The sequence below is a fragment of the Parapedobacter soli genome (assembly GCF_025460835.1).
GTDB lineage: Bacteria > Bacteroidota > Bacteroidia > Sphingobacteriales > Sphingobacteriaceae > Parapedobacter > Parapedobacter soli.
The window spans coordinates 1-57,671 of record NZ_JAMXAY010000006.1 but is presented as its reverse complement, the minus strand read 5'-3'; the positions used below and the strand labels follow the sequence as shown (position 1 = coordinate 57,671).

At 49.8% G+C, this 57,671-nt stretch carries 47 protein-coding genes (1 of these 47 running past the window's edge); 42 read left to right on the top strand and 5 right to left on the bottom strand.

Annotation, left to right across the window (positions count from 1 at the left end; genetic code table 11):
- The 6 genes from NGM62_RS04410 to NGM62_RS04385 all read left to right on the top strand — a co-directional run.
- A protein-coding gene (locus tag NGM62_RS04410; RefSeq protein ID WP_262246077.1) for a TonB-dependent receptor crosses the window boundary here: on the top strand, positions 1–123 show its final stretch. The gene continues 2,172 nt to the left of window position 1, outside the view; only the last 123 of its 2,295 coding nucleotides appear in the window; its start codon lies beyond the left edge, outside the window; it ends in the stop codon at positions 121–123.
- 18 nt (positions 124–141) lie between these two features.
- Positions 142–1,380, top strand: coding sequence for an exo-alpha-sialidase (locus tag NGM62_RS04405; RefSeq protein WP_262246076.1), 1,239 nt, complete (start codon positions 142–144; stop codon positions 1,378–1,380).
- A gap of 52 nt (positions 1,381–1,432) precedes the next feature.
- Positions 1,433–1,840, top strand: coding sequence for a hypothetical protein (locus NGM62_RS04400; RefSeq protein WP_262246074.1), 408 nt, complete (start codon positions 1,433–1,435; stop codon positions 1,838–1,840).
- A gap of 247 nt (positions 1,841–2,087) precedes the next feature.
- A complete protein-coding gene (gene carA, locus NGM62_RS04395; RefSeq protein WP_262246072.1) occupies positions 2,088–3,209 on the top strand; it encodes a glutamine-hydrolyzing carbamoyl-phosphate synthase small subunit in 1,122 nt (373 codons plus the stop codon).
- A 195-nt stretch (positions 3,210–3,404) separates the two neighbouring features.
- Positions 3,405–4,697, top strand: coding sequence for a phosphopyruvate hydratase (gene eno, locus NGM62_RS04390; protein WP_262246070.1), 1,293 nt, complete (start codon positions 3,405–3,407; stop codon positions 4,695–4,697).
- A 1,390-nt stretch (positions 4,698–6,087) separates the two neighbouring features.
- Entirely contained in the window at positions 6,088–6,387 is a 300-nt protein-coding gene (locus tag NGM62_RS04385; protein ID WP_262246069.1) for an FtsB family cell division protein, read from the top strand.
- 29 nt (positions 6,388–6,416) lie between these two features.
- On the opposite strand, the gene NGM62_RS04380 is transcribed toward NGM62_RS04385, so the two are convergent.
- A complete protein-coding gene (locus tag NGM62_RS04380) occupies positions 6,417–7,313 on the bottom strand; it encodes a DUF3078 domain-containing protein (protein ID WP_262246068.1) in 897 nt (298 codons plus the stop codon).
- A gap of 127 nt (positions 7,314–7,440) precedes the next feature.
- Between NGM62_RS04380 and NGM62_RS04375 the strand changes: the two genes are divergently transcribed.
- The 29 genes from NGM62_RS04375 (at position 7,441) to NGM62_RS04235 (ending at position 38,195) form a co-directional block, all read left to right on the top strand.
- Positions 7,441–7,803, top strand: a complete 363-nt coding sequence (locus tag NGM62_RS04375; RefSeq protein ID WP_262246067.1) for a nucleotidyltransferase family protein — start codon at positions 7,441–7,443, stop codon at positions 7,801–7,803.
- Positions 7,781–8,128, top strand: a complete 348-nt coding sequence (locus tag NGM62_RS04370) for a HepT-like ribonuclease domain-containing protein (protein WP_262246065.1) — start codon at positions 7,781–7,783, stop codon at positions 8,126–8,128. The genes NGM62_RS04375 and NGM62_RS04370 overlap by 23 nt, the downstream gene beginning before the upstream one ends.
- Positions 8,119–8,592: a 23S rRNA (pseudouridine(1915)-N(3))-methyltransferase RlmH gene (rlmH, locus tag NGM62_RS04365; protein WP_262246064.1), complete on the top strand. Its 474-nt coding sequence runs from the start codon at positions 8,119–8,121 to the stop codon at positions 8,590–8,592. The genes NGM62_RS04370 and rlmH overlap by 10 nt, the downstream gene beginning before the upstream one ends.
- A 170-nt stretch (positions 8,593–8,762) precedes the next feature.
- Positions 8,763–8,885, top strand: a complete 123-nt coding sequence (locus tag NGM62_RS04360; RefSeq protein ID WP_262246062.1) for a hypothetical protein — start codon at positions 8,763–8,765, stop codon at positions 8,883–8,885.
- A gap of 117 nt (positions 8,886–9,002) precedes the next feature.
- Complete coding sequence (locus NGM62_RS04355) at positions 9,003–10,226, top strand: enolase C-terminal domain-like protein (protein ID WP_262246061.1); 1,224 nt, start codon at positions 9,003–9,005, stop codon at positions 10,224–10,226.
- A gap of 22 nt (positions 10,227–10,248) precedes the next feature.
- Positions 10,249–11,892 carry a sodium:solute symporter gene (locus NGM62_RS04350; protein ID WP_262246060.1) on the top strand — a complete coding sequence of 548 codons (1,644 nt, stop codon included), beginning with the start codon at positions 10,249–10,251 and terminating at the stop codon, positions 11,890–11,892.
- A gap of 14 nt (positions 11,893–11,906) precedes the next feature.
- On the top strand, positions 11,907–12,311 hold the full coding sequence (locus NGM62_RS04345; protein WP_262246058.1) for an L-rhamnose mutarotase: 405 nt from the start codon (positions 11,907–11,909) through the stop codon (positions 12,309–12,311).
- 34 nt (positions 12,312–12,345) lie between these two features.
- Positions 12,346–13,116 (top strand): SDR family NAD(P)-dependent oxidoreductase, encoded by a 771-nt coding sequence (locus NGM62_RS04340; protein WP_262246056.1) that lies wholly within the window; start codon positions 12,346–12,348, stop codon positions 13,114–13,116.
- 98 nt (positions 13,117–13,214) lie between these two features.
- Complete coding sequence (locus NGM62_RS04335) at positions 13,215–14,279, top strand: alpha-L-fucosidase (RefSeq protein WP_262246054.1); 1,065 nt, start codon at positions 13,215–13,217, stop codon at positions 14,277–14,279.
- Between the two features lie 287 nt (positions 14,280–14,566).
- The gene (locus tag NGM62_RS04330) at positions 14,567–16,042 is read left to right on the top strand and encodes a metallophosphoesterase (RefSeq protein WP_262246053.1); all 1,476 of its coding nucleotides are present in this window, start codon (positions 14,567–14,569) and stop codon (positions 16,040–16,042) included.
- Positions 16,043–16,133: 91 nt separating this feature from the next.
- On the top strand, positions 16,134–16,937 hold the full coding sequence (locus NGM62_RS04325) for a glycoside hydrolase family 16 protein (RefSeq protein ID WP_262246050.1): 804 nt from the start codon (positions 16,134–16,136) through the stop codon (positions 16,935–16,937).
- A gap of 172 nt (positions 16,938–17,109) precedes the next feature.
- Positions 17,110–19,674, top strand: a complete 2,565-nt coding sequence (locus tag NGM62_RS04320) for a glycosyl hydrolase family 95 catalytic domain-containing protein (RefSeq protein ID WP_262246048.1) — start codon at positions 17,110–17,112, stop codon at positions 19,672–19,674.
- 81 nt (positions 19,675–19,755) lie between these two features.
- Positions 19,756–22,923 (top strand): SusC/RagA family TonB-linked outer membrane protein, encoded by a 3,168-nt coding sequence (locus tag NGM62_RS04315; protein ID WP_262246046.1) that lies wholly within the window; start codon positions 19,756–19,758, stop codon positions 22,921–22,923.
- A gap of 11 nt (positions 22,924–22,934) precedes the next feature.
- On the top strand, positions 22,935–24,848 hold the full coding sequence (locus NGM62_RS04310) for a RagB/SusD family nutrient uptake outer membrane protein (RefSeq protein WP_262246045.1): 1,914 nt from the start codon (positions 22,935–22,937) through the stop codon (positions 24,846–24,848).
- Positions 24,849–24,888: 40 nt separating this feature from the next.
- Positions 24,889–26,148 (top strand): DUF5000 domain-containing lipoprotein, encoded by a 1,260-nt coding sequence (locus NGM62_RS04305; RefSeq protein WP_262246043.1) that lies wholly within the window; start codon positions 24,889–24,891, stop codon positions 26,146–26,148.
- A 73-nt stretch (positions 26,149–26,221) separates the two neighbouring features.
- Complete coding sequence (locus NGM62_RS04300; RefSeq protein ID WP_262246042.1) at positions 26,222–27,349, top strand: DUF4998 domain-containing protein; 1,128 nt, start codon at positions 26,222–26,224, stop codon at positions 27,347–27,349.
- Between the two features lie 191 nt (positions 27,350–27,540).
- Positions 27,541–29,496, top strand: coding sequence for an alpha-L-fucosidase (locus NGM62_RS04295; protein WP_262246041.1), 1,956 nt, complete (start codon positions 27,541–27,543; stop codon positions 29,494–29,496).
- Between the two features lie 36 nt (positions 29,497–29,532).
- The gene (locus tag NGM62_RS04290) at positions 29,533–31,872 is read left to right on the top strand and encodes a hypothetical protein (RefSeq protein ID WP_262246039.1); all 2,340 of its coding nucleotides are present in this window, start codon (positions 29,533–29,535) and stop codon (positions 31,870–31,872) included.
- 285 nt (positions 31,873–32,157) lie between these two features.
- Positions 32,158–32,316 carry a sugar phosphate isomerase/epimerase gene (locus NGM62_RS04285; RefSeq protein WP_262246037.1) on the top strand — a complete coding sequence of 53 codons (159 nt, stop codon included), beginning with the start codon at positions 32,158–32,160 and terminating at the stop codon, positions 32,314–32,316.
- 11 nt (positions 32,317–32,327) lie between these two features.
- Positions 32,328–32,570 carry a hypothetical protein gene (locus NGM62_RS04280; protein ID WP_262246035.1) on the top strand — a complete coding sequence of 81 codons (243 nt, stop codon included), beginning with the start codon at positions 32,328–32,330 and terminating at the stop codon, positions 32,568–32,570.
- Positions 32,552–33,349, top strand: a complete 798-nt coding sequence (locus tag NGM62_RS04275; protein WP_262246033.1) for a helix-turn-helix transcriptional regulator — start codon at positions 32,552–32,554, stop codon at positions 33,347–33,349. The genes NGM62_RS04280 and NGM62_RS04275 overlap by 19 nt, the downstream gene beginning before the upstream one ends.
- Before the next feature lie 120 nt (positions 33,350–33,469).
- Positions 33,470–33,988, top strand: coding sequence for a hypothetical protein (locus NGM62_RS04270; RefSeq protein WP_262246031.1), 519 nt, complete (start codon positions 33,470–33,472; stop codon positions 33,986–33,988).
- 29 nt (positions 33,989–34,017) lie between these two features.
- Positions 34,018–34,263 carry an Rpn family recombination-promoting nuclease/putative transposase gene (locus tag NGM62_RS04265; RefSeq protein ID WP_262246029.1) on the top strand — a complete coding sequence of 82 codons (246 nt, stop codon included), beginning with the start codon at positions 34,018–34,020 and terminating at the stop codon, positions 34,261–34,263.
- Complete coding sequence (locus tag NGM62_RS04260) at positions 34,250–34,645, top strand: hypothetical protein (protein ID WP_262246027.1); 396 nt, start codon at positions 34,250–34,252, stop codon at positions 34,643–34,645. Before NGM62_RS04265 ends, NGM62_RS04260 begins: the two co-directional genes overlap by 14 nt.
- Entirely contained in the window at positions 34,642–35,310 is a 669-nt protein-coding gene (locus NGM62_RS04255) for a hypothetical protein (RefSeq protein WP_262246025.1), read from the top strand. Before NGM62_RS04260 ends, NGM62_RS04255 begins: the two co-directional genes overlap by 4 nt.
- 107 nt (positions 35,311–35,417) lie before the next feature.
- Positions 35,418–35,642 (top strand): hypothetical protein, encoded by a 225-nt coding sequence (locus tag NGM62_RS04250; RefSeq protein WP_262246023.1) that lies wholly within the window; start codon positions 35,418–35,420, stop codon positions 35,640–35,642.
- A complete protein-coding gene (locus tag NGM62_RS04245) occupies positions 35,632–36,042 on the top strand; it encodes a putative toxin-antitoxin system toxin component, PIN family (RefSeq protein WP_262246020.1) in 411 nt (136 codons plus the stop codon). The genes NGM62_RS04250 and NGM62_RS04245 overlap by 11 nt, the downstream gene beginning before the upstream one ends.
- A gap of 26 nt (positions 36,043–36,068) precedes the next feature.
- Positions 36,069–37,043 carry a metallophosphoesterase family protein gene (locus NGM62_RS04240; RefSeq protein ID WP_262246019.1) on the top strand — a complete coding sequence of 325 codons (975 nt, stop codon included), beginning with the start codon at positions 36,069–36,071 and terminating at the stop codon, positions 37,041–37,043.
- A 156-nt stretch (positions 37,044–37,199) separates the two neighbouring features.
- The gene (locus tag NGM62_RS04235; RefSeq protein WP_262246018.1) at positions 37,200–38,195 is read left to right on the top strand and encodes a metallophosphoesterase; all 996 of its coding nucleotides are present in this window, start codon (positions 37,200–37,202) and stop codon (positions 38,193–38,195) included.
- A 1-nt stretch (position 38,196) separates the two neighbouring features.
- On the opposite strand, the gene NGM62_RS04230 is transcribed toward NGM62_RS04235, so the two are convergent.
- The 3 genes from NGM62_RS04230 to NGM62_RS04220 form a co-directional block, all read right to left on the bottom strand.
- On the bottom strand, positions 38,197–39,087 hold the full coding sequence (locus NGM62_RS04230; protein ID WP_262246016.1) for an AraC family transcriptional regulator: 891 nt from the start codon (positions 39,085–39,087) through the stop codon (positions 38,197–38,199).
- A 153-nt stretch (positions 39,088–39,240) separates the two neighbouring features.
- Positions 39,241–39,660 carry a DUF5606 family protein gene (locus tag NGM62_RS04225; RefSeq protein WP_262246015.1) on the bottom strand — a complete coding sequence of 140 codons (420 nt, stop codon included), beginning with the start codon at positions 39,658–39,660 and terminating at the stop codon, positions 39,241–39,243.
- Entirely contained in the window at positions 39,657–40,106 is a 450-nt protein-coding gene (locus NGM62_RS04220) for a peptidylprolyl isomerase (RefSeq protein ID WP_262246013.1), read from the bottom strand. The genes NGM62_RS04225 and NGM62_RS04220 overlap by 4 nt, the downstream gene beginning before the upstream one ends.
- A 159-nt stretch (positions 40,107–40,265) precedes the next feature.
- Between NGM62_RS04220 and radC the strand changes: the two genes are divergently transcribed.
- The 6 genes from radC to NGM62_RS04190 all read left to right on the top strand — a co-directional run bounded on the left by radC (position 40,266) and on the right by NGM62_RS04190 (position 46,742).
- Positions 40,266–40,961, top strand: a complete 696-nt coding sequence (radC, locus tag NGM62_RS04215) for a RadC family protein (RefSeq protein WP_262246012.1) — start codon at positions 40,266–40,268, stop codon at positions 40,959–40,961.
- An 80-nt stretch (positions 40,962–41,041) separates the two neighbouring features.
- Positions 41,042–43,438: a phenylalanine--tRNA ligase subunit beta gene (gene pheT, locus NGM62_RS04210; RefSeq protein WP_262246011.1), complete on the top strand. Its 2,397-nt coding sequence runs from the start codon at positions 41,042–41,044 to the stop codon at positions 43,436–43,438.
- Between the two features lie 60 nt (positions 43,439–43,498).
- On the top strand, positions 43,499–43,807 hold the full coding sequence (locus NGM62_RS04205) for a hypothetical protein (RefSeq protein WP_262246010.1): 309 nt from the start codon (positions 43,499–43,501) through the stop codon (positions 43,805–43,807).
- Between the two features lie 36 nt (positions 43,808–43,843).
- Complete coding sequence (locus NGM62_RS04200) at positions 43,844–44,134, top strand: cell division protein ZapA (protein ID WP_262246009.1); 291 nt, start codon at positions 43,844–43,846, stop codon at positions 44,132–44,134.
- Positions 44,135–44,519: 385 nt separating this feature from the next.
- On the top strand, positions 44,520–46,070 hold the full coding sequence (gene rny / locus NGM62_RS04195) for a ribonuclease Y (protein WP_262246008.1): 1,551 nt from the start codon (positions 44,520–44,522) through the stop codon (positions 46,068–46,070).
- Positions 46,071–46,199: 129 nt separating this feature from the next.
- Entirely contained in the window at positions 46,200–46,742 is a 543-nt protein-coding gene (locus NGM62_RS04190) for a hypothetical protein (protein WP_262246006.1), read from the top strand.
- Positions 46,743–46,765: 23 nt separating this feature from the next.
- Here NGM62_RS04190 and NGM62_RS04185 read toward each other — a convergent pair whose 3' ends face one another.
- On the bottom strand, positions 46,766–49,276 hold the full coding sequence (locus tag NGM62_RS04185) for a hypothetical protein (RefSeq protein WP_262246004.1): 2,511 nt from the start codon (positions 49,274–49,276) through the stop codon (positions 46,766–46,768).
- 802 nt (positions 49,277–50,078) lie between these two features.
- On the opposite strand from NGM62_RS04185, the gene NGM62_RS04180 reads away from it, so the two are divergent.
- A partial coding sequence (locus tag NGM62_RS04180) for an Ig-like domain-containing protein (protein ID WP_390936411.1) occupies positions 50,079–57,671 on the top strand: 7,593 nt, incomplete at its 3' end.

Below are 57,671 nucleotides of genomic sequence, written 5' to 3'. Positions count from 1 at the left end.
AGGCGCTATAGTTCACACACTTCCCTGAATGCCGCGGCATACGGCGGCGGATCGCCGGCCTACTTCAGTCCATCCCCCGCAAGGAACGGGTACGGTGGCTTGGCTGTCAAATATATTTTTTAATCGCCCAGATTTAACGTTATGGAAAAATTTTCTTTGGTAAAACCACTCATTTATAGCCTTGTTTTCCTCGTCGTGCTGCAGTCGTGCAACAACGGGGAGAATAGTAATGGTACAATACAGGCGCCGGTAGTGCGCCTTTCAGACATACAGAACAAGGCATCCTGCGTATTCCTCACCACTGATGAAGAAGGGCGCCCGGTAGCCAGCTGGGTTGAAACCGATAGCCAGGGTACCAAATATTTCTATTTTTCATATTGGGATGCCGCATCCCGGGCGTTCGCCCCGGGCAGGGCGATACCGATAGAGCAGCATGCCAGTTTCCACGAAGAGGGGATGCCGAAAATCGCCATCAGGGGCGATGGTGCACTCCTTGCCACCTACGAGACCTCGGTACCTTCGGAAAAAAACAGGTTCGGGCTGAGCGATATCCGCTATGTCATGTCTTTCGACAGGGGAGAGACGTGGACGGATCCGAAGTCTATCCAAGAGGTGACCCCCAATAGCGGCTCACGCTCTTTCAGCAACCTATGCCGGCTGGACGATGGTGAAATAGGGATAGCCTGGCTCGATACCGACACCACCGGAGTGCATCGGGGGCGGCCGGTACGGTTTGCGAAGACGGGTGGGGGTATCGGTTTTGAACCAAGCGTCTTGGTAGATTCTGCCGCCTGCGAATGTTGCCGCACGGCTATCGGCAGCGACGGCAACGGCCATATAACGATCGCATTCCGCGATCTCCACGCCGGACCTATCCGCGATATCTCCATCAGCAGCTCTCCCGATGGTGGGCAAACATTCGCTGCGGCTACTGCTTTCAGTGGTGACAACTGGCAAGTCGACGGATGCCCGCATAATGGGCCATCGATCGTACGCGGCGGCGGCAAGACCTACATCACCTGGTTTACCGGCTCAGCAAAAAGCGGTGTGTTCTACGCCGAGCTGGACGGAGAAAACAACGTGGTAGCCAAGCGGCAGCTCAATCAGGGAGGGCGCTTTGCACAGCTATGCATGATGCCCGATGGGGTACGGGTAGCGGTTTACGACGTGCCCTATCGGGAAGGTGACGCGATGCAAAGCAAAATCAAGGTATGCAGGATAGATGAAAAGGGATTCTTTGAGCACGAAATACACCTGCCGGACTCCCGTGCATCGTATCCGGTTGTGCAGCCCCTGGGAAATCAGGATGTCATCGTCGCCTGGACCGATAATGGGAAGGTCTTTTATGTCCAACAGGATGTGAACGCGATTGACGGGTAGATAGCGTTTGCGTACCGTTGCCCCGAATGTAATTTCGTACATTTGCACAATCATGGGTAAACGGTACCGCAAGTTGTATATCGTATCAGCGATTGTTATTTTCGCAGCATTGGTGGTGTGGGACGCGCTCCAGCACCGCGGCCCTAGCGGCCTGGATGGCGGTTTCGAAGAGATAGCATTCGTCCGGAACGGGCAAAACAAGGGTGGTATCGTGCGGATATACGCTTTCAGTGTAACGGACACGGCGGGAGCCGACTACCTCGGCTGCGGTGAGCTGCTGCCCCATAACGACTACGGCAGTATAACCAAAGCGTTTTTCTTCGAAGCCGGCAAAGCCATGCCGCATGAAATCCAGCTTGATCCGCCCCATTTCGATACGCTGCAGTTCCGCCCGGTTGCGGTCTATACCAAAGGCGAGGATGGCGTGGGGAATGTGACGAGGGTGGGATTGTCGCGGTAAACACCCCGCTGGGGGTAGCCGCTCCCACTGTGAAAAATAAAAAAATGTCTTTACAGAAGCAGAAAAAACCTTACCTTTGTCCCTCGTGAAGTTTAGCGTACACTGCTATCAAACGAAATCCCCAAAACCCGGAAACCTTTCCGATGTATGTCGCATTTCTAATTGTATTTGGCCCGTAGAGGGCTTTTTTTATGGCATTATGGCTAGATGACGAACGAACACTTCAAAACAATACATTAACAAACGAATGACTAACTACAGCAAGCTACCGGCCATCTTGTTACTGGAAGACGGAACCGTTTACCACGGTAAGGCAGCCGGAAAGATTGGCACCACCACCGGTGAAATCTGTTTCAACACCGGTACCACGGGCTACCAGGAAATTTTTACCGATCCTTCCTACCACGGTCAGATCATGGTAACCACTAATGCGCACATCGGCAATTACGGCATTGCCGATGACGAGTCGGAGTCCGACCAGATTCAAATCGCCGGGCTCGTATGCAAAAACTACAGTGTGAATTATAGCCGCCAATTGGCCGACTCATCTATCCAGACGTATTTCGAAAAAGGCAACCTGGTGGGTATATCCGATATTGATACCCGCTCGCTTGTACGCCATATCCGCAACAAGGGTGCTATGAATGCCATCATCTCTTCCGAGTTGTTGGATGTGGCGGAGCTGAAAAAGCGGCTTGACAGCGTGCCGTCTATGGCCGGCTTAGAACTCTCATCCGTGGTTACCGCAAAGGAACCTTATTACTATGGTGATGAGCACGCACCCCTGCGCTTGGCGATACTTGATTTGGGCATCAAGCGCAATATACTGCGCAATTTTGATGCACGTAAGGTGTATGCAAAAGTATTCCCGGCCAAAACGACCTTTGCCGAAATGGAGGCTTGGGGGGCAGACGGTTACTTTGTGTCTAACGGGCCGGGTGATCCGGCAGCAATGGACTACGCCCTGGAGACTGTGAAGGCTATCCTGGCTTCCGATAAACCGTTGTTTGGCATCTGCTTGGGTCACCAGCTCCTGGCGTTGGCTCACGGAATACGTACGGTGAAGATGTTCAACGGGCACCGGGGCATCAACCATCCCGTGAAAAACATTATCGAAAACCGATGCGAGATCACGAGCCAGAACCACGGCTTCGGCGTGGTGGCCGAAGATGTCGAGAAATCGGATAAGGTGGAAATTACACATGTAAACCTCAACGATCAGTCGATCGAGGGCATACGTGTGAAAGGCAAGAAGGCATTTTCGGTGCAATATCACCCCGAGTCGTCACCCGGTCCGCACGATTCCCGTTATTTATTCGACGAATTCGTGCAGCTGATGGAAAGCAGCAAACCGGTGTTGGTTAGCTAAACGTTTGGCAATTAAGGTAGAAAAAGCTATATTTGCCATATCATTACTAATAGTGTAGTATTCACACTAAGAGTAGCTTGTTAAGAATTGGAGACTGAAATACTGAGTACTGAATACTGAGCACTGAATACTGAGCACTGAATACTGAGCACTGAATACTAAATACTGAGTACTAAATACTAAATACTAAAATACATGAGTTTGATCATTGATGTCCATGCGCGGCAGATATTGGATTCGCGCGGTAATCCTACCATTGAGGTAGATGTCACTACTGAAAACGGCTTTGTTGGCCGTGCGGCTGTTCCTTCCGGGGCCTCCACCGGTGTGCATGAGGCCGTGGAATTGCGCGACGGGGATAAGTCTACCTACCTGGGTAAAGGCGTATTGAAAGCGGTTGAAAACGTCAATACCAAAATAGCGGATGCCCTGCAAGGCATCGATGTGTTTGAGCAGAATGCGATCGACAGTGTGATGATCGAGCTGGACGGCACCGAAAACAAAGGGAACCTGGGAGCCAATGCGATCCTTGGGGTGTCGTTGGCAGTTGCCAAGGCGGCTGCGCAAGAAAGCCGCCAGCCGCTTTATCGGTATGTGGGCGGTGTGAATGCCAATACGCTGCCCATACCCATGATGAATATCATCAATGGCGGTTCGCACTCAGACGCTCCGATTGCTTTCCAGGAGTTCATGATCATGCCCGCCGGTGCCCCGTCGTTTTCGGAGGCACTGCGCTGGGGTACCGAAGTGTTCCACAACCTCAAGAAGATCCTGCACGATAGGGGGCTTTCTACCGCTGTGGGCGATGAGGGTGGTTTCGCACCTGCATTTGACGGTACGGAAGATGCCATTGAAACCATCCTTAAGGCCATCGAAGCGGCGGGCTACAAACCCGGCAGCGATATCTACCTGGCATTGGATTGCGCATCATCGGAATTCTATGAAGATGGCAAGTACGATTATACGAAATTTGAAGGCGATAAAGGTGCCGTACGCACCAGCGAAGAGCAGGCAGCTTACCTGGCTGAACTAACTGCCAAGTATCCGATCATTTCCATCGAAGATGGCATGCAGGAAGACGATTGGGATGGATGGAAACTGCTCACAGACAAAATAGGTGCTACCGTACAATTGGTTGGCGACGACCTGTTCGTGACGAACACCAAGCGCTTGCAACAGGGAATCGATACCCATACGGCTAACTCCATTCTCGTGAAGGTAAACCAGATCGGTTCGCTTACCGAAACCATCAACGCGGTGTCACTCGCACAAAACAGCGGTTACACCTCGGTGATGAGCCACCGGAGTGGAGAAACGGAAGACTACACCATTGCCGATCTGGCGGTGGCCCTCAATTGCGGACAGATAAAGACCGGTTCCGCATCGCGCTCCGACCGGATTGCCAAATACAACCAGTTGCTCCGTATCGAAGAGGAATTAGGTGATAATGCGCGTTTCCTGGGCAAAAGCTTTAAGTTTGCCCGGTAACGTACCATCCATTAACATAAACAAGGCCGTTTCAATGATAAATTGGGGCGGCCTTCTTTATGTTCCGTTTTACCACGGTAAGGAGCCGCTTGCACTGCGAAAGCTGCCCGAGACAATGTTGTCCCATGTCAAAACAATACTGTCCCATACCGACACAGCATACGCTCACCCCATCACAACATCGTTCTGAGTGTACACAACGCTGTGTGGAGGCGACCCGGCATTGCTCCGGCTTGAACCAATACCCTATCGAACCGACACAACACCGTGCCGAGTCAGCCCGTGCTTGTCTTGCCGCATCCAAGGGCTGTGGTGACGCAACACAACGTTGTTACGCGTCGCTACGGTATTGTGGCGACTAGCCACAGCCTTGTGTTGATAAGAGACGATGCTGTCTTGACTTGACCTGGCATCGTTTCGACTAGCCACAGCCTTGTGTTGATAAGAGACGATGCTGTCTTGACTTGACCTGGCATCGTTTCGACTAGCCACAGCCTTGTGTTGATAAGAGACGATGCTGTCTTGACTTGACCTGGCATCGTTTCGACTAGCCACAGCCTTGTGTTGATAAGAGACGATGCTGTCTTGACTTGACCTGGCATCGTTTCGACTAGCCACAGCCTTGTGTTGATAAGAGACGATGCTGTCTTGACTTGACCTGGCATCGTTTCGACTAGCCACAGCCTTGTGTTGATAAGAGACGATGCTGTCTTGACTTGACCTGGCATCGTTTCGACTAGCCACAGCCTTGTGTTGATAAGAGACGATGCTGTCTTGACTTGACCTGGCATCGTTTCGACTAGCCACAGCCTTGTGTTGATAAGAGACGATGCTGTCTTGACTTGACCTGGCATCGTTTCGACTAGCCACAGCCTTGTGTTGATAAGAGACGATGCTGTCTTGACTTGACCTGGCATCGTTTCGACTAGCCACAGCCTTGTGTTGATAAGAGACGATGCTGTCTTGACTTGACCTGGCATCGTTTCGACTAGCCACAGCCTTGTGTTGATAAGAGACGATGCTGTCTTGACTTGACCTGGCATCGTTTCGACTAGCCACAGCCTTGTGTTGATAAGAGACGATGCTGTCTTGACTTGACCTGGCATCGTTTCGACTAGCCACAGCCTTGTGTTGATAAGAGACGATACTGTCTCGACTTGACCTAGCATCGTTTCGACTCGCGACAGCCTTGTATTGAGGCAACACAACGTTATTCCGAGTCGCTACAGTATTGTAGCGACTAGCCACAGCCTTGTATTGAGGCAAGACGACACGGTTTCGGTGTAACACGTGATTGTGTTGGCATGGCTTGGATGCGTCTTGACCGGTGCAGGAATTTGGAATGCACCCCCATTTTGCATATAAAAGAAATTTACCTAAGTTTGTATTCATGGAACGTTTCCTCATTGCTATACGCAATAAGTACCTCATTGCCATCGTCGCATTCGCCGTGTGGATGTTGTTTTTCGATCGGCACGATATGGCCACCCAATACAGCTATTACAGCCAGCTGAGGGACCTTAAGAGCGAAAAAGCATTTTACACGACGGAAATAGCGCGTATAACCAAAGCCATCCATGACCTGAACACCGACCCGCAGGAGCAGCAGCGTGTAGCCCGCGAGCGCTATCAGATGAAAAAAGATAACGAAGATGTTTTCGTGATCCTTGAAAAGGAAGAAGCCGAGTAAAAGACGCTTGCGCCTTACGACTGAATAACTTAAAACTTATACGTAATCCCTGCTCCGAATACCTGGCGTACCTGTAGCGTAGGGCGCTCTGAACCCGGGACGAGTACCCCGTTTTCTTGGCGCGGGATGAGCGTATTATCATCGTATATCAGTTGCAGTCCGCCATTTACCGAGATGTAGTCATTTACCTTCATGAACAGGTTGAGGGTATAATCCACGTCTACATTCTGTGGGTCTTCCAAGTAATTGGAATACAATTTCAGGATGTTCTCCACACTCACATTTTCCATCAGGTCAGCTTTGTAATAGGCGTCGAACGAAGCACCGAATTCGAAGCGGGAAGTCGCGCCCGGGTCAACGCCGAAGGCACCCTGTGCTGATAGCTCGTCGTTGGTCACGAAAATGAAGCGAGCAGCGGCAGGGGAGAGGTTAAACCGGAAATTGTCGGACTTTTTGTAGGCAAAACCAGGGCCGAAGCTCAGGTATGCGGGTGCGAATGCCGTTGAAATCAGTGTACGGTTGTTGTCGGCATCGTATTGGAAGCCGTCGGCAAACTGGGTGTTGAAATTGAGGTAGAACGTATACAACCAATGCTCGGTAGCCTCATAGCCGAGGAGGCTGTTGAGCACAAAGCGGTCGTCGTTTTTGCGCCAGCCGATCGATTTCTGTTTGGTAAGGCCATAAGCCGCAATCACCTTGTTGTCCCAGCTCCACTTGTTTTTCTTGTAGTTGAAATCGTAGTTGAAGATGAGGTTGGCAGCAAAAGAGTTGATACCGCCGGCTGCCCAATTGGAGAAGGAGCTCTGGTTGAGCAGCAACGTATTTTCGCCCGAAACCTTCCAGGCGGTGTCGGCTTCGGTTTCTTGGGCCCGTGCGTACCAAGTCGTAGCCAGTGCTACGCAAAGCAAGGATAGTGTTTTCTTCATGATTATGATTTGATGATTTTGTTTAAAAAGCCTAACGAATGCAAAAGCGATGCCAAAACACCAATGTGGCGATGGTGTCAGCGTTTTGGCGGCGTCGATGCTGGCTGATGTCTAAGCACATAAACAGATGGGGCGCTTTTGTGATTTGCATGTAAATGATGATTTAGCTAAGTTTGTAGTATTGATGAAACTCAATAAAGAAGATATTGATGCAATCGGGAACTATTTTACAGGAACCCCTGTGAAAAGAGCCTATGTTTTCGGATCATTCGCTAGAAACGAAGCCGATGCGGACAGTGATGTGGATATCTTGGTCGAACTGGACCACAGTCAACCCATTGGCCTCCGTTTTTTTACTTTTCAAAACGACCTAGCTGTTCTCCTGAAAAAAGGAGTTGACTTAGTCACCGAAGAAGGGCTTTCGAAATATGTACGCCCTTATATAGAGCATGATAAGATTCTAATCTATGAGAAGTCCGCTCGGGGATAAAGTGAGGATTCAACATATTCTTGATGCTATCACCGAGATTGAAAATTACCTCGATCGAGTAGATTATGAATCTTTCGCTTCTAATTCCGAAAAACGGTTTGCAACCATTAAGCAGATTGAAATCATTGGAGAGGCATGCAATGCTATTACTCCGGAGACAAAAGACGCAAACCAAGAAATTCCCTGGGCAGCTATCAAAGGCTTCCGAAACATTTCCATCCATGAGTACTTTGGTGTAAACACACGGATCGTTTTGGATATCGCGCAATACGATCTTCCGCCAATGAAGGCGGTGCTCGAAGAGATATTGAAGACATGCGGATAATATTGTTGTGCGTAGGGAAGACCGATGATACTTACTATACGGCGCTTATCGAAAAATTTCAGCAGCGGCTGAAACACTATATCCCTTTCCAGTTGGTTACCATCCCCGATGTTAAAAATACGAAACACCTAAGCACCGATCAGCAGAAGGCCAGGGAAGCGGAAGCCATTCTCAAGCAACTGTCGCCCGGCGACCATGTGGTGTTGCTGGATGAACGCGGGAAGGAATACCGATCGGTGGGGTTCGCCGACTACCTCAATAAGCTGATGGTTGGCAGCGTACAGCACTTGGTGTTCGTTGTAGGTGGACCTTATGGTTTTGACGATGTGCTTTACCAGCGCGCCAATAGCCGTATTTCGCTTTCCAAGATGACCTTCTCGCACCAGATGGTGCGGTTGTTTTTTGTGGAGCAATTATACCGGGCATTCACCATCTTGAAAGGGGAACCATACCACCATGAGTGAAATTGTGAACCCGTTAGCTAAGGGTCGGTCCGGTCTGCTGTCTCATATCTGTTGTCTATTGTCTGATGTCTATTGTCTCATATCTATTGTCTCATATCCAGCTATATGGAAATCGTGGTGTTTCGGCATCCAAACAATAACGGGGTTATAACTGTTAACACGATTATATTATGCTTCAACATAAACGTAAATATCATTACAAAGGTGCAGATACCAGCAGTGAAAACCGGATGTTTTGGATCATGACGATTATTGGCCTTGCCATCGTAGCTGCCATTATCTTCTGGCTCTGAGGAGCCTTTTATAATCCGTTCCATTGAATAATCCATCATAACGACCGGATAGTATATCGCGTATGCGTTGTGTAATCGTATTTTTGACAACGCAATCAACACATAAGAATATACGCGATGATTCGACAGATCACGATAGCCGATAAACGCTTTCCACTATCCGGTGGAAGCGGGAGTGATGCTGTGCATCACGAGCCGGTTTACTCCTTTGCGGTAACGCGCTTGGTTGACGATGCAGGCACCGAAGGCACAGGACTGGCTTTTACACTTGGAGAGGGAAACGACCTGGTTTGCCGCGTTGCCCGCTATTATGCGGAGCAATTGAAAAACAAACCGATCGAGGAAATCATGTTGTCGTTCGGATCCCGTTCACGGGCATTTTCCAACGATCCCCAGCTGCGGTGGCTGGGGCCCCATAAAGGTGTGGTGCAGCTGGCGCTGGCGTCCGTGACCAATGCCTGTTTCGACCTCTGGGCAAAAAAACGCGGCGTACCGCTGTGGAAACTATTGATCGACCTGGAGCCCCAGCAGCTTGTCGATACGCTCGACCTGTCGTACCTGGAAGACGTCCTGACGGCAGAGCAGGCGCTGGCGATGCTGGCCAGCCAACGGCAGGACCACGAGGCTCGGTTGGCGATCATCGACCAGGGATACCGGTGCTACGACACATCCGTGGGGTGGTTTGGTTATAGCGACGAGCAGGTCCGCGAAAACTGCCGGCAGGCGTTGGACCGTGGTTTTTCGGCGTTGAAACTAAAAGTGGGGAGCCCCGATGCAGCGAGGGATATCCGGCGTGCGAATCTCGTGCGTGAGGTGGTGGGTGCGGATGTAGACGTCATGCTCGACGCCAACCAACAATGGACCCTGCCGCAGGCGCTGACGGTATGCCCGCAGCTACAGGCCATGAACCCCTATTGGATTGAAGAGCCCACCCATCCCGATGATGTGTTTGCGCACCAAACGCTGGCCGCGGCCATTGCACCGTGCAAGCTCGCCTTGGGTGAGCATGTACCCAACCGCGTCGTCTTCAAAAATTACCTTCAGGCCAAGTGTGCCAGCTTCATCCAGGTGGATGCCCTCCGGGTGGGCGGGGTCAGCGAATTCATCGCGGTGAGCCTGCTGTGCCGCAAATATGGCGTGCCTGTGGTGCCGCATGTAGGGGATATGGGGCAACTGCACCAGCACCTCGTGCTGTTCAACCACATCGCGCTCGGCCACGAAGCGCTCTTCCTTGAACATATTCCCCATCTGAAGCAAGTGTTTGCCGAACCTGCTGCCGTTGAAGACGGTTTTTATAAAACGCCAATGAACCCCGGTAGCAGCTGCGATTTAAAGTCATGATAACAGTCAATATACACCTACCATGTTGCAATCCATCGATTTAATCATCAGCGCCTCGTATGTACTCCTCATCCTGTGCATCGGCTTATGGAGCGGCGTGGCCCATAAACGGGCACAACATACAGACCATGCGCGTACCTATTTCCTGGCGGGCAAGACGCTGCGGTGGCCTGCGATCGGGCTGGCGCTCTTCGCCACCAACATCTCCACCGTGCACCTGGTGAGCCTGGCGCAAAGCGGCTTTGATACCGGACTATTGAACGGCAATTTCGAGTGGATGGCTGCATTCACCCTGATTTTACTGGCCGTGTTCTTTGTGCCGTTCTATATCAAATCGGGCGTGGCTACGCTGCCCGATTTCCTGGAACAGCGGTACGACCGCGCCAGCCGGGATTGGCTGGCTGTCATCTCGGTTATTTCGGCGGTCATCATCCATATCGCGTTTTCCATGCTGGCGGGCGGCATCGTGCTGAAAACGCTATTCGGGTTAAATATGTATGTCAGCGTAATCGTGATCTGCTTGATAACCGCGGTTTATACGATCATCGGCGGGTTGAAAGCGGTGGTGGTGACCGAGTCCATCCAGACGGTGGTGCTGGTTGTCGGTGCGTTTATCATCAGCTACGCCGCGTTTGACAAGATGGGCGGCTGGGAACCCATGGTACAGATGCTCCACAGCACGGGCGACGTGGACAAACTCTCCATGCTGCGGCCCCACGGCGATCCGAGCGGCATGCCGTGGTACGCTGTTTTTCTGGGATATCCCATCATCGGGATCTGGTATTGGTGTGCCGACCAGACCATCGTGCAGCGGGTGCTCGGCGCGCGCGACGAAAACCAGGCGCGGCTGGGCGCACTGTTCTGCGGGTTCATCAAAATCCTGCCCGTTTTTATTTTTGTTATGCCGGGGTTGTTCGCGTATACCCTGTTCCAATCGGGGGCGCTGGACGTGACCAGCCTGGGGGTCGATGCCGAAGGGAATGTGAATTCAAAAGGCATCTATACATTGATGATTACCCAGTTGTTGCCATCGGGACTGATCGGCTTGCTGGTCGCTGCGCTCTTGTCCGGTTTGATGAGCCAGGTGGCGGGGGCGCTGAACTCCATATCCACCATGGTCAGTTACGACATGTACCAGCGCTTTCGTCCCACGGCTACCGATAAGCAGTTGATTTGGGTGGGCAAACTGGCCGCCGGGGTGGCGCTGCTTTTTTCGCTGGCGCTATTGCCCCTGCTCAACCGGTACGAAAGCATATTTATCGGCCTGAATGATGTGATTGCACACATTGCGCCCCCCATCACCTGTGTTTTTCTATTGGGCATCTTCTGGAAAGGTGCTTCCGCCGTATCGGCCAAACTGACGCTGTGGATCGGTTCGCTGCTGGGTGTGATTGTGTTTATAATCAATAAATTGTACCCCGACACCTTCATCGGGCAGACACCTTTCATGATGATGGCGTTTTACCTGTTCTGCACGTGCGTCATTCTCCAAGTCGTTTTCTCCGTCATTTACCCCGTTCAGCATACCGCAATAAGTGCGCGATTGTACTGGAAATCGCCGTTGGAGGCCCTGCGGGGTCCGGCGAGCGAAGGGGCGGGGAACTATAAAGTTTGGTCTGGACTGCTGCTGCTCGTCATGGCGGTCTTGTTTTATGTGTTTAGATAGAAAGTAGAAGTCGTATGAGAAAGTACATTTCATTTTTGGTTGTGATCAGCGCCCTTGTTGGAGGATGCACGGCAGACAAACCCGAAATCCGGGTGCAGCGGTTCGGTTCGGTTACCGGCCTGAAGCCCGAGAAACTGGACTATTACAAAGAACTCCACGCCGATGCGTGGCCCGCCGTGCTGGAAACCATCCGGGAGTGCAACATTCAAAATTATTCCATTTACCTGCAACAGCTTGGCGACGAATATTACCTGTTCAGCTATTTCGAATATACGGGGGATGATTTTGAAGCGGATATGAAGCGCATGGCGGACGATCCCGATACGCAGCGGTGGTGGAAAGAAACGGACCCGTGCCAGCTTCCGCTTGATGACGACGGAGTATGGACAACGATGGAGGAAGTTTTCCATACGGATTGACAGATAATCAGAATACCTAACATTAAATTGAACGATGCAGTTATTAACGAATAAAGTTGTTTTCCTTACGGGCGGGTCCATGGGCATTGGGCTGGAATGTGCGAAGGCCTATGCGGCGGAGGGCGCACGTGTGGTGATCGTGGCGCCGGATGCCGGCTCGGTAGCCGGGGCTATCAATCAGTTGGGCCCGCAACACCTGGGTATCGTAGGCGATGTGTCCAAGGTGGAAGACGTGAAGCGGGCTATGGAGGAAACCATCCGTACCTACGGGCAGCTCGACGCCATACACAATAATGCCGGCATTGCCTCACCCTCGAAACCCCTGGATGAGACCACCGATGACGAATGGCAGGAACTGATGGACGTGAACCTGAGGAGTTTATTGTTTACCACACGTTTCGGGATTGAAGCATTGAAGAAAACCCAGGGCACCATTTTAAACACCAGTAGCCTCGTGGGTGAAATCGGGCAAAGTAACCATGCTGCCTATACCGCCACCAAGGGGGCAATCAATGCGCTCACCAAATCCATGGCGCTGGATTACGCGGCGTTCAAAATCCGCGTCAATGCGGTGCTGCCGGCGGGAGTGTGGACCGATACGTTGAGGAAGTGGGGGGCTGACCAACCCAATTCAGGCGCCATCAATAATTATCTGAAAGATATCCATCCCTTGGGTTATTGCCCCGAGGGCGATGAAATCGCAGATGCATGTGTTTTCTTGTTGTCGGATAAGGCCCGCTTCATAACGGGAGCGAACTTGCCGGTAAGCGGCGGGGCGGAACTGGGGTATCGCCGGAATTTCTAAATACATTAGCTAGTGAACGAGACGGTAACTGTCGGAATAAAACATCAGCGATTATGTATACGGTAATTTCATCAATAATTAAAGGACGGAGGGCTCCAATGAAAACCATTGCGATAAGTTTTGTTGCATTAATTGCTATCCCCCTGGTAGTGGTTGCCCAGAAAGGAGTCAAAGCACCGGTTCCTTCTCTCGTGCCTAGCAAGTACCAGAAGGAACAAATTAAACGTAAATACGGCATGTTTATCCATTTCGGGATCAATACCTTCCATGATCAAGAGTGGACAGATGGCACGCTGTCGGCGGCAACTTACAGACCGACCCAAATTAATGCTGATCAGTGGATTAAGACTGCAAAAGATGCGGGAATGAAATACGTGATCTTAGTTTCAAAACATCATGATGGTTTTTGTCTGTGGGACAGTCAATATACCACGTATGATGTTGCCAATTCGGGGAACACAACCGATGTAATCGATGCAGTTGCCAAAGCATGCAAGAAATACGGCATAGGCTTGGGGCTTTATTACTCGCTATGGGATCGTCACGAAAATGCAGACACGGACAACGCCTCCCTAGACAAAGCATACAACCGATACATGATCGGCCAGCTTAATGAGTTGATGGCTATTACAAGGCGAAATAAGGTGAAGATTGTGGAGTTTTGGTTTGATGGAGGCTGGGTAAAAGAAAATACAAGGTGGCCGCTAGCTGAAATTTATGAAGCGATTAAGACTAAAGAGCCTCGATGTCAGATCGGCGTAAACTGGAGTATAGGATTGCCAGACAACCCTGAGAAACACCCGGTATTTCCGGCAGATCAGCGGGAAGGCTATCCAATTCGGTATTTCCCAAGTGACTTTCGGTTGGGCGATCCTTATTTACCCGCAGACCCCGACCCCAAGATATTTACCCATAACAACAAAAGTTATTACATGCCGTGGGAATCCACTATCTGCATCAGTTCAAAATGGTTTTATAACACACAAGATACGGTGTATAAGAAGGTTGATGAGCTGCTCCGCGACTATAAAATTGCGACCGCACAGGATAACATATTGATTTTGAACGCACCCCCCGATCGAAAGGGGAATCTCAGGCAACGTGACATTGACCTTTTGATGGCATTGAAAAAAGCCATTGCTATTGATGCTAAAAACCGATAGCGTTTCCTCCATTAACGGAGGCTATTCCGCTCGCTAAGTTCACTGTAATCGAATAATCTATCCATTTAGGCAGATAGTCTATGGTGTGCTGACGGATTGAAGTGTACATTTGATATGTTGATGAAAGCATCAGTTAGCCACATAAAGCAAAGAACGCCACACTAAAAAGTGTCAGAAACTTAATTAACAATAATGCCGATTATATAATTTGCAAAACCTGCATAATCAGAAAAGATCAGCCTCCTTTGGTTGGAGGTCCAACGAACGGGTAAGTATATGTAACAACCATGAATAAATGGATTATTTTATTGCCGATGGTGCTGATATCGCTGGTATTCAGCTGTAGCAGGCCTGAAGGCAAGCAAACCGCAACGCCCATGCTCGCGTTCGATAGCGGAGGGCTGTTTAAGATCGCTCAGTTTACAGATCTGCACTGGAATCCCACATCTCCCCGTAGTGCCCAGACGAAAGCGGTGATACAGCACATCCTGCAAACGGAGCAGCCGGATCTGGCCATGTTGACCGGCGATGTGGTCACGGCGCAGCCCGGCACCGAAGGGTGGCAATCCATTGCGCAGATTTTCATTGACGCAAAAACGCCTTGGGCATTGACATTGGGCAATCACGATGATGAGGCCGGTATGACCGGGGCCGAAATAATGGAGTTACTGGTGGGAACCCCTTATTTCGTTGGTGAGGCCGGTCCTCCCATCGGCGGTAGCGGAAATTACGTGTTGCCCATCCATGGTTATGAAGGCGATGAAGTGGAGGCGCTGCTGTATTGCCTCGACAGCCACAACCGGCCGCCAGCCCATAAATATGGACGCTACGACTGGGTGCATTTCGACCAGGTGAACTGGTGTCGGGAGCAAAGTCGTGCCTATATAAACCCCGAAAAAAGCAGCTTTCTGCCCGCGTTGGCATTTTTCCATATTCCCATCAAAGAGTTTGAAGAAGTGCAGCGACAGCCGGATATCGTGGGCACGGCTAACGAAGATGTTGCGTCGTCTGATATCAATTCGGGACTGTTCGCATCGTTCCTCGAAATGGGCGACGTTATGGGTGCCTTTGTGGGACATGACCACAACAACGATTATATCGGAACGCATTACGACATCGCGTTGGCTTACGGCCGGACAACCGGCGCCGATGCCTATGGTGATTTGCAACGGGGGGGACGAATCATCGTATTACATGAAGGTGAGCGCTATTTCGACACGTGGATACGTACGCCGGAAGGGGTAGAGCACGTCTATTATTATCCTTCTGGACGCACTGCCGAGGCGGGGAGCCATACGGACTACCTCCCCGCCCGGACGCGTACTTCGTCAAAACCGGGGTTGCATTATCGGTATTACGAGGGTGGCCGGTTGAGGCAGCTGGCCGATACCGCCCAGGCCACGTTGGTGCGCGTGGGGACGACGCAGCGTATTACGTTGGACATTGCGGACGTAAGGGATTCCTTTGCGTTGGTGTTCAAAGGGCTGATCAACATCCCGAAGCGGGACGTTTACCGTTTTTATACGTATTCGGACGACGGGTCCAAACTCTCGATTGGCGGGCGTGTAGTGGTTGATAACGACAACTCCCACGGTGCGCGCCGGAGGGACGGGCAGATTGCCCTTGACGCGGGGCTGCATGAGTTTGAACTGGCCTATTTTGATAATTATATGGGCGAAGTCTTGGAAGTGGGTTACGCGAGTGGCTCCATCCCCGAGCAGGTCTTGCGAGAACCCCTGTTTTTTATACCGGCGGATGACTAAGTCTTCCACAGGTACTTAGGAGTGAATAATTGCAGAGGCGTTAGCAACGCCGACTTTTAATCGGACAATAATGATACAAAATTACAGGACGATGATGAACGTATATCGTGCGGTACTGTGCCTTTTAGGCAGCATATTAAGTTTTAACCATGCAACCCATGCACAGGTCTTTTTCGATGACTTTGACCGAGAGCAGCTGGACACCTCACGGTGGTCGGTGGCACACCAGAAATGGGGCGAGCCGACCGGAAAAGTCACGCACGGTGGTGTCATCAGGGAAAACGTATTCATCCGCGACGGCAACCTGGTGATCCGCGCATTGGGTGAGCATTATAAAGGCCCGCTGGAGGGGCATGGTAGCGATACCCGGGTGGGAGGTGCCCTTTATACAAAGGAAAAATATGCCTCAGGTAGTTTTGAGGTTCGGGCCAAGATATGTCCCCATCCCGGAGCCCTATCGGCATTCTGGACTTACTATTATGAGAATGACGATTATAACCACGAAATTGATTTTGAATTTCCCGGTCGTAACCAACATCCGTTCAAAGGGGCTGACTCCGATATTACCTGGGGGCTGATGTCAAACTGGCGCGGCGTGCATGATCACCAGCGGGTTACTGTCGATAAGTTTTTCGGTTACCAAAATGATGGCGAATACCACCTATATCGGTTCGACTGGTATACCGGCGATGAAGACCAGCCTGCTAGCATTGAATGGTATTACGACAATAAGCTCATGCATCGCTCCTACGAGCATATCCCTACCCATGCCTCATCGTTCTGGTTGGGAATATGGTTTCCCACATGGATCGCCCAGGCCGACTTCGACACCGAATATATGTTGATCGATTGGGTTCGGATCGTTCCATTTAATCAGCGGTCCGATGAACGGTGAAATAATCGAATAATCTATCCAATCAGGCAGATAATCTATGGTGTGCTGACGGTTTGAAGTATACTTTTGTTATGTTAATGGAAGAAACCGGTGTCAGAAGCCAGACACTTCATTGTTTACGATAATGCCGATTATATAATTCGCTGTACCTGTATAGTTAAAAAGATTAAATATGATGTCGAATTACCTTTTCCAACATACACCCAAATGCCTATGTGTACTGTTATTTTTGTCACTGTCCATAGGAAGCGAATCGGCTTTTAGTCAATACGCTGCAACTCACTTGAAATCAGCCCCTTTTTCAGTCGCTGAATCGTATTTAGCTAAGCATGATATTGTCTTTAAATCGCCAACCGATTTAGAAGCAGAAGGCTTTCCATTGGGGAATGGCGATCTCGGAGGTATGATTTGGAACCACGACTATGGAGTGGAGCTGCAAATCAATAAGAACGACCTCTGGACCGCACCCGTTGAAGAGGAAGACGGCAAAAGCATTTTGAAGCATGCCGCACGGGTGAAGATTGATTTTGGGATACCCGTCTATAACTGGATCCATTTAAAATCGTTCACGGGCAGGCTTTCCTTGGCAAAGGGGCAGGTAAACTACGAAGCCGAGAGTCCGTTTGCCAACTCGCGTGTGGAGTCTTGGATTGTACAGGGAAAAAATGTCTGGGTGATAACATTTGACAACCGACTGAACAAAACGGTTATGCCCGGTGATGTTACCTCGACCATTACCCTGGAGCGGATAGGCAGCCGGGCATTCGCGGGCTGGTATGGCGGAGCGTTCCCGAAAGACCCTGCCGCCAGCATGGGACAGGCTGCGGTAAAAGTTTCAGGCCGAGATATGGTACTTGTCGAAAAAAGCGACGGACTGGATTTCGCTGTAGTTTGCCGGGTGCTAGAGCCTGGAAGCACGTTATCTGTGATGAACGCACGCCGTGGCGAGCTACGTACGGATGCTACGAAAACGACCCTTTTGATTAGCGTGGTAACCGGTAAAGAGAGCGAAACGCCTGAACAGGCAGCTATTGCCTTGCTTGATGAAGTGGAAGAGCAAACCCTTGCAAAGGCCAAACAGGAAAAAGATGATTGGTACCAGCGATTTTGGTCGAACTCCTTTGTGAAGATAGGCCACGACTATCTGGAAAACATCTATTACATGAGACGGTATCTGATGGCTGCGGGATCACAGGGACAATACCCGATAGCGTTCAATGGCGGCCTCTGGCGTTGGAACCGGGATGTGCTTAATTGGGTCACCCCTCACCACTGGAATACGCAACAGCAATACTGGGGCATTGCCGCGCAAAATGACACGTACCTGATGCGTCCTTATCTGGACACCTATTTTAAGATGATCCCCTATGCCCAACAGGCAGCTAAAAGGAAGGGGGCAACCAGCGATGCTATTTGGATTACGGAAGCACATGATTTTGATGGCCGGCAGGTGAGTGCATCATGGGGTCCCATGGCGCAGAATTTGTCACCCGCCGCGCAGGTCGCCGCGTTGTTTTGGGACTATTATGCGTTTACGGGCGACAAACGCTTCCTACGAGATACGGCTTATGTGTTCATGGAAAAAGCGTTGAACTTCTACTTAGACAAACTCGAATGGGACGAGCAGGCCGAAACGTACTTTTTACATTCCACGCTTTACGAGTCGGAATCCGTCGGGGTAATCAAAAACAGTGAGAGTGACCGAAATGCCCTAGAAGCGTTGCTAAGGAACTGTATCACCGCGGCGGGCCTGTTGGGAAAGGACAAGGATAAGGTGAAAAAATGGCGTTTTGTACTGGACCACCTCTGGGAACGGAAGTTTGTCGACATGCCCGGATGCGGTGAAATGATTTCACCGGCCGGAGAATACCTTGGCGATGAGACGCATACCCCTTATCATTGGGCAATCGGTGGGGCCATCGCCTTTCCCGGGGGGCTTATCGGTATTGACCAACGCGAGGAACGTTTGGGTAAAGCCGTCGAGCATTTTGTCAACTGCCGCGATGATGCGAACGCGCATCATCCCGTTTCGATCATCGCCGCGCGCATGGGGTTGGGAGATAAGGCGTTGTCTTATTTGATTAATGGCGTGAAAACGAATCAAATATATCCACAAGGGCTATTCAGCAACGTCACAGGCTACCCAGACAATATCTACGACCTGCAATCCGTACACGATTTGATCAATGGGCATAAAATCCGATCAGCTGCGTTTTTCCAAGGAGGCATGGAAGCGATAAGCAACTATGCGACGACAATCAATGAAATGATGCTTCAAAGCAACGAGGGTAAAATCAGGGTGTTCCCCGCCATACCCAGCAGCTGGCAGGATTCAACGCTGGCGTTTACGCTTTTAGCACGGAACGGTTTTTTGGTGTCTGCGAGAATGGAAGGCGGGACAACCCTACAAGTTGGCGTCAAAAGCATATTGGGTAATACGTGCAAACTGCAAAACCCCTGGCCGCGTCAGCCTGTATCCGTGTATAAAATTACGGACCGAGGTACAACGAAGGTAACCACGTCGGCTTCGGATGATATCATTTCCTTTAAAACCAACACGGATGCGGAATATATCGTTTGTCTCGCGCGTAACAAGCCGATCAACGTCCACGCCGTTTTCGATAGTAGTCCGAACGAATTTCCAAAAATATTGGGTAACCGGATGCTTGGAAAACTTAGTGGCTGGGACGACGGGTTTCCGGATCGTATGAAGACCGAAAGACGTAGACGGAGGTAATCCGAATACTGATGATTACTATCAATTGCGTGAATTGATCGATTATATAACTAATTAATTAACTCCTTATACATGAAAAGAATGAAGCCTAAAAATTGTTTGTCAGGTCTCGGATCTATCATCTGGGGCCTGTTGTTGGTGTGCTTAGGCCAACCACTTTTGGCAGAAGACACCCCATCCCAGGACCGTGTTATCAATGGCAGCGTTACCAATGTGGCCGGCGAGCCGCTTGCAGGTGCCACCGTAGCGGTTAAAGATCAGACTATCAGCGGAACAAGTACCAATCAGGAAGGTAGGTATTCCTTGTCCGTACCTGACGGCGCGGTCTTGGTATTCTCTATGATGGGATATGAGAGCCAAGAGCTGGCCGTGGGAGATAAGTTGGTCTTGGACGTGACGCTGTTAGCTACCTCCCAACAAGTTGACGAGGTCACCGTGGTGGCGTTCGGGAAACAGAAAAAAGGAAGTATTGTCTCCGCCATAACCACAATTCGGCCCGAGGAACTTCGCATCCCGTCGAGCAACCTAACCACGACCCTTGCCGGGAGACTGGCAGGCCTGATATCTTATCAACAAAGTGGTGCACCGGGAGACGATAACGCCCGCTTTTTCATCCGAGGAATTACCACTTTCGGGTCAGGTGTCCCCGACCCGCTTATTCTAATAGACAACGTGGAACTGACTTCGCGTGACCTAGCCAATCTGAACCCGGACGACATTGCCAGTTTCTCTATTCTAAAAGATGCAACGGCAACGGCGTTGTATGGTGCCAAGGCGGCGAATGGGATCGTCCTTGTCACGACCAAGGAAGGGCGAGAAAGCAAATTGAACATAAACGTGCGGCATGAAAGGTCTGTTTCATCACCTACACGAAAATTTGAAATGTCCGATCCGGTTACTTTCATGGAATTGAATAACGAAGCAGTAGCGACGAGAGATCCTTTAATGCACCGCCCTTACACCTTGGAAAAAATAGATAAGACCAGAAGCGGTGCCAACCCTTATGTTTACCCTTCCGTAAATTGGCTGAAGTTGATGACCAAGGACCAAGCTTTGAACGATCGAACCAGTATCAATTTATCCGGCGGGGGTAAGATAGCCACTTATTATATTGCGGGAACCATGACCAACGATCAAGGAATTCTCAACGTCCCTAAGAGTAACGGGTTTGACAATAATATAAGTTTAAAAAAATACGGCATCCGTTCGAACATAAACGTAAACTTGACTCCCACTACCTTAGCTAAGATAAAGGTCAGCGCACAGTTTGATAACTACCGAGGCCCGATACCGTCGGGCGATGACGTTTACAAGAGCAGCTTAAACGCGAATGGTGCGTTATTTCCTGCGATTTACGAACCAGATGTAGCGTTTTCTTCGGCAAACCATATATTATTTGGAAACGTAGGCAATGATGCACCGCAGTATTACAATCCCTATGCTGACTTACTTAGGGGATACCGCGACAGCCGCTCATCCACCGTTCTTGCGATTTTGGAATTAACACAGAAATTAGATGTCGTGACACCGGGTTTGGATTTTAGATTTTTGATAAATTCGTCTACAAAATCTGATTTCTCAATAACCCGTTCTTACAACCCTTTATATTACGAAGTCAATCTTTATAACCGGCAGCTTGACCAATACTCGTTACGGGAAATAAATCCCGCGTCTGGTCGCCAAACACTGGATCTGGAAGGAACTTGGACAGACGCAAGAAACCTGGTGTATATGGAAGGCGCCCTCAATTACAACAGAGTCCTTAACAGTAAACATGCATTGGGTGGCGTTTTGGTCTATACCCAGAAAGAGGAATTGTCGGGCTCTGCAACAGACTTTCAGTCATCACTTCCTTTCCGAAACGTAGGCCTCGCGGGTCGGTTTACCTACGGCTTTGCAGAACGATACAACCTGAACCTGAGCTTTGGCTACAACGGATCGGAGCGATTCAGCAATAGGCACAGATACGGCTTCTTCCCATCGGCGGGCATAGGTTGGAATGTCTCGAACGAGAAATTCTGGGAGAAATCCAAAATCAGTAATGTTGTGACCAAACTCATGTTGAGAGGTTCTTATGGAATCGTGGGGAATGATCGAATTGGAGATGAGACCGAACGCTTTTTCTATCTATCGGATGTAAGCCTGAACGGAAGCTCGGCCGGCCGGTTCGGAACAAACTTTATTGAAAGTACCCCTACCACCCGCATCAACAGATATAGCAATGATGAGATCACCTGGGAAAAGGCTTACAAATCCGATGCGGGGATTGAAATCGGATTGTTCCATAATATTGATATAAGGCTAGACCTTTACCATCAAAAGCGGACAGATATTTTGATGCCGCGAGCGGATATTCCGACGACGATGGGGCTGACATATACGCCCAAATCGAACGTAGGTATAGCCTCCAACAAGGGTTTTGACTTATCGACCGATTATAATTTCGTGGCGAATGACCGGTTTTGGGCAACTGTGCGGGCTAACCTAACCTACTCCACGAGTAAATACCTGAATTATGAGGAACCAAACTATCCCGATGCGCCCTGGCTCTCCCATAAAGGTCAACCCATTGGTATGCAGTTGGGATACGTAGCTGAACGGCTTTTTGTCGATGATCTGGAAGTGCGGAATTCACCCACACAGATGTTTCCCGGCCTGCCGGTAAAAGGCGGGGATATCAAATACGTGGATTTGAATAAGGATGGTGTCATTAATTTTTATGACCAGACCTTTATCGGGTTTCCGACTACCCCCGAAATTATATATGGGTTTGGGGGTTCGTTTGGATATCGGAACTTTGACGTCTCTTTTTTCTTCCAAGGATCGGCACGGTCGAGTTTTTGGATTGATTACAATGCCATGTCTCCCTTTAAGGAAGAAACCATCGAGGGTGCGAGAGGCAATACAGCACTTTCACAATTCATAGCAGACGACCACTGGTCTGAAGACAACCGGAATTTATACGCCACCTGGCCCCGTCTAGCAGCCACTACCAATCTGGTAGGGAGTAATAACGGTCAGCTAAATACTTGGTTTTTGAGAAATGGTGGGTTCTTGCGGCTAAAGTCGGCTGAACTGGGTTATACCATCCCCGAGCGGCTTATTCCATGGAAGACCCGGGTTTATTGCAGCGGCCTGAACCTGCTTACGTTTTCTACGTTTAAATTGTGGGATGTCGAAATGGGAGGGAATGCACTCAATTACCCCATACAGCGTGTCATCAATTTTGGCATTAACATAAACATATAATCTCTAACGTTATGAAAAAAATATTTGTCATAATCGGCTCCGTCCTAGTGATGTCCTGTACGCAATACTTGGATGTAGTACCCGATAACGTTACGACCATAGCGGATGCGTTTCAAAATAGAAATTACACAAAAAACTACCTTTACACCTGTTATAGTTATTTGCCAGAGGTAGCTAATCCAGACCAAAATCCTGCTTTAGTTGCAGGAGACGAGATATTTTATGACAACCAAGCGGTTCGGGTAAAATATTCTGGAAATGTAAACCCGCAAAAAATAGCAAGCGGTCAGCAGAATAGTACTTCTCCCTATTCGAACTATTGGGACGGACAATCTGGCGGCCGTAATTTATGGGAAGCGATCCGCACCTGCAATACATTTTTGGAATATGTTGATACCCCTACCGACTTGGAAGAAGGCGAAAAAAGACGTTGGATAGCGGAAGTGACATTTCTTAAAGCCTATTATCATTATTATCTTTTCCAATTGTATGGTCCGATCCCCATCATGGACGCTAACTTATCCCTAAACGCAAGCACGGAAGAAGTGAGGGTCCATCGAGAACCGGTCGATGAGGTGGTGAATTATATTGTGCGTACAATCGACGAATCGATGGAAGATTTACCCAATAATATTACCAGTACGATTAATGAGATGGGGCGGATAACAAAGCCTATCGCTTTAGCACTAAAGGCTAAAGTGTTGACACTGGCTGCCAGCCCGCTTTTTAACGGGAATCCCGATGTAATACATTTAACGGATAACCGAGGCATTCAACTCTTTCCCGACGAGAGCGCGGATAAATGGACCAGTGCAAAAGTAGCAATTAAGGCAGCCATTGATGCTGCGCATCAGTATTCGAATGCAGAATTGTACCGTTACCAAGATGATAACTTACTGAGCCGGCAAGATTTTGCTGAACCCATACTGCAGGCGCTCAATAGCAGACAAGTAGTTACTGAAAAGTGGAATTCGGAAATAATTTGGGGAAGTACCGAGTCAACCAGACAAATTCAAATAAATGCCGCCGCGAAATTGACAACATCGGAGCGAAGAAACGGGAGCTTCGCACAATTTCACAGCCCCACTATGCGGATTGCAGAGCAATTTTATTCGAGCAACGGGGTGCCGATCGACGAAGATAGGGATTGGGTTGAAAACGGATGGTACGGCAACCGGCACACAAGTAAGTTAGCAACGCCTGAAGACAACCATCAACATTATCTAAAAACAAACGATTATTCCCCCTTGTTGCATTTCAACAGAGAAGCAAGGTTTTATGGAACCTTAGGGTTTCATAACGGTCTATGGGAAAGAGCGGACGAAGCGCCATACATTTTGAATGGATTGGTAAGCGGAAATGCCGGTCCTTACCAAAACGAAGATTTCTCGCCGACGGGATACTATTCAAAAAAACTGGTTAGTATCTATACCAAACCTGAGGAACCTTATGGAATAATAACCGAACAATACTCGTTCCCACGTATCCGCTTGGCTGACTTGTATCTTCTTTACGCCGAGGTGCTTAACGAGGAGGGTGCAACAGAAGCGGAGGTGTTTGAGTATGTCGACAAGGTGAGAGAAAGGGCTGGGCTAAAAGGGGTGGTCGAATCGTGGTCCAATCATTCCATAAATCCCGCCAAATTCACTTCCCAGCAAGGTAGAAGGGAAATCATCCATCAAGAACGTTTGATTGAATTCGCCCTTGAAGGAGAACGGTATTGGGATTTGCGCCGATGGAAGAAATTAAGCGATCAAATGAACAACCCAATATGGCGCTGGAGCATTTATGAGGAGAGCGTAACCGACTATTTTAGTAGAATAGCTTTAGAATTCAGGACATTTCAGCCTCGAGATTACTTCTGGCCCATACGGTTAAGTTCTATAGATGTCAACAATAATTTAGTGCAAAATCCCGGATGGTAAACCAATTAATTTCTCAAACGCGATCAATAATACATTAGTTATGAAGATATTTTCAGAAAAACCCCAAGATATCGGGCGATTGATCCTTTACGGATGTGTTAGCATTGTAGTGAGCCTATTGTTTTCTTGTGGAAGCGAACTCGATATGAGAGAGCTCAGTGCAGGTGATAATGAAGCTCCTTCGAACCCTCAAGTAATTGAAGTAATGAATCTCCCTGGAAGCGTGACCATTTCCTGTTCACCCCCGGACGAGCAAGACGTTCTCTATTTGATGGCGGAGATCACACTGAATGGAGTCCGAAAGACGGTGAAAACATCATTTTATGATTCCAAGCTCCATATCGACGGGTTTCCGCATGCGGGAGATTTCGATGTGGTTATCAAGGCTGTGGATAGAAATGAAAACATGTCCAGTGGCATCACGGTGAACGTCTCGCCCACCACACCATCTTACATATTAGCGGCAAAAAGTATTTCAATGGTGCCGACGTTCTCCGGTGTGTATGTGACCTGGGAGGAAAATGCCATGAAAGACGATTTGATATTACAGCTACTGGGTTATAACGAGCATAATGAAGTCGTCGTATTGGATGACTACTATACGGACTTTGAAGCTGGGAGTTTTCTTTCTACCGACCCCTCGTATGGTTATGATGAGCGGCCGTTCGGGCTGGCCATACAAAATCGCTGGGGGCACGCTTCCGATACCACATGGTTGACTCTCGCTCCAAAGTTTGACGAACAATTGGACCATAAACTTATGTCGCCAGTCAGAGATTGGGCAATGCCAAATACGACCGATATTGCAGAAGGGCCTTGCGTAGACGTGGGGCCGAACTTCAGAAACCCGCAGACCCAGTTTAGCCATCTTTTCGACGGAAACATTAACACCTATTATGAAACCGGCGACGGCGTACCTCCGTTTACGTTTACGTTCGACCTCGGCGTTATGGCCAATTTAAGTCGGTTTAGGTATTATCAACGACGAGGACCTGAATTTTCATTCCTGCATAACACCATAAAAAGATGGAGAGTCTATGGCTCCCTAACGAAGGAACCTTGTATCGACGACCCGGCTTGGAAACTCTTAGGCACTTATGAGATGACTAGGCCTTCCGGAGAAAGTGTAACGACACAGGGGGACATAGATGCTTCACAGGCGGGCTTAGATTATTTTATCGATATAGAAGCAACGGATACCCCCGTGAGATATATCCGATTCGCGATTGACGAAAATTGGTCTCAAGGTACCATGGCTCACTTTGGTGAACTTATGCTTTGGGGAGTTATAGTTGACTAATAAAAAGATCAAAATGAGATATATATATTTAAGTGCGCTTTTGATACTCGGATTCGTCGTATCATGCACAAAGATGGAAGAAAATTTCAAACGCTATTTGGAAAGGGAAAAAACCATTTTTGCCGGAAAGGTGGATAGTGTTTCGGTAAGAACAGGGTACAACCGTATTCAGTTCGATATTTCGGTTAGTGTACAGAATCTCGACGCGGTGCGTATTTACTGGAATGATTTTTCGGATTCGACAGATGTTCGTCTCGATAGCCAAACGGGCGTTTTTTCCAAAATATTGGGTGACCTCCCGGAAAAAGACTACGTTTTTCAGCTCGTTACCATCGATCAACACGGTAACAGATCTTTGCCCTTTAGTGTTCCAGGTAAAGTTTATGGTAATCAATACCTGGCTGTTCGTACGGTGAGGCCGATCCAGACCGTAGAACTGATAGACGAATACAATGTTAGGATCATATGGAATGGAGTGGTAAATGACGGGTATTTTTGTGATATAAGTTATTTAGACCCTGATGGCGACGAAAAGGTTTTACGGGTTTCAATGTCCGAAACGGAAACAGAAATTAACGGAATCGACATCCGATCAGGGTTTAGTTACACCACCATCTATATGCCCCAACAAAATTCGATAGACGAATTTGCATCGGCCGATGTAAAGGTCCAACCAAGGATAGCGTTCCAACTTAAAAAAGACACCTGGGCATTGGTCCGACTTCCCACCGACGTTCCTGGCGACTGCTTCGGAGGGAGTATTAGCAACCTTTGGAATGACCGAACCAACGATTATTACCATAGTGGTTGTACGGGGGGGCTAGATGATCTTATCCCCCATCATTTTACAATAGATTTAGGTGTGGAAGTCAATTTGGCTGACGTTCAATTGCACCCTAGAGAGGGATGTTGCCAAGGACGGAACCCTAAGCAATTCCAAATTTGGGGAATCTCGGACCTAACGGGAGCGGAAACGACGTTAAGCTCAAACGATCCGAATTGGGAGCAAGAAATGGTAGAAAAAGGTTGGGTAAAATTGTTGGATCATGAAACCCCTACTAGTTGGAACGGATCCGATCAAGCTTATCGTACCGAGATCACTGACAATAGCAAGGTTCGATATATCCGCTACCGGATCATCAACAACTGGAACGGTGAGCCTTACGCCGCGTTGTCCGAGATGACGCTGTGGTACCAGTAACTGTTTACGATATGTAAAAAAGTTTAGAACAACGGGGGCTTCTCCAGGGGTGGATGGATACCAGAAAGTTAACCATTCAACTAACCGATCACCCCGGGGAGCTGATTATAAAATCATCAGGTTGGAGTCCCCAATTCTAAAGAGGTCGGTTGGATTATTTTATTCAAATAATACGGACGTTACGAGTTAAAATGCACATAGGTGTAAAATCCGCAAGTTTTGCGTTGTTGTTCATCCAGGCAGCCCTGTTGGGTTGCACGACTGGGACCGGCCACCTCGACAATGAGCCCGCTCCCTATGGTCCAACACCATCTGCCGCCCAGCTGAACTGGCATGAACTGGAGATGTATTGCCTGATCCATTTCACCCCCACTACCTTCCAGAATAAGGAATGGGGTTTCGGGGATGCACCGGCAAATCTGTTCAATCCGGTTAACTTCGATGCGGACCAGATCGCGGCGGCGGCAAAATCGGCAGGTTTCAACGGGTTGGTGTCTGTAGCCAAACACCACGATGGCTACTGCCTGTGGCCCACCACGACCACGGATTACAACATTTCCAATAGCCCATGGCGGGGTGGCGAGGGCGATATGGTCAAGGAGTTTGAGGAAGCCACCCGCAAACAAGGGATGCAGTTCGGCGTGTATGTGTCGGCGTGGGACCGCAACTATCCCGACTACGGTTCGGAAGTGTATGCGGATGCCTACCGTGAACAATTGCGTGAGCTATACAGCGGGTACGGGGCGTTGTTCATCAGCTGGCATGACGGTGCCAACGGCGGCGATGGGTATTACGGCGGCGCGAACGAGACCCGCAAGATTGACCGCACGACCTATTACGAGTGGGAAGGGAAGACCTGGCCCATTACCCGCCAGATGCAGCCAACAGCCGTTATTTTTAGCGATATTGGCCCCGATGTACGCTGGGTGGGCAATGAGAGCGGTGTGGCACCCGAGACCTCGTGGTCGACGTTTACACCCGTGGGACCGGATGGCGGCAAGGCCGGTGTCGGCCATGTGGATCTCCGTTTCCAGGAAAGCGGCCAGCGTGACGGTAATTTTTGGATTCCAGCGGAGTGTGATGTACCCCTCCGGCCGGGTTGGTTCTACCACCCCGAGCAAGACCAGCAGGTGAAAACGCCCGATGAGTTGTTTAACTTGTATCTCCAAAGTGTGGGACGCGGTGGGGCCTTCAACCTAGGCTTGGCGCCCATGCCAGAGGGTATACTGCATCCTAATGATGTTGCCGCCCTGAAAGGCTTCAGCAACAAAGTAAAGCAGACGTTTGCAACGAACCTGGCGGAAGGCGCCGGGTTCGCCGCTTCCAATATCCGGGACGGGCAATCGCGCCACTTCGGTCCGGAGAACCTGCTGGACGACGACCGGTATTCCTATTGGGCGACCGATGACGGGGTTACGTCGCCGGAACTGGTCATTGACTTAAAAGGTGAACCGACCTTCGACATCATCCGCCTGCGGGAGAATATCAAGCTTGGCCAGCGCCTCGACTCGGTGTGGGTAGATGTATGGGCAGAAGAGACGTGGCAGCCTCTGGCTTCGGCTACCAGCATCGGGTCGAGCCGGCTTATCCAGCTGGATGAGCCTATCCGCGCCAGCCGCCTGCGGTTGCGCCTCTTCGCTCCGGTGGCGGTGGCATTGAGCGATTTCGGCCTGTTCAAAGAAGCCGAAGTGGTTCATGAAACGGTACAGGCGGAGCGGAACGTGCTCGACCGCTCGGCGTGGACGTTGGTTTCAAGCGGTGTGCAAGGCGGCGACCCTGCGCGGGCAATGGACGGCGATGAGACGACGTTTTGGCTAACGGACGAAACTGACCTGCCTGCCGAAATAATCATCGATCTGGGCGCGACACAGGCCGTGACGGGTTTTTCCTACCTGCCGCGGCAGGATGGTGGCAAGGAAGGGCTGGTGAGCCGGTATGTTCTGGCGTACAGCACAGATGGAAGCGATTGGCAACAGGCCTCGGAAGGCGAGTTTTCCAATATCGCGGCCAACCCGATTGCACAGGAAATCCGGTTAGACCAGCCGGTACTAGCACGGTACCTGCGGCTAACGGCCGTTGCCCTGGCGGGTGCGGATGGAGGTCCTTCGGTGATTTCCATTGCTGAGTTTGATGTTTTTGGTAACTGATTGTTGGAATACATCTGCTTATAAAACAATATAAACATGGTTTCTTTTAAAAGACTCCCTTTCTTGTTTTTTTTGGCCTGGAGCCTCAATCTTTCTGGCCAGCAATCCGATGTGGAAATCGCTAATAACCACCTGGCTATCCGATTCGATGCCGCGTCAAAAGCCTTTAGCGTGCACGACAGACGTGACAATGTGACCATCTTAACGGATGCCACGTTCGTGCCCGACGGGTGGGAATCCGGGTATATGACGGTTACCTGGAAGAAAGTGCCGCTTGCTGACGGAGCGGGAATACGGTTGGAGCTGTATTACAACAGCACCCAGAAGGACCTGCCTGAATACCGCCTTGCCTTCGAACTGGCGGACAATGATCCGACCGTCATCATGAAAACCGGGCTTAAGAACACCGTGCCCTACGATGTGCGTTATATGAACGCAGCCATTATTTCCAACGCTGCGCTTTTTCCGGGGGCCACCCTCACCGATATAAAGACGCTGGACAGCCCTGCTGGTTTCGACATACCGGCCGTGCAGGGGGATGCTACCCGCCATTCGCACAATGCCATGCTGTTCACCGGCTTGGTGGACGGCCAGCGCCGTACGGTGGTATGGGGTGGCTTACGCTATGAAAACTACTATGTATCCACGGAATACCGATCGGGAGAAAAGGGCAGGACCATCACGTTGCGGATGCAGGACCCGGTCGGGCGTAAAATCGCCATGGATGAAGAATGGTGGGCACCGGATACGTATTATTTAAACGCGGGTGTCTCCAACCCTTTCCTGGCCATGGAAGGCTACGGACTGGCGCTCCGGGAAGCCAACCATGCGGATCCCAATGCGTACAGCTTTCCCACACTTTGCGGCTGGTCGGTAGCGGCGCTGAGCGGCGGAAAGAACATCAACAATGCCGTGGAGCTGGTCAACGAACTGGATGACGCCAACACAGTCGGCCTGACCCGATACACGCCGATCGCCGTCCGCCTGGAGCCCGACACCTACTGGCAGCAGGACGGCGGCAATACGGTAGGTGGCTGGTGGGATGACGAGCACGTGCGTAAATACGGCTTTCTGACCGCCCCTTATGACACCTACGCGAAATGGGCCGCAGCGGTAAGGGAACGTAACGGCATCCCGTTTACCTACTACCAGCCGGGCATGCCGTCCGATGATTTCGCGAAAGCCCATCCCCATTGGATGCTGCACAACGACATCAGCCAGCTGCATGTCCACCACCGGCACCACCAGCCCTTGGTGCGGTACGATTATACCGACACCGGGTTCAGGGCGTATGTGCTGGATATGTGGAAGCGCATGCGCAGGGATGGCGTGATTGGCATCAAGTTCGACTACCCGGAAACCCTTTGGAACTATGGTGGTTTTGACGATGGGCTTGCCTCAACCACTTCGGTATACCGGGGGGTGTTCCAGCTGGCCCGGCAGGGCCTGGGCCCGGAAGCCTGGTTGCATGAACGGCACCTGGGGGAAAGCGGCCGCCCCATCACCGATGTGACCGCCGGCATTGTGGACCTCCAGCGCACCGCCGGTGACGACAACAGATTCCTTTCCGAGTATGTGACCACGGCAGGCCTGCGCTGGTACAAACACCGCTCCGTATTCCTATATTATCCGGATGGTAAGGCTTTGCATATCTATACCCCGGAGGTGCGGAAGTCCCTGCTCACCCTGCTGGCCCTGACAAGTGGCCGGCTGGAGCTATCCACGCGGTTCGGCATGCTGACGCCGGAAATGGTACATGAGATCTCGCGCACATACCCCGCTTATGACGGCATCAAAAGCCCGCGCCCCCTCGACGCGTTTACGCACCCTTCGCACCCGCAGATTTATGACCTGCCCCTTACCGAAGACTGGCACCAGGTCGCGCTCTTCAATGGCGGGGAGAACGCCACTGCCATTACGCTTCACTTAGGGAAGCCGATGGTAGCGGGGGGGATGGAGCTGGATCCCGATGCCCACTATTATGTCTATGATTTCTGGAATGACAGATTGATCGGTAAGCTTGCGGGCTCCGCCCGATTTGACACCTACGTTGAACCCATGGAACATGCGTTGTATTCCGTACGGAAAGTGGAAGCCAACCCGCAGCTCATTTCCACCAACCGGCACATCCTCCAGGGGTGGATGGATACCAAAGACGTAACCTGGAAGAAGAAAACGCTTTCGGGCAAAGCGTCCGTTACCGGTGGGGAAGCCTTTAAAATCGTAATTGCCACCAACGGCAGAAAAATAGCGAAAGCAACGGCCGAAGGGGGGACCATCCAACTAACGGATCACCCTGCGGGAGCGGATTATAAAACCATCACGTTGGAGTCTCCCGATTCAAAAGAGGTCGGGTGGGCCGTTGTATTTAACTAGTGTGCCTTTTTGATGTTATGGAGACCGGAATTCGAACCCATTAAACCAATCGTAAGATCATGGTATATCCCAGTAACTATTGCCTATTAAGTTTGTGGCTGCTCCTGTATCGGCGAATGTAATTCCGATGCTTTAGGGATAAATCTTGACACCGGAAATTTATGGCTGGGCGGGGGGATTCTTTAGAAATGATTACTAAATTAGGTGAAAAAATTGAACATGTGCATTGGAAAGATTTACCGGCTGAGTATATTGAAAAAAAGAGGAAAAATATTTGGTTGTGGAATGTCTTTGATTCCCTTAGGAACTGGCGTTGTTGGCATCGATAAGATATACCATGAACTAGTAAGGATTGGATTTGATGGCTATAGCACATTGGAAGTGGCTGGTGAACGTGCGGTGAGGGGAAGTTTCGAGTATCTGAAGAAATTAGAGATGCCATAGCAACATAGCAGATGAAAAGACAACAGCAGGATTTTAAGAAGATATATACCCCGGACCGGTGCGACCCCCTGATTCAGGCGGCAAGCACAGGACAGCTTTGTATGAAAGGCCTCCGCAGGTATGATTACCCGGGAGTGGATTTGCCCGATTTCGTTTTGCCCGGCGTTTGCAGTATGGGTTATTGGGATGCCAAAACCGCGCAGGACTGGGGTTGGACTGGCACAGGAATGAAGGAGTGGAGTTTACATTTTTAGAATTTGGAAACTTATATTTTTCTACTAAAAAAGAGCAATTTAATCTTGAGCCGGGGAGCCTTACCATCACGAGACCGTGGCAGCCTCATAAGGTGGGGAATCCGAACGTTACAATAGGAAAGTTGCATTGGCTGATTATTGATGTTGGTGTTACCCAGCCGCATCAAAGTTGGGACTGGCCTGATTGGATTATTCTATCTAAGGAAGACATTGATTGCCTGACCAAGATGTTGAGGCAGAACGATGTTCAGGTATGGAATTCGGATAGGAAACTGCGAGAATGCTTTATGGAAATAGGAAAGTGTTTGAATGATGTTGAGCAGGAGATCCCGCAGTCAAAGCTTAACATTTTGATCAACAACCTTTTGTTGGAAATACTTTGTCTCTTTAAAAGAGGGCATGTGGAATTGGATGAGTCACTTATTGAACATTTAAGGACAGTAAGGCTCTTTCTGGACTACTTGCAAACTAGTTTTGATAAATACTGGAGTTTAGAAAGTATGGCTGAATATTGCGGCCTTGGAAAGACCAGTTTATCAAAATACTGCAGACAATTGACCAACATGTCTCCTATAAACTATTTGATAAAGGTTAGATTGGAGGCAGCGGCTGAATTATTAAGTAAACAAGATATCGTCAACGTTACCAAAGTTTGTTACGACTGCGGCTTTTCAAGCTTCCAGTATTTTGCAACAGTTTTTAAAACGTACTTTCGTTGCACCCCAACTGGGTACATGAATATTTCATCAGGAAAGGAGCTGATAGGCGGTGCCGTTTAAGAAAAGATAGTCCTACCCCTACGGACGGATCTTCGATAGGCTACGCAAAACGCTGCCCGGCGTACCCCAACGGCGAACCGTAGCGGGCAACGTGTTTACACCGGCCGAGCAATACTTCCTATGATACCCGTATATATCTTGGAAAAAAGGCCGAAAGACGGCACTTTACCGAGGAGTATACGACAAACCTACGGGAAAAACGCATATTCGGAGAGGCAAAGGATAGCTCGAGAACCGGAACGGGGTCGTGCTGGAGACCGCTTCGGGTCGGCTTCGGTGGTGAGTTTGTACTCCATGCTGCCTTGTACTGCGCTTAGACTGGCGGCGCCAAACGGAGTCCAGTCTGAGCGCAATATAAACCCGGTCGAAGTCCAAACCAGGTACCCAAGCCATCCCGAAGGCGATCCGGTAAGAAGAGGGAGCGCGAGGCGTCCATTAGCCGATCGGGATTGGTTCAAATGTAGCAGGTCATTGGTCCGGCAGTTGTTCGGCAACGCTTCGGGAAAATGCCGAAGCGTTGCCGAAGGTTTCTCGAAGGCCAGTCGAACACTTGTCGAAGCGCTCTCGAAGGATTGTCGAACAAGTCTCGAACAGCAGTCGAACAGCAGTCGAACAACTGTCGAAGAGTACAGACCCTAACAAAAACCTTTTGATTGCTTTATTGAACGGTGTTTTCAGGGGGGCATAAGGAAATCGTCGGTCTGGAATACAACAAAAACGAGCATGCGGGCAACACCGAAAAAATCGGCGGGGTCATTTTCGATCTTACCTGCACGGCCAGCAACGGTGAGCAGTTTATCGGCTGCTACACCAATGGTTTGATGGGCGTGAGAATCACCAGAACGAAGCAATTGTTGTCAATGCAGAGGGAGAAGACCGCTCAGCCCGATCTGCCAGATTTTGGATACCTATAAAAAAAGAGGCTTTTCCATTATTTCCGTCACGGATCACGATTGGAATTATCCGAATGCAAGGGTAAAGTGGGGTGAGGTCCCTCGGGATAGGGCGAGCCCATATCCGATAGATCCAAGGCCGGATAATTTCCCTGCAAATCCAACGTGGCCGTGGACGGATTACGGAGCGCGTACGCCAGCGGCGATGGACTTGGTGGGTATACAGGGTAATGAATTGACATTCAGGATCATATCAATAGCTACTTCTCCGATTATGGCGTTTGGTATGAGCGCACTGGAAATGGAGCTCCGTATGAAGGGATTGTCGACGAAAACGGGAACATTGTCACGGAAGACGATCAACTCCATGATATCCGCGAAAAAAATGGCCTTGCATTCTTGAATCACCCCGGCATTTCCAATGACAAAGGATGGTGGGATCGAAAATCGTTAGATTGGTATGTTGAGTGTTACAAATTACATGGGAGCGACTATTTGATTGGAATTGAGGTAACGAATGCTCCGCCAAATGATGGCGAAGAACTATTTCAGGAGGGGTTGTGGGATCAGCTGTTAGCCAGATTTATGCCAAATAGGCCGATTTGGGGTTTTGGAACGGATGATATGCACAGACTCGATGATGCTGTTGACAGTTTTACGGTGTTCATGTTAGACAGTCCTACGGAAGAATCAGTTCGGCAAGCCATGTTAGATGGGCAGTTTTATTTTTGTAAATCCAGTAAACGAATTAATCTTCAGGAAGACGATGTAAGCTGCTTTCCTAAAATTGATCGTATAATTGTTGATTGTGAACAGCATACCATAAGGGTTGTTGCTTCTAATTATGATGAAATAAAATGGATATCGGCACCTGAGAATCTTTCGCCAATTGAAGACTATCGAACAAGTGACCGCCCGTGGGAATTGGGTGTTGTAGTCGGCGCGCAGGATACGATAGCTACTCGAAGTCATCCATCCATAAAAAAGTACGTCAGGGCAGAGTTGATACGTATGGAGGGTGGCGTTGTTTACCGCACGTTTACGAATCCTTTTGGGCTACCAGGTTAGTTGGTTTTATCGGATGGATAGATTTCCTTGCTGTCAGTATGTTGATCGGATGGCAGGGCCGTTTACACGCTTGCATATGAACGACAATTTATCTAAGTTTGTGTGTTATGGAACGAATTGTATTGGAAGTCAGAGAGAATACTGCCAAAAAATGGCAACACGTAGCGCCGAAGGCGAAGCAACGGATTTATGAGGAGGTTGACCGTTTTCTGAATGTGATTCTTGAGAAACAACCTGATGATTTGTGGCCTTTTCTGGAAAAATTGCGTGCTGATGCCGACAGAAAAGGGTTCAATGACGCCATCCTCGATGAAATAGTGAATGACGGATAAGGTTTTCGTTGTGGATGCCAATGTGCTAGTAAGCGCGGCTTTGTCTCCCTATTCGACCAACGCCGATGCTTTAAAAAAAGCGCTATCTCTTGGCAAGATCGTATATTCGCGGGCTACGTGGACAGAATTCCTAGAAGTGTTGTTTCGAAAGAAGTTTGACCGGTATTTTACGGTAGCAGCTCGCCGGCAAATAGCTGACAGGTTTATCGTCCACTTCGAAAATCGCGAAACAACAGAAGCCATTCAAGCCTGCCGTGACCCTAACGATGATAAATATTTGGAATTAGCTGTGTCTGCTGGCGCATCGGCAATTATCACGGGTGACAAAGACTTACTTATATTACATCCTTTCAGAAACATCTCTATTTTGTCGGCTGCTGATTTTTTGATACAATTTTAATGATGCAATAAGACCAGGTTTAAACCATGGATAGAAGAACGTTTATTACCAGCGCTTCATTAGGCGCCTTAGCCATTGGCCGCTTTCCCTCTTCCGGCAACAATGCGAAGGTCATTCAGCGGGATTTTTCGTTGACCGGGCCACGGTTTCGCTATACCGTACCGGGGCTTGCCCGTCCGGGCAACGTGCTCTTCATCTCGGATACCCACCTCTGGCGGACCGATGAACGGGAAGATGCTTACCGCCAGTATAGTGATCGGATGGCTGGCGCGTATAACCAGACGCAGCATGTGATAACCCACGAACATACCACCCCGGAGGAATCATTCGAGGCGAGCTTGGCCTATGGCCGCGAGAAGGGGGTAGATCTCGTCGTACTAGGGGGCGATATCTTCAGTTTCCCCTCCGAGGCGGCCATTGAATGGACCGTTGCCCGGTTGGAGGCTGCAGGGTTGCCTTATGTATATACGGCGGGCAACCACGATTGGCACTATGAGGGGATGGCGAGCCCGGTTGCCGAATTGCGGGAGAAATGGTCCGCACGACGCCTTCGCCCGCTCTATCGGGGTGATGACCCGTTGATGAGCTATCGGGATGTCAACGGTGTCCGCTTTATTGTGCTGGATAATTCGACGTATGAAATCACACCCGAGCAGCTGGAGTTTTTCCGAATCCACGTCCGATCGGGCGGACCCTGTTTCCTTGTGGTCCACATCCCGCTGTATACGCCTGGCCGGCCGGTCAGCTTTGGCTGCGGGCATCCCGAATGGGGGGCGGCGAGCGACCGCAACCATGAAATCGAACGCCGCGAGCGCTGGCCCGAGGGCGGCCACACGTCCACGACCCTGGCTTTCCACGAGGCCGTCTTTGATACCCCCAATTTGCTGGGCATCCTTGCCGGACATACCCATACTGCTTCGCTCGACCTTTTCCGGGGTATCCCGCAGGTGGTTGCGTCTCCCAATGCTTCGGGTGGGTATATTCATTTGGAGTTGGTGTAAGGAACTTGGTAATCGGTGGTTGTGCGTTGATTTTGACTCAACAGCGGAATTGGCGTTGCGGCAGCGGCTTTGAGTTTTTGGGAGATGATTCGTAACTTACCCTACATTGCCTTGAGGTTATCGACATTACACAGTTAAATCATAAACAGTTAAATCATGAACATTCGTAAGAAACAACCATCGTTAATCGCCATGCTGGCGGTATCTGTCTGCGTGCTGGCAGCCTGTACGGAACAACCGAAACCATTCAAACTCGTGCTGCTGCCCGATACGCAGGTCTATTCCCATTCTTACCCCGAGATATTCCGTGCGCAGACGGAGTGGATTGCGGAGAACGCCGATAGCATCGCGTTCGTGCTGCACCAGGGCGACATCACGGACCACAATTCGGAGGCGGAGTGGCAGAATGCGTCGGCGGCACTGGCCGTGATGGATGGCAAAGTGCCGTATACCTTTGTACCGGGCAACCACGACCTCGGTCCGAAAGGGAGCGCCAGCGAACGGGATGCGACGTATTTGAACACGTACCTCCCGTACGATAAATATAGCAAAACGCCCAATTTCGGCGGTGCGTTTGAGCGGGGAAGTATGGAGAATACGTACCATACCTTCCATGCCGGCGGACTGGATTGGCTGATCCTGTCGCTCGAATTCGGTACCCGTAACGGCGTGTTGCAATGGGCTGGAGAGGTCATCGAGGCACATCCGGACCACAAGGTGATCATCAATACCCACGATTATATGTATTCGGACGATACGCGTATGAACATCGACAGCGGCCACTCCTGGGTGCCGCAGCACTACGGTGTGGGAAAGGATACGGGCGATGACGCGGTCAACGACGGGGAGATGATGTGGCAGAAGCTGGTGAGCCAGTACGGCAATATTTTGATGACGTTCAGTGGCCACGTGCTCCACGACGGCACAGGCAGGCTGGCCAGCACTGGCGTACACGGTAACACGGTGTACCAGATGCTTGGCAATTACCAATCGGGAGTGGAGGGTTCGGAAAACGGGGGCAATGGCTTCTTGCGCATCGTCACTATCGACCCCGGTGCGAAGACGATATCCGTGAAGGCGTATTCACCGTATATAGACGCCTACAAGACCGCTGCCGACCAGCAGTTTGCTTTTGAAGGCGTGCAGTTCTGAATCATTTCTTTTGCCGCTGTGCCCGGTACTGTACTGGCGACACGCCCATGAGCTGCTTGAAGATGCGTGAAAAGAAATACTGGTCTCCGTATCCTACCGCATGTGCCACTTCTTTGATCCGATATTTTTCATTGTAGAGCAGCTGGCACGCACGCTGCATTTTCATTTGGATGAAATAGTCCATGGGCGACATGCCCGTGGATTTACGGAATAGCGACGAAAAATGAGACGCCGAGAGGTTGTGGATGGCTGCGAAGTTGTCCACGGTCAGCCGGTTTTCGATATTGGCGCGCATGTATTGGGTCGTTTTCGTAATGAAATCGGGTTCGGCCTCCGACTTCATGTGCTTTTCGGGATAAAAAAAGGTAGCCAGGAAATGGTACAGGCAGAGGTTGGCATTGCAGAGGTTATCTCTACTGTATCCCAGTTCAAGGCTTTCGTACATGTTTTCCCATATCGCCAGTGCCTTTTCGTTGAAGACGATGTCTATCGGTCCGTTTTCTTTATTGATATTCAATGACTTGTTGAAGGTGTCCATGTCCCGGCCGGAATAATGCACCCAATAGATAGTCCAGGGGTCGTCCTTATCGGCACCATAGCGCATGTATTCGGTACAGGCGGGAACATGGAAAAACTGGTTTGGCCGGATGATGTATCGCCGATTGCCGATTTCAAACCAGCCTTTCCCGTTGAGGCAATAAATGAGGATATTATCCGGGCAGCCATTTTGGCGTTCGCGGTAATGGAAGGATGCATTGGGAAAATAGCCGATATGGGTGATAAAAAGCTGGCTCAACAGCGGATTGTCCACCGACGCATTCCGGTAGACACTGGGTGGCAGGCTAATCAGCTTTTCGCCGTCAAATCCGTCTTTTATTTTCGGGCTTTCCATGAGTAATTGGCGTTTGGACATTTCTGAGTGACCATGGTTCACAGCTTGACTCAGTCAAATGTACGGAAAATCCACGGATAATCGGCTGTCTGCGGCACCCTTACAGCAAGCTCACAGCACCTAGGCAACCAGCGGCAACGTATGGATAGGATGCTATTCGGAGCCGTCCTGGCTACCGGCGCCCGGCTCGGGCTCTTCATCAAAGAGCGGTAATTCCTTGATAATCCCGTACCAAGTGATAATTTTCTTGATGTCTGAGCTGTACACGCGGCCTTCGTCGTGCCCTGGCGCTACCTCCCGGAAAAATTCGCGCAACGTCTTTCCGTCTGACTTGCTATCGGGCACGTCACCCTTTGCTTTCATGCGCTCCAGGATGTCCAAGAGTTTCATATCCTCGTCATCACCATAAATGGTGATGTCTTCTAAGGTAGCCATCTTGGTGGTAGCTAGATTGACGACGGACTTTATCTTCTGCTCATCAAGGGTTTCCAGGACGAAGCCGCTTTTGTTCTGGTCAACTAGTTTAAACAAGCCGGGCTTGCCTGTAACCGATACCAGCGCTTTTAAATTCATGATACAGTATCCTCCTCGATGATATCGACGCCCAATATCTTATCGCCCTGTCGGATTTCGTCGATTACATCGATGTTTTCAACGACTTTGCCGAAGCAGGTGTGGTTCCTGTCGAGGTGCGCCGTATTGTTACGGCTGTGGCAGATGAAAAACTGCGAACCACCCGTGTCGCGGCCACGGTGAGCCATGGAAAGTACGCCCCGGTCGTGGTATTGGTTATCGCCATCCAATTCACATTTGATGGAATAGCCCGGCCCGCCGGCACCGGTACCCGTAGGATCGCCACCCTGGATGACGAAATCGGGGATAACACGGTGAAATGTTACGCCATCGTAATAACCCGACTTAGCCAGCTTCAAAAAGTTAGCCACCGTACCCGGGGCATCCGCATCGTAAAATTGAACCGTCAGGTCACCTTTTTCGGTTTTGATAATCGCTTTGCTCATCTTTTTATTTTTGGACCGCAAACTTAGGAAAGCATGTTAATAAAAACAAGTTTGGCAGGCTCTTTATGTGCTTCAGGAAAAGCTGCCCGGGTTTTGAAACCTGCCGAACTTTGGCTATGTTTGGGTGCCGATATAATAAACTTACATTTTTTTATACCTATGGATAATCTATCGCGTGTTTCCATCAAAGCCTGGGCGGAAGCAGACCGGCCCAGGGAGAAATTATTGGAGCGGGGGCGGCGTGCACTTTCCGATGCTGAGTTGTTGGCGATACTCATCGGCAGCGGCTCGCGCGATGAGTCGGCAGTGGAGCTCTGCCGGCGTATCCTGTACGACCAGGGGAACGACCTCAATGAGCTGTCGCGGCTTTCAGTGGCCGAGCTCTGCCGCTATAAGGGTGTCGGTGAAGCCAAGGCAATCAGCATCGTTGCCGCACTCGAGCTTGGCAGACGCCGTAAGGAACAAAAGGAAGAAGAGCGCCCGGTTCTCAACAGTAGCAAGCGGGTCTACGACCATATCGCCCATTTGTACTATGATCTGCCCTACGAAGAGTTTTGGGTGTTGTACCTTAGTGGCGGATGCAAGCTTATTGCCAAGCAATTGATAGGGAAGGGAGGTAACGATTTTACCCCGGTAGATGTCAAGCAGGTACTGCGCCTAGCATTGGAATACAGGGCTACGTCGATCGTCCTTACACATAATCATCCGTCGGGGTCGCTCAAACCCAGCACCATGGATGTCCAGTTGACCAAGAAGCTGGCGGAAGCCGGCAAACTGTTTGATCTTTCCATCAATGACCATCTCATTTTTACCGATGCCGGTTATTACAGCTTCCGCGATGATGGGTTGCTGTGATATTTTGATCCGGTGTCGCATTCCAGCGAATTTGAGAAACAAGAAAAAAAATCTAAGTTTGCACAAATTCCGAAATCAGGATGAACATATCATATAGTTGGCTCAAAGACTTTATACAGACCGACCGCACACCGGAGGAGCTATCGGCGATTCTTACGGACATCGGGCTCGAGGTAGAAGCACTGGATGTAGTACAACGCATACCCGGAGGGCTGGAAGGGTTGGTGGTCGGTGAAGTGAAAACGTGCGAACAGCACCCCAACGCTGATCGCCTGAAGGTAACCACGGTGGATGTCGGAGCTGGAGAGCCGTTGCATATTGTCTGCGGAGCACCCAATGTGGCTGCAGGCCAACGGGTGGTGGTGGCTACCGTGGGTACCACAGTATATCCGATTAGTGGCGACCCGTTCAAAATCAATAAATCGAAAATACGTGGTGAGGTTTCAGAAGGGATGATTTGCGGCGAAGACGAAGTGGGCCTCGGGACGGCGCACGACGGTATTATGGTGCTGGCTGATGATGCCCCCATAGGTACGTCGGCCAAAACGTATTTCGGGTTGGAAGACGATTATGTTTTTGAAATAGGCCTAACCCCGAACCGCTCGGATGCCGCATCGCATTTGGGGGTGGCCCGGGATGTGGCAGCTTTCTTTCGCAGCCGTTACCGTATGCCGGACGTATCCGCTTTCGCGGAAGGGGAGGAGCCGCCGATCCCCGTTACGGTGGAAAATGCAGACGCCTGCCCGAGGTATACGTCGGCGACCATTAGCGGCGTACAGGTGGGCGAATCACCCCAGTGGCTCCGGGAGCGGCTGCAAGCCATTGGTGTGCGCCCGATAAACAATGTCGTTGACGTAACGAATTATGTGCTCCATGAATTGGGGCAGCCGCTGCACGCATTCGACGCCGATCAATTGGCAGGGGGCCGGGTGACTGTCCGGCAAGCCAAGCCTGATGAGCCGTTCATTACCCTGGATGGCGTGGAACGCAAGTTGCATACGGAGGATCTGATGATCTGTGACGCTGAAAAGCCGTTGTGTATCGCAGGTGTGTTCGGTGGGCTTCATTCGGGTGTAACGGAGGGCACTACCCGCGTATTTTTAGAGAGCGCTTATTTCAACCCGGTGTCGGTCCGCAAAACATCAAAGCGGCACGCATTGAAAACCGATGCGTCCTTCAGGTTCGAGCGCGGTACCGATCCCGACATAACCGTGGTGGCGTTGAAAAGGGCTGCATTGCTGATTGCAGAGCTGACGGGCGGAAAGATAGTTACCGCCGTGTCTGATATATACCCCAAGCCCATCCAGCCATTTACGTTCGGTGTAAGATATGCCGAAGTATGCCGGCTCGTCGGAAAGACCATACCCGATGGCGAGATCAGAACGATTATCGAGGCATTGGGTATCAAGGTGGTAGATGAAGTTGACGGCGTATTGACCGTTGAGGTACCACCTTATAAGGTGGATGTGACACGCGAAGTTGATATCATCGAAGAGGTGCTCCGTATCTACGGCTATAACAACGTCGAAATCGGCAATGAAATCCGGGCTTCCCTCAATACATCGACCAAACCTGATAAAGAAGTGGTGCAGAACCAGGTCGCTGATCTCCTGATTGGTAATGGGTTCAGAGAAATCTTATCCAACTCGTTGACCAGGCTGGATTATGTCGATGACCCGGCGGTGGCGGTACGTATCCTGAACCCGCTGAGCACCGATTTGGACACGATGCGGCAGAACCTGCTGTTTTCCATGTTGGAAGCCGTTGCCTACAATCAGAAACGTAAGCACCCCGACTTGAAGTTCTTCGAATTCGGCACAACATACCGCGTTGATGGCGATGGGTACAACGAGCGGCAACACCTTGCACTGGCGGTAACGGGGAGCCGTTTGCCCCAACAGTGGAACCATGCAGCTAAGCAGACCTCTTTTTACGATATTAAAGCAGCGGTCGACGGTATTTTAGGGCGGCTCAATGTCTTAGGCTGGCAGGAAGCCGATGCACCGGAGGCGCATTTTGCTTACGGGGTAAGCTATGAGCGGGGCGGAAAGGTGCTGGTGTCGTTCGGTGCGGTCGATCAAAAGGCCCTCTCGAAAGCCGATGTTTCGGGCGACGTATATTATGCAGATTTCGACTGGGAGGCTATTCTCAGAGCCATACGTAAAAATAAGATTACCTTCAGTGGGATAGCTAAGTATCCGGCTGTGCGGCGTGATCTTTCACTCTTGATTGATGCTGACGTAACCTTCAGCACACTCAAACGGATTGCCGAGCGTACCGAGCGTAAACTACTTAAAGGCATTTCTGTGTTTGATGTCTATAAGGGAGACAAATTGCCTGAAGGTAAGAAATCGTACGCGCTGCATTTTGTGCTGCAAGATGAAGAGGGAACCCTAAATGACAAACAAATTGATGCCATTGTTAAGAAATTAATTGCTAATTTTGAAAAAGAAGCGGGAGCAGAGGTGCGGAGCTGAGTTGGAAGCTAGGTTTAGCAAATAAGCAAATAGCAAAGAGACAACAGCAAAGAGACAACAATGTCATCATTAGTCGAACAATTGGCAGGGGTGGTGCAGAATACGCGTAGATTATTGGATTTATGCGAGTCTCTGCGGGCGGAGAATGATTTGTTGAAACTAGAAGTACAGTCGTTGAAAGTAGCGGTGGATACCGGTACCGACAAGAATAAGCAACTGGAAGAGAAAGTGAAAGCCCTTGCGGTGGCCCGTTCGTTGGACGATGTGGAGGTGGATCAGGCTGGTATAAATGAAAAAATACTTGACACAAAACAAAAAATTAACGATTTTGTGCGAGAAATAGATAAGTGTATCGAGTTGCTCAGGTAACGTGCGATGCGTGAAGTGTAGTGAATTAGCTCAAACATGGGAGAAATTTCCATAAAAATAAACATCGCAGACCGGATTTACCCCTTGCGGGTGGATATGGCCGAAGAGGAGGTGATCCGGCGAGCGGCAAAATTGATAAACGACAGGATTAAAGAATTTCAGGAAAATTACGCTGTAAGAGATAAGCAGGATTTACTATCGATGTGTGTGCTCCATTATGCCACTGGTATGCTGAAAGCTGAACGGAAGACAAGCGCAGATGGAGCGGGGATCGCGAAAGCGGTGGATGAATTGGATGGCATGTTGACTGAATTTTTTAACAAATAACGTTCTTATTAATAGAATAGAGCTTTAAACAACGATTTAACCGCAGTTAAATTCGGGTTTCACTATTTTAAACTTAACGCTTCAATATGCAAAGCGTAAATGAGATGTAGGCCATTTTGCGAAAGCCATCTGGTCAGGATCAATACGCTAAACCTGTGTAGATGAAGTTTATGATACATGAGACCCGATTCATTTAATTGCGGTTTTTTTGTGCCAAAATTTATGAGGTCGGCTATAGGGTAAGAGCAAGGAGTAAGGATTGAGGAGTAAGGATTGAGGAGCAAGGAGTAAGGATTGAGGAGCAAGGATTAAAGATCAAAGAGTAAGGATTAAAGATTAAAGAGTAGCAATTAAAGAGTAGCATAGAAACACAAACAAGCAAAAGATGGAAATCATATATATCATTATAGCCTTTGCAGTGGGGGTGGTTGTTGGCCGCTTCGCACTGCGCATGCTGTTTAAGCGGCAAGAGGTGGCTGCCCAAAACAAGGCCAAGAAGATACTCAAGGAAGCCGAGCAGGCCGGTGAACACCTGAAGAAGCAGCGCCAGCTGGAGGCAAAGGAAAAATTCTTGCAGCTGAAAGCGGAGCATGAGAAAGAAACCAATCAGAAAAATAATACCCTCAATCAGCGTGAAAACAGTATCCGGCAAAAGGAACAATCGCTTAATCAAAAGCTGGAAAACCTGAATCGCGAAAAACAGGAGGTGGAAAACCAACGCAAAAACCTGGAGCGGCTTACTGAAATCAACGAGAAGAAGCAGACAGAAGTGGAGCAACTCAAAGCCCAGCACATCAAGCAATTGGAAACCATAGCTGGCCTGTCGGCTGAAGATGCAAGAGCGCAGCTCATTGAGAACCTCAAAGAAGAAGCACGCTCCAAGGCCATTATACAGATTAAAGACATTGTAGACGAAGCCAAACTCACCGCTACTAAAGAAGCAAAAAAGGTAGTCATCCAAACGATACAGCGCACGGCTACCGAGAGTGCCATTGAAAATACGGTTTCTATTTTCAATATAGAAAATGACGAGATCAAAGGACGCATCATAGGCCGTGAAGGACGCAATATCCGTGCACTGGAGGCCGCCACGGGGGTAGAAATTATCGTTGACGATACACCAGAAGCCATTATCCTATCGGGATTTGACCCCGTACGGCGGGAAATTGCACGGTTGGCATTGCACCGCTTGGTAACAGATGGGCGTATACACCCCGCGCGTATCGAAGAGGTGGTGGCTAAGACCAAGAGACAGATAGAGGATGAGATTGTGGAGATCGGCGAACGGACGGTTATCGACCTCGGTATCCATGGGCTTCACCCGGAACTGATACGGATGGTGGGGCGGATGCGCTACCGCTCATCGTATGGGCAGAACCTCTTGCAACACTCACGTGAAGTGGCCAATTTTGCTGCTACCATGGCCTCTGAACTGGGGCTCAATGTGAAATTGGCCAAGCGGGCCGGATTGCTGCACGACATCGGTAAGGTGCCTGACGATAACCCCGAATTGCCACACGCCATCCTGGGTATGCAACTGGCCGAGAAGTACAAGGAGCACCCCGAAGTATGCAATGCCATCGGTGCGCACCACGACGAGATTGAGATGACATCTTTGATATCGCCGGTTGTCCAGGCCTGTGATGCCATTTCAGGTGCACGGCCGGGCGCCCGCAGGGAGGTAGTAGAGAACTATATCAAACGGCTCAAAGAGTTGGAAGAACTGGCTCTCTCTTACCCTGGTGTAGAGAAGACCTTTGCCATCCAGGCAGGCCGCGAATTGCGCGTGGTAGTGGAGAGCGAGCGGGTCTCCGACCAGCAGGCCGAGCTGCTTGCAGCCGATATATCCACCCGTATCCAAACGGAGATGACTTATCCCGGGCAGATTAAAGTGACCGTGATCCGGGAGACGCGTTCGGTCTCTTATGCAAAGTAGTTAAGTTAATGGTTAATGGTTAATGGTTAATGGTTAATTGTTAATGGTTAATTGTTAATGGTTAATTGTTAATTGTTAATGGTTAATTGTCAATGGTTAATTGTTAATTGTCAATGGTTAGTGGTAAGCGTGAGTCGTAAGTCAGGAGTAAAGAAGAAAAAGAAGGGACAGGAAGTGCCCAAACGGCCGGTGGAGGTTTATTTCGATGCCTTCAACCAGCAATACCGGCACCCGGTAAACCGGGTAATCCAATGGATAGCTATCCCTGTTTTCGCGTTTTCGATCTTGGGGTTGGTATGGATGGTGCCCTTTCCCGAAATTGCGCTCCTGAAGAAGTATGGTTATGATACATTCCTCAATTGGGGCTCGTTTTTTATTGCCGGTGTGGTGTATTACTACCTGCGTTTGGCGCCGACCTTATCTTATGCCATGTTTGTTACCATTGGGGTATATAGCTTTTTAATCGTCCAATTGGAGTACGTGGAACAGGGCGGCGGCCCCGCGGTATGGTCGGTATGTGCCTGCCTGTTGATGGCTTCGTTGCTGGCGTTATACCTTGGCAAGAATATGGAAAAAGTTGCAGTACCGTTCCGTAGCTTCCTCAAACTGCTGTTGCTGGGACCTATTTGGCTCTGGCATTTTGTATTCCAGAAATTGAGGATACCTTACTGATTATCTCGGTTACTAACCACCGATTACCCATATCGCTGGGATAAGGCACCCAATCCTGCCTTATATCCATAGGCCGTAAACTGGAATTTGAGGTTGTTGATATGACCGAGGCGCTCTTCTTTCGGTACACGCTCCAGGATAAGGATTCGGCAGTATGCCTCAACCAATTTCAAGTCGCGGGCTTCACACAGGGCAATGGCACGTCGGCCGATTTCTACCAGGTCTTTTTCTTTGTCGCAATTGCCCGTTTGCAATTGGAAGACAGCATGCATGAGGCGGTAAGTAGGGTTATCATACTTGTATATCGACAGCTTCCTGACGTCCGATATCGCCTGTTCAACATCGCCACTCTCCCAACGATAAAACGCACGGATAAGCGTCTCAACATCGACTTCGAAACGATTTGTTTGTTTTATTTTCTTAAATCGTGTGTCGAAGAGTTCCAGATAGGGGAATGCGATCGCAGTATTTCCGGATATCTTGATGTATAAGTATAGCAACACGTCGATAAAGAAGGGTGCCGCCAGCGTTTTTGCCAATGGCAGGCGAGTAGACAGGGTGTTTAGTTCGACTAAGACCTGTTGATCGATGCCTCCCCCTTTGAAGTGCTGGTAGAGATAAGTTAACAAAAGAATCGGGTTGATTGCAAACGCCGTATATGCTTCCGGGGGCAAGGCAGCCAAGTGCTCGAGTTGTTCGAGTAGCGCTTCTTCGTCCCATTTCAGCAACGCGATAGTAGCGAGCTTGCCACGCGCGTAAATTTCATGCATTTCTGTTAGGTTGAAATAGAGCAATTTTTCCAGGCAGGATTCAAATTCGACTTGGAAGCTCATGTGACGAAGCATGTAGTCTATGAACGGTGTTTGCTGAATCGCCTCATTTATTTTGTCTCGCGTAGCTGTGTCATCTTTGGCAAGCTTGTGAAGGCCGTCGCAGATGAAAGTGATAACTTCAAACGTCTCCTCGTGTATGAAGGATATGTTTTCCAGTTGGTTGATCAGCTGCAAGTCAGCCGATTCCATTTGGAACAACAGCAGCCATTTCAGCTGTTCTGTTTTCGAGCGGTCATCGAATGGTGATCTATGTAAAGCGTCGATGATTTCGGTCGCCTCCTTATACATGTTGAATAGTTCGAGGGCGATAAAGTAATTCGCAATGGTGTCTGATTGAAATTGCACGATAGTTTGCTGGCGCATGTCGAGGTCGCCATTTGTTTCGTTCAACAGCCCCGAATAGAGCAGGTCGTTGTAGGCTACGCGGTGTCGCCTGATGGCGGGGTAAGCTTGTTTCCAGTTGACCTGCAGCCGGCCATCTTGCTGTTCAATCGCGGATGATAGCTCTTCCAAAAGCGACTGTTTGCTCAATGTATTCACACCATTAAATACTTTCTTTTTCAGGTATTGTGTGATAGCCAGGTACTCTTCAAAGGGTGTAATCTGATAAGGGTCTAGACGGTCGCCCACCAATTTATAATAGTATTGGAAAAACAGGGGCGTATGGATAAGTTGTGCATTGCGAACTTTTTGTAAGGGGTAGGCCTTGAATGAGCCATTGATGTTTTGAGCCAATTGTTGGAGTTCGGTTTGTGAGAATGGCGGCATACTAGCAGCCTCCCTTGGTCGGCCACCATATTGCATGGAAAACCACTGTGGATTGATAACCGTCTTTTTGAATAAGCTCTCGTACTTCAGCAACGACGTGGTTCGTAGGATCAGCACCATACGGAACCAGCTAAATTGGGCGAAATGGTTGACCATGTCCATGAACTGGCAGATTACCATATAAAACTGCCGATCGGACACTGAGTCGTTGTGCAATTCATCGACGACCAGGTAGAAATTTCCCGGTGCCCCATTACGGTGCTCTTCCATAAACGTATCGAGGTGCTCGGTGGTTTCAAACCCCAGGAGGTGAGCGAGCCAGCGATGGCTATGGTAACCGAATGCTGTGCCTTGCAACAACGACAGGCCATTTGTGAACAGGTAAATATCGTTGGACGAACCGACGGATACCTGGCTGATTTGTTTTTCGACCCAGCGGGAAATGCCTATTGTTTTTCCACAGCCCACGGGTCCGTGAAGGATGCCTGTGGTTGCACCGCTTTTTGCAAAACGCTCAACGAAGTGATTGATGTATTCTCGGTCAATGGTCAGATGGTACGGGATACCGCACTTATATTTATTGCTTTGGATGTTGAAAAGGCTGATTTTTGTTGCATTCAATGAAATTTTCCCCCATGTTCGCTGTTGCATGGTTTGCAGCTTGTTCTGTTCCAGATCGGTATAAAAACTATCCCAGCTTTCGAATCCGCAGTATTGCGCAAGTGCATTCAGCGTATAAATGGACGGTTGATGGGCGGATGAAGCGAAGCCAAATACCCGCTTGAGCGTTGTTTCGCTTACACTTTTATTGGTAGCATCTTTGATTTCCAATGCCAGCCGGTAGCAATCTGCAGGAACTATCTGGTTAATGGCGGCTTTAGTTAATACGATTTTTTTTAACTTATCAAAATAAGTGTGTAGATATGTTTTCATAAAAGATAGTAGATGTTTAAGGCAACGACCCCTTAAATTACGGATTCGATTCAAACGTTGATTTCGTTATTCAGATCGCCGGTCTATAAAAACGTTGCATAAGCATTATGTGTTTCGTTAGAATCTTGTTTTTCGAAGCGCTAGCTGAAGTCCCACGGTCGATTTTACCTTTTTTTGCAAGCCGGGGTTTCGCAAAAATATCATATTTCTACTGCCTTCGAAGTAACTATTGCATTGAATAATTTGAATATTCTTCGTTCAATACATATTAGAACTTGATAATATGGCGATGGCTTTCTTCCCACGATTGCCAGCACTATAACTCCCCATACGGGCGAAAACTTAAACATTTCAAAAGGCTTTCAGTGCCAAATATAGGAAGAATAGGTGGAAAAACATGGTGTATATTGATAAGTGAATGAAACGAACAGCATTCAGGTAAAATGAACAAAGTGAACAAGGGTTTGGTGTAGGTGCCAGCCTATATTTGCGTATAAAACGGGAGGTTTGGTTGTAGATGGGGAGAAAATAGACACTTCCGAAGAGCGAGGCCGCTCTCCAGAAATGTCAAAACATCTACCGTAGAAGTTAATTACAATAACCGTACCGTTTTTGTTTGGACAATAATTTTTTGTGATTTATTGCCGGACAGCAATTGATGAAGGGTACCTTGTTTATGGCCTGCTTCATTACCTACTAAGAAAAACATAGGGTTCACTGCGAGGACCGTGGAGTTACGAGCGTTGGCCCAACAGATAGCATCTATTGATAAATAATTTTACGGTTATAATCCCATAGCTAAATGGAAACATCATCTACTTATCCGAAATTTTCTTTTTTGCGTTTTATCTACACACTTGTGCTTGTTCCATTGTTGCTTGTCTCCCCCGGTTGGATTGGGGAGGTGAGGGGGCAGGATCAAAAGCGGACTTATGCTAATTTTCAGGGGACATATGAAGCGGGGGTCAATCTCTTAGGGTTACTGACTGGCGAAGTATCTGACGCGGGAAATGCAATCGATGGGAACGTTACAACGCATTCTACATTGAGTGTTCCGGTAGGAGTTCTGGGGTTGCTCTCGGCCACGCAATATTTGGAATTCACGACGGACGGAAACCACTCGAATGTTAGGACAATACCCGCAAATACTCCTGTTACAGTGAAGTCGTCTTTCCCCGCTGAGGTGTTGGGTTTGTTGAGCAATGTTGAGATTGGCTACTTTAATGATTTGGAGCCTGTTAATGCTGGTTTGCTGAATCGAGCCGGTTATAATACAAACAATCTGACGGTCGAATATTCAGGTGCAGCCTTATTGAATCTTCTTAATGGAACAGGGCAATTCGAGGTCACATTTACACCGGATGAAGATTACCAGGGGATATTTGTCAAATTAAGTGGAAATGGTTTAAGCGTTTTGTTGTCGAATCAGCTATTCCATGCTTATATTTATGAGGATTATACGTATGCGGATTGTGAAGAAAAGCATCAACCAATAGATGTATTATCTGGTACGCGATCGGCAGCCATCGGTGCTTTGACCTCACTCGGTGGAGTTACCAATCCCTATAACGTTATCAATGCCGATTATACCGACTATGCGACGATGAACGTCGGAGTCGGTGCGCTGAATACGATTTATTTAAATACGATATTCCCAACGCCGTCTGATCCGGGACAGGTTGTCCGCGTCGTGGTCGAAGAACCGGGGGCATTGCTTAATCTGAGCGTTTTATCTTCATTTTCGATACAACCATTTAATCGAGATGCGGCTGTGGGACCGCCGATCGCGGCGAACGGTGCACTAATCAGTGCTCGCTTACTCCCCGGTACCCAAAAATACGAACTTGCATTTAAAGTGGACGTTCCGTTCGACCGCGTTGAGTTGAGGTTCGACAACACAGTAACCGCCCTGACGTCGCTCCGGGTTTATGAAGTCAGTCGCTTGCCACGGGTGATGGTAATCGAAGATCCCACCGAATTAGCCGCGGCACTCACAGGCTGCGGGTCGGTGAATTTGTTGGCAGCCATTGCAAATTATCAGCCCGATTATTACGATTATCATTATTATACCGCTCCGTCGGGTGGAACCGCATTGCCGTCATCTACCGTTGGTGCCAGCGGTACGTATTATATCGAGGCTGTAGACAAGGTGACCGGTTGTATATCGCCCAGGGTGCCCGTTAATGCTACCGTGAATGCGTACCCGGAAATCAATTTCAGCCCTGCGCAGACGACTTTTGTCATTGCACCGGGCGGGAGCGTCACGTTACCGACACCGACCGTGTCAAACGTGACAACCAGTAGTATACAGTGGTATGACTATAACGGGAACGCATTTTCACCCACGGGAGCCATTAATTTTCCCACCGCGGGGGTATATATTTACTACGTTGTAGCCACCTCGGATGCGGGTTGCCAATCGGCAGCCACGGTGGTGGTTATCGTTAACAGCGATGGTTGTCCGCCGGCATTTTCGAGGACATACGCCACTAACCAGTCGTTTACCACCACGAGTTTACTGGGAATTAATCTTGGATCGGTGGTTGACGCTGGCAACGCGGCAGATGGCGATATATCGAGTTATTCGACCATCAATGAAACCCTTAACCTGCTCGGCCTGACCGGCGAGTCGTCGCAAACCCTGACATGGGATACCGACGTCAACGCTGGGACACCGGTTACGGTGAAATTGGCCAGGGATTATGGAGTTGCCTCGGTTATCGGTGGGATTTACGTTGCCCCGGTCGATGGCACGGGTGCCGAGATCGGACCCCGGGTGTCTGTTGACCCCAACCTAGCTGCAGCAGTCAATGGACTCAATGTGTTTGAACACACCTTTATACCTACCGGACCCACTGGAGCTGCAACAGCCTATCGGGGTGTGAAGGTCATTATGGAATCTGCGGTGAATGCATTGCAGAGCATTCGGGTGTACGATGCTTATTACCATAATACGGGAGCGGCAGACTGTTCCGGTGGCGATGTGGTCGACGTGTTCGGTGGCTATGAGGCACCGTTGTTGAACCTGAATTTAGCGTCCGGTTTAATCGGAGTGATCGATGCGGGGAATGCAGTTGACCGTGATTTATCGACAGCAACAATCATGCGGAACATCGCAGGAGTTGCGGCTTTAAGTAAGCTAGAAGTCGTATTCAATACGCCGTCTATAGAAGGGGATAGCTTGCAGATCGTCCTCGGCGAGCCGGGGTCACTCCTCGATGTCGGCCTGCTCGATGAATTGCGGATCCAGCGGTTCTTTGGTAACGTGCCCGTTGAGGCTCCCCTGGTAATTGACGAAAATTTACTGCGTTTAAGATTATTATCGGGTGGCGCTTCTTATTCCGTTCTGATGGTACCCACTACGGTTCCGTACGATCGGGTCAAAATAACCTATGGCGGTGTAGCCAATGTAGTCACGGAATTAAACGTATTTGAGGTTTCCCGTAAAGCGGCCACAGAGCTGCCGGGTACGCCCAATCCCGAATTGAATTCCCTGGAAATTTGCCAAGGTGAGTTGATCGACTTGAGTGGGCTTCCTGACGACTGCGGTACGGCGTATGTAATATACGACGCACCGTTTGGTGGTAACTTGTTGGATGGTGCCGCAATCACGGCATTGGGCGTGGGTACGCATACGCTTTGGATCCAACCGGTGCGTTACGGTTGCGAATCGCTGGCCCGCGGTATCCTGACTGTTACGGTCACGGAACCGCTGGCGGCACCCATTTTGGATCCGACTGGTACCGTGGTCATCGAAGAGGGTGATGCGGCTACCCTAGAGATCACGAACACATATCCCGCCGGAACCACCTATAAGTGGTTTAAGGACGGCACAGAGGTCACCGGCGAAACGGGAGCAAGTCTGACAGTTTCGAACTTTACGGTATCCGATATCGGTAATTATACGGTACAGGCCTTCGGCGTATGTGCCTCGCCGTTGAGCGATGCCGTGCGTTTGACCCTGCTTGATGTCGATATTTGGAAGTCAGCCGACCAGACCGTTGTGAGTGGAGGTGAAGAAATTACCTATTCTATTCACATAAGGAATAATACAACCGTTCCGATTACGGGACTGATGGTAAGGGATGATATTCCTGCGCATACTACCTATGTTGACGGATCGGCTGATGCGGGGGGTACGTTAAGTGGGGCGGCTGTGTTCTGGAATGATATTGATGTTGCGGCTAACAGTACAACTACGCTTATTTTTAAAGTGCATGTCGATGAGGACTTGACGGACGTGCCCGAGATTGCTAACATGGCGTTGATTCGTACGTCGCCGACGGCGGCGGATATGAAATCGTGGCCGCCAAATGCAACGAATGATGGTCCCGACGAAAGTGGGCCGAATGAAACCATCATACCTGTCAGCCCGGATAAATCGATTGTGGCATGGAAGAGTTATAAGGTTGGTGGAGATGCCACCATAACCAGTGTGACCGGAGGTGAAGAGGTTGAATATACAATCCATGTACGCAACGATGGCAACCAGGATCTGACCGGGTTAACCATCGCCGATCCTGTTCCTGCAGGTACGACACATGTTGGTGGCGGTACGCTTGTCGGATCGAACGTAGAGTTTGGTCCGTTCGATCTGGCATTTGGTCAAACGAAAACGTTCACGTTCAGAGTTCAGGTTGACGATAACTTAACAACGGTTACCGTTATATCGAACGTTGCCGAAGTAACGGTGCCGGGCGAGCCTACAGTGCAATCGTATCCGCCGGTAGACAATACGACGACGCCCACGCAGCCGGATGAAACGGCTCCTCCGGGAACGGATATCGACGTCGCTGCGGTACGAACGGTGACGTTTACCAAGGTGGGGCGCAACCAAGATGATCTTCGTCAAGCGGCACCTGGCGATGTGGTTACCTACACGTTCACGGTTAAAAATACGGGTAATAAAGATCTACAAAGTTTAGTTATTACCGATCCACTTCTGTCTGATAATGTAACATTCCAACCTAGTGGAAGTGATGGGGCGTTGAATGGAACCACATGGGAGTTTCCTGCCGGTAATCTTGCCGTAGGCGCTACCGCGACAGCAACGTTGGTAGTTGATATAGCGAATCCATTAGTTGATATAGGAGAAACAACCATTTCCAATACCGCTACGCTCACATTTGAAGATGAAAACAATGCTCCGCTGCCGCCTCAAACGGCGACAGACAACCTGCCGGTAAGCTGTACGCCAGTTGTCGCAACTGATATAACAGCTAGTGACATAGATGCCTGTCTCGGAGAAGAGGTGACACTTACCGCAAGCTACGACCCAGCCACTCTTTCCATTACGAATGCCCACTTTATCTGGTATGTCGATGGCAATGAAATCGGTCGTGCTGATGCGGACGGGGCGGGTACGGCCTCGATTAATTATACGTTTACCCAGGCTGGTTCAACCCAGGTAGAGATATTCTTAGAAGGTGATGATGCCTGTTTCCAAACGCCGGGTAGGTTTATTACCGTAGATGTTGAAGCTATTCCAACAGCACCAACGGTAACGGCAACATCGGATGAGGTTTGTGAAGGTGATGATGTAACCTTGACAGCCAGCGGCACAGGCGCAACTTACCAGTGGTATAAAGACGGAGCTGTGCTTACTGGTGAAACAGCGAATACGTTGGTGGTAACGGGTGCGGTAATGGTGGATGCAGGTGTTTATACTGTTAGGGCATTAACGACCAATGGTTGTGAAAGCTCAGCTTCACTGCCGGTTGAAATCACCGTTAATCCGGTACCGGCACAACCGACTATTACACCTGACGGACCAACGACGTTGTGTGCGGGCGGGTATGTTATCTTGGAAAGTTCGGATGCTGGTGCGGGCAGTAGTTACGCGTGGTACCTGGACGATGGTACGAGCGGTCCGCAGTTATTGACGGGTGAAACTCAGCGGCATTTGGTAGCTGCACAAAGTGGGGAGTACACGGTTGTGGTAGCCAACGCGTCAGGTTGTGAGAGTGTCGCTTCGTTGCCGGTATTGGTAACTATTAACCCAGCACCTGAAATCGAAATCACCAGTGGTTCGTTGACCCACGCGGTAGAAACCGGCGTTGAAGTTGATATTCCGACGTTTGTGGAAGAAACTGGTGTAACCTATTCGTGGTATAACAGTGACGGCACTGGATTTTCAGGCTCCGTGTTTGGGCCGTTTGCAGAAGCAGGAACGTACGTCTATACGTTGGTAGCTGCTGTAAATGCAACAGGATGTGAATCCAGCGTAACAGTAATCATCAATGTGTATAATCCAGGGGATTGTCCGCCGGTGTATAACCGGGTGTACAATGATGCGGCAAACGCAGGTACAGTCGCTAGATTACTGGGTATTCCTATCGGAAACATCACCGGGGCGACGAATGCCGCGTCAGACGATGTAACCACGTATTCGCAATTGAGCGAAACGCTGGGAACTAGTCTGTTGGGCCTCACAGGCCAGACTTCGCAAACATTAAGTTGGAGCGAGCAGGTTCCAGCTGGTACAGCGGTCTCTGTCAAGTTAGGTAAGCAATTCACGTTGGCCCAAGTTGTCGGCGGACTGCATGTAGTGGCCGTCGATGGCGCAGGTAACCCCGTGAGTCGACCCATGGCGGTGGAGAGCAACATTGCTTATGCCGCCGGTAGCGTGAATGTATTTGAATATACGTTTGTCCCCGTCGACGATAATAATGAAGTAGTCGCCTATCAAGGCGTTAAAGTGTATATGCAGTCGTTGCTCGGCGCATTGCAGACGTTCCGTATCTACAATGCCTATTACCATGAAGTCGGCACGCCTGACTGTGATGAGAACGATGTCCGTGATGTACTGCACGGCGTGGAAAACCCGATTAGCGGTGTAAATACACTTTCGGCGTTGGTGGGCGTAGACAACCCGTGGAATGCTGTGGATGGTGACGAAAGTGCAGTGGCCACCCTGAACAATGCCGTGGGGGTGAACGCACAGACGAGGTTAGAGATCTTATACAACACCCCGGTGATTGCTGGTGATCGGATCACGATGAAGATCCGGCACACAGCCGCACTGGTTGAAGCAAATGTGTTGAAGTGGTTTACCATCCAACCTTACATGGGTACGACACCGGTAGGGGATGCAATTGATGAAAATAGGCTGTTGGAGGTGAACATCCTTACGGGCGGACAAGAAGCGGAAGTTTCTTTTGTCGCAGACCGCCCCTTCGATCGGATTAAGATTCTTTATGGCGGCGTTGCATCCGTGTTGTCGTCGTTGGAAGTGCTCGAAATATCAAGGACATTACCGACACCGGAACTTGGACCGGGGAATGATAACAAGTTTGTGATCTGTGAAGGCGAAGATATCGATCTTACGGGACCTGATGATTGTACGATTTACCGACTATATGACGCCCCGACGGACGGTAACGTCGTTGATGTTACTAATTTGACAAGTGCTGGTTCGCCTTATACATATTATGTGCAGGCGATCCGGTTCGGCTCATGCGAAGTCGGCGAACGTACTCCAGTTGAGATTACGGTGAACGCACTTCCCGGTTTACCGGTTGCGAATAATTTGGAGGTCTGCGAGACACCTCTTGCTGGAGAGGTATTTTATGACGTGTCGGTTGTAGATGCTGATCATGAGCTTAGGTATTATGAAAGCGCAACGGCTTCAACTCCGTTGACGGATGTTCCGGTTGTAAACAGCGCAACAGTGGGGCTTTATACGGTGTATGTAAGCCAAGTAAATACGGTTACCGGTTGTGAAGGGCCGCGTGTAGCGGTAACTATCGAAGTGGTAGGAACCTTGCCTCCTGCATTGACGAACCGCGATCAGGTATTCTGTGAGATCGACGGGCCTACGGTTGCCGACCTGAACGATGACGGTGCTACGGGTGATGTGGTTTGGTACACTGTTGCTACAGGCGGTACGCCATTGGCGGCTGACGCTGCACTGACCACGGGCACATACTATGCTGCGCAGATCGGCGATAATTGCGAGAGCGTTGAGCGCACTGAGGTTGAGGTGACCATCACCGAGACACCTGCGCCTGACCTGACGAACCGCGATCAGGTGTTCTGTGAGATCGAACTGCCTACGGTTGCCGACCTGATTCCGGACGGTGCTACGGGTGATGTGGTTTGGTACACTGTTGCTACAGGCGGTACGCCATTGGCGGCTGACGCTGCACTGACCACGGGGACATACTATGCTGCGCAGATCGGCGATAACTGCGAGAGCGTTGACCGCACGGAAGTTGAGGTGACCATCACCGAGACACCTGCGCCTGACCTGACGAACCGCGATCAGGTTTTCTGCGAGATCGACGGGCCTACGGTTGCCGACCTGATTACGGACGGTGCTACGGGTGATGTGGTTTGGTACACAACAGCCACGGGCGGCACGCCATTGGCGGCTGATGCTGCACTGACCACGGGT

What these genes read in the sequence shown, in the direction of transcription:
- NGM62_RS04405 (WP_262246076.1), top strand. Translation starts at nt 142, where the DNA reads ATGGAAAAATTTTCTTTGGTAAAACCACTCATTTATAGCCTTGTTTTC.
- NGM62_RS04400 (WP_262246074.1), top strand. Translation starts at nt 1,433, where the DNA reads ATGGGTAAACGGTACCGCAAGTTGTATATCGTATCAGCGATTGTTATT.
- carA (WP_262246072.1), top strand. Translation starts at nt 2,088, where the DNA reads ATGACTAACTACAGCAAGCTACCGGCCATCTTGTTACTGGAAGACGGA.
- eno (WP_262246070.1), top strand. Translation starts at nt 3,405, where the DNA reads ATGAGTTTGATCATTGATGTCCATGCGCGGCAGATATTGGATTCGCGC.
- NGM62_RS04385 (WP_262246069.1), top strand. Translation starts at nt 6,088, where the DNA reads ATGGAACGTTTCCTCATTGCTATACGCAATAAGTACCTCATTGCCATC.
- NGM62_RS04380 (WP_262246068.1), bottom strand. Translation starts at nt 7,313, where the DNA reads ATGAAGAAAACACTATCCTTGCTTTGCGTAGCACTGGCTACGACTTGG.
- NGM62_RS04375 (WP_262246067.1), top strand. Translation starts at nt 7,441, where the DNA reads ATGGGGCGCTTTTGTGATTTGCATGTAAATGATGATTTAGCTAAGTTT.
- NGM62_RS04370 (WP_262246065.1), top strand. Translation starts at nt 7,781, where the DNA reads ATGAGAAGTCCGCTCGGGGATAAAGTGAGGATTCAACATATTCTTGAT.
- rlmH (WP_262246064.1), top strand. Translation starts at nt 8,119, where the DNA reads ATGCGGATAATATTGTTGTGCGTAGGGAAGACCGATGATACTTACTAT.
- NGM62_RS04360 (WP_262246062.1), top strand. Translation starts at nt 8,763, where the DNA reads ATGCTTCAACATAAACGTAAATATCATTACAAAGGTGCAGATACCAGC.
- NGM62_RS04355 (WP_262246061.1), top strand. Translation starts at nt 9,003, where the DNA reads ATGATTCGACAGATCACGATAGCCGATAAACGCTTTCCACTATCCGGT.
- NGM62_RS04350 (WP_262246060.1), top strand. Translation starts at nt 10,249, where the DNA reads ATGTTGCAATCCATCGATTTAATCATCAGCGCCTCGTATGTACTCCTC.
- NGM62_RS04345 (WP_262246058.1), top strand. Translation starts at nt 11,907, where the DNA reads ATGAGAAAGTACATTTCATTTTTGGTTGTGATCAGCGCCCTTGTTGGA.
- NGM62_RS04340 (WP_262246056.1), top strand. Translation starts at nt 12,346, where the DNA reads ATGCAGTTATTAACGAATAAAGTTGTTTTCCTTACGGGCGGGTCCATG.
- NGM62_RS04335 (WP_262246054.1), top strand. Translation starts at nt 13,215, where the DNA reads ATGAAAACCATTGCGATAAGTTTTGTTGCATTAATTGCTATCCCCCTG.
- NGM62_RS04330 (WP_262246053.1), top strand. Translation starts at nt 14,567, where the DNA reads ATGAATAAATGGATTATTTTATTGCCGATGGTGCTGATATCGCTGGTA.
- NGM62_RS04325 (WP_262246050.1), top strand. Translation starts at nt 16,134, where the DNA reads ATGATGAACGTATATCGTGCGGTACTGTGCCTTTTAGGCAGCATATTA.
- NGM62_RS04320 (WP_262246048.1), top strand. Translation starts at nt 17,110, where the DNA reads ATGATGTCGAATTACCTTTTCCAACATACACCCAAATGCCTATGTGTA.
- NGM62_RS04315 (WP_262246046.1), top strand. Translation starts at nt 19,756, where the DNA reads ATGAAGCCTAAAAATTGTTTGTCAGGTCTCGGATCTATCATCTGGGGC.
- NGM62_RS04310 (WP_262246045.1), top strand. Translation starts at nt 22,935, where the DNA reads ATGAAAAAAATATTTGTCATAATCGGCTCCGTCCTAGTGATGTCCTGT.
- NGM62_RS04305 (WP_262246043.1), top strand. Translation starts at nt 24,889, where the DNA reads ATGAAGATATTTTCAGAAAAACCCCAAGATATCGGGCGATTGATCCTT.
- NGM62_RS04300 (WP_262246042.1), top strand. Translation starts at nt 26,222, where the DNA reads ATGGAAGAAAATTTCAAACGCTATTTGGAAAGGGAAAAAACCATTTTT.
- NGM62_RS04295 (WP_262246041.1), top strand. Translation starts at nt 27,541, where the DNA reads ATGCACATAGGTGTAAAATCCGCAAGTTTTGCGTTGTTGTTCATCCAG.
- NGM62_RS04290 (WP_262246039.1), top strand. Translation starts at nt 29,533, where the DNA reads ATGGTTTCTTTTAAAAGACTCCCTTTCTTGTTTTTTTTGGCCTGGAGC.
- NGM62_RS04285 (WP_262246037.1), top strand. Translation starts at nt 32,158, where the DNA reads ATGTCTTTGATTCCCTTAGGAACTGGCGTTGTTGGCATCGATAAGATA.
- NGM62_RS04280 (WP_262246035.1), top strand. Translation starts at nt 32,328, where the DNA reads ATGAAAAGACAACAGCAGGATTTTAAGAAGATATATACCCCGGACCGG.
- NGM62_RS04270 (WP_262246031.1), top strand. Translation starts at nt 33,470, where the DNA reads ATGATACCCGTATATATCTTGGAAAAAAGGCCGAAAGACGGCACTTTA.
- NGM62_RS04250 (WP_262246023.1), top strand. Translation starts at nt 35,418, where the DNA reads ATGGAACGAATTGTATTGGAAGTCAGAGAGAATACTGCCAAAAAATGG.
- NGM62_RS04245 (WP_262246020.1), top strand. Translation starts at nt 35,632, where the DNA reads ATGACGGATAAGGTTTTCGTTGTGGATGCCAATGTGCTAGTAAGCGCG.
- NGM62_RS04240 (WP_262246019.1), top strand. Translation starts at nt 36,069, where the DNA reads ATGGATAGAAGAACGTTTATTACCAGCGCTTCATTAGGCGCCTTAGCC.
- NGM62_RS04235 (WP_262246018.1), top strand. Translation starts at nt 37,200, where the DNA reads ATGAACATTCGTAAGAAACAACCATCGTTAATCGCCATGCTGGCGGTA.
- NGM62_RS04230 (WP_262246016.1), bottom strand. Translation starts at nt 39,087, where the DNA reads ATGGAAAGCCCGAAAATAAAAGACGGATTTGACGGCGAAAAGCTGATT.
- NGM62_RS04225 (WP_262246015.1), bottom strand. Translation starts at nt 39,660, where the DNA reads ATGAATTTAAAAGCGCTGGTATCGGTTACAGGCAAGCCCGGCTTGTTT.
- NGM62_RS04220 (WP_262246013.1), bottom strand. Translation starts at nt 40,106, where the DNA reads ATGAGCAAAGCGATTATCAAAACCGAAAAAGGTGACCTGACGGTTCAA.
- radC (WP_262246012.1), top strand. Translation starts at nt 40,266, where the DNA reads ATGGATAATCTATCGCGTGTTTCCATCAAAGCCTGGGCGGAAGCAGAC.
- pheT (WP_262246011.1), top strand. Translation starts at nt 41,042, where the DNA reads ATGAACATATCATATAGTTGGCTCAAAGACTTTATACAGACCGACCGC.
- NGM62_RS04205 (WP_262246010.1), top strand. Translation starts at nt 43,499, where the DNA reads ATGTCATCATTAGTCGAACAATTGGCAGGGGTGGTGCAGAATACGCGT.
- NGM62_RS04200 (WP_262246009.1), top strand. Translation starts at nt 43,844, where the DNA reads ATGGGAGAAATTTCCATAAAAATAAACATCGCAGACCGGATTTACCCC.
- rny (WP_262246008.1), top strand. Translation starts at nt 44,520, where the DNA reads ATGGAAATCATATATATCATTATAGCCTTTGCAGTGGGGGTGGTTGTT.
- NGM62_RS04185 (WP_262246004.1), bottom strand. Translation starts at nt 49,276, where the DNA reads ATGAAAACATATCTACACACTTATTTTGATAAGTTAAAAAAAATCGTA.